Source organism: Alphaproteobacteria bacterium GM7ARS4 (assembly GCA_014332745.1).
Taxonomy (GTDB): Bacteria; Pseudomonadota; Alphaproteobacteria; order GM7ARS4; family GM7ARS4; genus GM7ARS4.
This window is the reverse complement of record JACONL010000001.1, coordinates 484,335-542,005: the sequence shown is the minus strand read 5'-3', so window position 1 is coordinate 542,005 and position 57,671 is coordinate 484,335. Positions and strand designations below refer to the sequence as shown.

Here is a 57,671-nt window from a genome sequence, read left to right as displayed (position 1 = left end):
CCTTCGCCTTGCGCAAGCCAAGCCATATCAGCATGGCTGTCGCGCCCTTTTTACGAATCCTTATCTTTGTCCTCTATCCCTTTTCTCGCCTCGCCCACGCCATCGTCACCATCCTCCTTTACCCATGGCGCGACAAACTCGCCCCCTCACAAAAGACAAAAGACGAAGAAGAACTCCTTGGCGCTATCGACCTCCATGGCGATACGACAAAAAACCATGATGAACGTCTCATGCTCCGTAGTGTCCTCGACCTCGATGATGTGAGTGTGGGCGATATTATGGTCCACCGACAAGATATGTTTGCCCTCGATATCGGACAACCCATCGACAGCCTCATCGAACGCGCTATCACATCACCTTATATGCGTATCCCTATCACAAAAGGACGCGCCGACAACATTATCGGTATCCTCTATGTCAAACATTTGCTGAAAAAGGAAAATCAACCCCACAACGAAAAAGACCTCGTCCGTATCCTCCATAAGCCATGGTTCATTCCAGAGTCGACGTCCCTCCTGTATCAATTGAGGGCATTCCAACTGAAAAATGAACATAGCGCTATGGTTATCGATGAATATGGCACGCTCATGGGAATCGTCACCCTCGAAGACATCTTAGAAGAAATTGTTGGCGATATTCGAGACGAGTCAGACACGAAAACCACACAGATAAGCCAAAAACAAAAAGACGGCTCTATCATCGTCGAAGGGCATAGCACGGTGCGCGACATTAATCGCTTCATGGGATGGGACCTGCCAGACGATGAAGCGGCCACCATTGGCGGACTCATTACCTATGAAGCGCGCGCCATTCCCCAAGCCCAAAGACGCATGCGTTTCTACGGATTCGAATTCACCATCCTCGCCGCCACCAAGAGGCGTATCGGCACGGTGCGTATCAAACCCATTCCAGCGCCGCCAGAGGAGGACTCGCCATAAAGACGCGCCCTGTCGACTCAGCTGATACCAGCGCGCAAACAATCATGGATATGGAGAATGCCACACGGGACAAGGGAGTCGCCATCCGTCACAAAAAGGCTCGTGATCGATGCGTCATTCATGGCCTTCAATGCCGATACCGCTAACGCCCCCTTCTCTATGGTGTGAGGATGGCGTGTCATGATCTGTCCCGCCTCCTTTTCTAAAATCCTATGGCGCATATGACGGCGCAAGTCGCCATCCGTGATGACACCGCATAACGCCCCCTTGTCGTCCACAACCCCCACACAGCCAAAATGTTTGCTCGTCATGACGAGCAAAGCATCGCCCATCGATGTCGCCATCCTCACTAACGGCAAGGTATCCCCCTTGTGCATCAACGCCTCAACGGTCTGCAAACGCATGCCAAGACCGCCGCCCGGATGAATGTCTCGAAAATCGTCCTCAGAGAAACCGCGCCAGCGCAACAGCGCCAGCGCCAGCGCATCGCCTAACGCCAGCATCATCGTCGTGGATGTCGTCGGCGCAAGGTCGAGAGGACATGCCTCCGCCACAGAAGGCAAAAGCAACGCCACATCCGCTGCCCGACAAAACATTGTCTCCTGAGCGGACGCGCCACAGAGCGCTATCAAAGGAATGGTATAGCGGCGACTATAGGACACAATGGACATCAACTCGTGACTCTTGCCAGAATTGGACAGGGCAAGGACGACATCGCCCTTGCCTATCATGCCAAGGTCGCCATGACAGGCTTCTGCCGAATGGACAAAAAAGGCGCGCGTGCCTGTGGATGCCAATGTCGCCGCGACTTTACGCGCAATATGGCCACTCTTTCCCACGCCTGTCACAATAACACGTCCCGCACACTCACCCATCACAGAAAGGGCGCGCTCCACAGCATCGCCATCGAGCGTATGGGCGACATCCTGCAAAGCCTTTGCCTCTGTTATCAGGGTGTCGCGCACATCATCTAACAACGCCATCCCATCAGTGGGCGCATCGAGAGGGGAACGGGACTCATAGAGTGTCGAAAGGGAAGAGGCGCGTTTTTTCATCATCTGTGGGGACATCGTGTATGTAACATGTTACATATATTACATATATATGTATTGACTCCCTATCATGCCATGCGTTGAGCCGTCTCGATACATGATAATATCACATCATCGCCTCTCATAGAACACGATTATGTGGCGATGTGCCACCCGCCCATGTTGCATCATGCTATGGTTTTCCCTATAATGGCATGCCGTCACGGGCCGTCATGGGAAGAGGGCCCCGTGTTTTTTGCGTTTTTTAGAGACATCACCACAGACCATGCCATCCCAACAAGGACTTTATAACCCATCCTACGAGAAGGATTCGTGCGGGATTGGTTTTATTGCCCATATTGACAATGCGTCATCCCATGCCATCGTCCAAGATGGCTTGCGTATCCTGTGTAACGTCACCCATCGGGGCGCTGTGGGCGCTGATGCTCTTGCCAGCGATGGTGTCGGCATTCTCACGCGCATGCCCCATGCGTTCTTCTCTCGTATCCTGAAGCAAGAGCTCATACCCGATTCCTATGGCGTGATGACTCTCACATGCGCCCACGCTCAACAACAAGGGGTGCGCGCCCATGTCGAGGCGCTCCTACAACGCGAAACACTCCCTCTCCTCGCATGGCGTCATGTCCCCACCAAAACGCATGTGGTTGGCGAGTCCCTGCGTCAGGACATCCCATGCTTTATCCAAGCCTTCATAGGCCGCCCTGAGGGGCGTTTCAAGCAGAGCCAAGATTTCGACAGGACGCTCTATGTCATCCGTAAGCAACTGCGCCATGCGCTCAAAGAGAAGAGAACAGAAGACAATGACATCGATAGCGCCTCAGCATCGAGCCAAACCATTGTCTATAAGGCGCTTGTCATGGCGTCACACCTCAAGACATTTTTTCCCGACCTCATGGAGAGTGACTTCACATCGAGCATCGCCCTCGTCCATCAGCGTTTTTCTACGAACACATTTCCCTCTTGGTCTCTGGCACAGCCCTTTCGCCTCCTCTGTCATAATGGCGAAATCAATACACTTCGCGGCAATATCAATTGGATGTGCGCCCGCGAACAGAGCCTCGAAGGAAGCCTGTTCACGCCCCAACAGCAAAAAGCCTTGCGTCCCGTCATCACAGAAGGGCTCTCAGACTCCGCATGCGTCGATGAAGTGCTCGAGCTCATGCTCCATGGCGGCTATAGCCTTCCCCATGCCGTAACAACCCTGATCCCAGAGGCATGGCAAAATGATACGCTCATGGCGCCAGCACAGCGCGCCTTTTACGCCCACCATGCCGCCATCATGGAACCATGGGATGGCCCCGCCGCCATCGCCTTCACTGACGGACGCCTTATCGGCGCCGTCCTCGACCGCAATGGATTGCGCCCAGCCCGCTATATCATCACGCGCCAAAGACAATGTATCCTCGCCTCAGAAGCAGGAGTCCTCCAGCATATCCATGACCATGACATCCTCAAAAAAGGACGCCTCCATCCCGGCAAGATGCTCCTCATCGACCTCCACGCCAAACGCATCATCGATGATGACACCATCAAAACCCAATTGGTCAATGCGCACCCATGGCAGAAAAAACAACAGCAACACGCCATCCCATTTCCCCCCAGCACAGAGGCACGCGACACAGACATACGCGACACGGGCATACGCGACACGGGGACACATGGCATCAAGACAACGCAAAAGACACAGGGAAAGAACACGCCAGCGATTCACCCGCCGCCCTTTATCAGCAAACGCCCTAAGGCGCACGATATACGCCATGCCCACAAGACCTTTGGCTATACCCGAGAGGATATTCTGTATTATATCGTCCCGATGATGACTCAAGGAAAAGAACCCTTAGGCTCTATGGGTGTCGATACGCCCCCTGCCGTCCTCTCCACCCACCACAAGTCCCTCTATCATTTCTTTAAGCAACGTTTCGCACAAGTCACCAACCCCGCCATCGACCCTTTACGGGAAGCATGGGTTATGTCCCTCAAGACGCTCATAGGCGCAAAATATCCCCTCTTCGAACCCCAAACACAGAAGACAAAAGACACAACACACCCGCGCTATATCACCTTAGAGGCCCCATGCATCGATAGCGATACCCTCGCCCAGCTCTGCCACCATGCCCAACGCCACAATATCCCCTATCATGCCATTGATATCACCTTTGATAAAGAACGCTCGACTCTTGCCGATACCATCGATGCCCTCAACGACCATGCCTATCGTCTCAGCACCCGCCATGACACGTGCGTTCTCGTGCTCACAGACCGCGCTCTGTCGAAAAAACGTGTGCCTATCCCCAGTTTGCTCGCCCTGTCTGCCGTTCATCATCACCTCATCAAAAAAGGAACGCGCCTCTCTCTGTCCCTGCTCATCGATAGTGGCGATGCGCGCGAGCCTCACCATATGGCATGCCTTGCTGGCTATGGGGCGGACGCCATATGCCCATGGCTCGCCTTAGAGACCATTCATGCTCTGTATCAAGAGCATGGGACGCGCTATGGCATCACAGAACAAAGAGCACAAGAACAATATCTCAAGGCATGCCATAACGCTCTCCTGAAGACGATGTCGAAAATGGGTATCTCGACCTATCAATCCTATTGTGGCGGACAAATTTTTGACTCCCTTGGCCTATCGCGCACCTTTATCGACCGCTATTTTCCCGCTACATCCGCCCCCATCAGTGGTGTCGATGGTGACGCCATTGAAAAAAATATCCGCCATCACCACGACCATGCGTGGAACAATAAGGCAACAAAGGACATATCAGCGCCCATACCCTCGCTCTTATCCTCCTTGAAGGTAGGCGGCGACTACGCCATGCGCACCCATGGAGAAAGCCATGCATGGCATACGGACTCTATCGCATCTCTTCAACATGCCGTGCGCGGGAAACTCCATAGGCGCTATAAGGAATTCACTCAGCATGTCTATCGCGATGACCATGCAATGGTGACGTTGAGACGCCTCCTCTCGCCAAAAATCCTTGCGCACCATGCCATTCCTCTCAGTGAGGTGGAGTCAGCCTCGCACATTGTGCAACGTTTTGCCACAGGGGCGATGTCGTTTGGCTCTATATCTTATGAAGCGCACACCAACCTCGCCATCGCCATGAACCGTATCAACGGGAAATCCAACACGGGCGAAGGAGGCGAAGATGAACAACGTTACCATCGCCTCGAGAATGGCGACTCCATGCGCTCGCGTATCAAACAAGTGGCATCGGGACGCTTTGGCGTCAATAGCACCTATCTCGTCAATGCCGACGACATACAGATAAAAATCTGCCAAGGGGCAAAGCCCGGGGAAGGCGGACAATTGCCGGGCGAAAAAGTCGACGCCGTCATTGCGCGTATACGCTGTTCTACGCCCGGTGTTGGGCTTATTTCCCCGCCGCCTCACCATGATATTTACTCTATCGAGGATATTGCTCAGCTGATCTTTGACTTGAAGAATATCAACCCACAGGCGCGCATTAGCGTGAAATTGGCGTCAGAAGTCGGTGTGGGCGTTGTCGCCGCGGGAGTCGCCAAAGCGCGCGCCGACCATATCACCATCGCCGGCACAGAAGGAGGCACAGGCGCATCGCCGCTGGCATCCATAAAACATACGGGATTGCCATGGGAGATAGGACTCAGTGAAACTCAACAGACCCTCGTTCTCAATCGGCTCAGGGATAGAGTCTGTCTACAAGTCGATGGCGGGCTACGCACCGGCGAGGATGTCCTTGTTGCTACTCTGCTCGGCGCCGATGAATTTGGCTTCTCGACCGCCCCCCTTATCGCCAGTGGCTGTCTTATGATGCGCAAATGCCACCTCAATACATGTCCCGTAGGCATTGCGACACAAAATCCCATCTTACGTGAGCGATTCCACGGCACGCCAGACCACGTCATTAACTATTTCTTCTTTGTCGCCGACGAACTACGCTATTGGATGTCTCTCTTGGGCTACAGGACACTCCAAGAGCTCATCGGGCGCGCCGACATATTACAACGTAAAACATCAGACGCCATCCCAGACACCATACGTCCCCATGCTGACGCTATCGATCTGTCGCCATTGCTCTTTGTCCCTCCCCTCGCTCGCCATGACAAGCGCGCCCACCACAAAGAGCAACGCCATCCCCTCGCTGACGTCAAAGACCAAACCCTTGTCGCTAAAGCGCGTCAAGCCTTCAAAGAGAATAAACCCCTCCACATAGACACCGATATATGCAATACAGACCGCACATTTGCGACCATGCTCTCAGGCTTTGTCTCGAGACATCAAGGCACACGCGACGCGCCACACCCCCATCCCCCCATCACCCTTCATGCGCGAGGCTGTGCGGGACAGAGTTTTGGCGCATTCCTCTGTAAGAATATCCATCTCACCCTCGAAGGAGAAGGCAATGACTATCTCGGCAAAGGCTTGAGTGGCGGACATATCGTTGTCCATCCCCATAAGGACTCACAACGACAGAGCCATGACAATATGATTATCGGCAATACAGCGCTCTATGGCGCAACCAGTGGCAGTTGCTTTGTCGCTGGCATGGCAGGCGAACGTTTTGCCGTGCGTAACTCAGGCGCTGTCGCTGTCGTTGAAGGCGTGGGCGACCATGCATGCGAATACATGACGGGCGGATGTGTCGCCATTCTAGGGGCGTTTGGACGCAATGCCGCCGCTGGCATGAGCGGCGGTATCGCCTACCTCTACGATGCTGACGGCACATGCGCCCAATGGTGCAATACCGATATGGTCGATATCGCCTACGCACAGGAGTGGCAAAAGGGAAAAACAGAAGAGAAGGCGCGCCGCGCCATCAATGAAGAAAGACCCGACCCACAAAGCATCGACCGCCTCATGGTGTCTATCATGGAACACCCCCTACAGGATGATTGGTGGCGTTTGCGCATGCTTATCACACTCCATGCCCACTACAGCAAGAGCCGTTATGCCAAGAGCTTGTTGGATGATTGGGAAAAACACAAGCGCCATTTTGTCAAAATCATCCCCCGTGATTTTCGCCATGCCCTCACCAAAGACGCAACAGGAAAGAAATCCCTTGATTGTCAACCACAAACATTGGTAGAGGAAAAGACGGCATGAGCGTTCGCCAACGCTCTCTGAATCCCTTAAATCAAGAGTGTTGTTATGGGTAACGTCACGGGCTTTCTCGATGTTGAGCGCCAAAGCCGTCAAAAAAAAGAGGTGCAAGAACGCACGGCCTCTTTTGACGAGTTCATGCTCCCTCTCCCTCAGCATGTGCTGAACGCTCAAGCTGGACGCTGTATGGATTGCGGTGTGCCTTACTGCCATGAGGGCTGTCCCGTCCATAATGTCATCCCCGAATTCAACGACCTCATCTATCAAGATGATTGGCGTGATGCGTTGGATGTCCTTCACCAAACAAACAACTTCCCCGAATTCACAGGACGTATCTGCCCCGCCCCATGTGAAGCCGCATGCACCCTCAACCTCATCGACTCTCCTGTGACGATCAAGGATATTGAGTGCGCCATTATCGACTATGGATGGCAACAGAAATGGATCGCGCCACAACCACCAAACGTCACAATCCATAAGCATGTCGCGATCATCGGCTCGGGACCCGCTGGCATGGCATGCGGGCAACAACTCACGCGTCAAGGCTTTCACGTCACCATCTATGAAAAACAAGCATTCTGTGGGGGCTTGCTTCGTTATGGTATCCCCGACTTTAAGCTCGATAAAAAACATATCGAACGACGCATCGAACAAATGCGCGCCGAAGGAACGGAATTTAAAACGCAATGCCATGTGGGAGACGACATCCCTTGGCGAGAGATGGAAAAACGCTATGACGCCATCGTTTTCGCCATGGGCGCGGAAGTGCCGCGTGATTTACCCATCGCTGGCCGTCACGCCCAAGGGATTCACTTCGCTATGGACTTCCTCACCCAACAAAATAAGCGGGTGGCGAGAGAGACAATCCACAGCGCCCCCCTCCATGCCCAAGGCAAACACGTTATCGTCATTGGCGGCGGCGACACAGGCTCAGATTGTATCGGCACAGCCAACAGGCAAGGCGCGCTCTCCGTCACCCAATTGGAAATTTTAGAAAAACCGCCCCGTCATGAAAATAAGGCGCTGGAGTGGCCCTACTGGCCAACCAAGTTACGTAGCTCTACCTCCCATGAGGAAGGCGCGTCAAGACTCTGGGCGGTGTCATCTCAAGGGTTTCTCCTCGATGACAGCAAAGACCATGTTGTCGCCATAGAACTCTGTGACGTGACGTGGGAGAAAGACTCTGACCATAGACGCCATATGAACATTGTGGGCGCGTCAAAACGCATTCTCAAAGCCGATATGGTGTTGTTGGCCATGGGTTTCCTCCACCCAACCCATACGGGCTTATTGACAGAGGCGCGTGTCTCTCTCGATGAACGTGGTAATATCAAGGCAAATACGACAGACTATCGTTCGTCCCAACCCCATCTCTTCGCATGCGGCGACGCACGGCGCGGACAATCTCTCGTGGTCTGGGCGATAAGGGAGGGAAGGCAATGCGCCGATGCCGTTGCCCGTCATCTCATGGCATAAAGCACCTGTCTCTTCCTGTCATCTATCATAGGTATCATAGGCTTCCCTCGACTTGCCTTTATGACGCCCATCATGGTATATGAGGGTATGTGAGGTAGTATGAGGGTATGAAGGTGTGACAGCATGGAGGTGTGAAGACTGGCGCTGTTTATGCCGTAGTAGCTCAGCTGGTAGAGCGGTACATTCGTAATGTATAGGTCGGGGGTTCAAATCCCTCCTACGGCACACGGCACCATGCGCAAACCGCCACACCCCCTGAGAAGGCGTTCACAGCACAGGCTATGCTGCCTTAATCAATTTCTCCACCTCTTGCATGGCGTGGTCCTCCCCGACCTTCTCGACGGCGGCATATTCCCGCGCTAAACGATTGAGCGCCGTTTGGTAGATCTGCTTCTCTGAGTAGGACGGCTCACCCTCTTCGCCTCGCCTCGACAGGTCGCGCAAGACTTCGGCAATGGACATGGGGTCACCCGATTGAATTTTGGACTCGTATTCTTGAGCGCGACGACTCCACATGGCGCGCTTGGATTGCGGCGGGTCGCGCAAAATATACAACGCCTTTTGTATCCTGTCTTTAGAACTCAAGCGCCGCAAACCCAACGTCTTCGCCCCCTTGACCGGCACCCGCAACGTCATATGCTCGCAACTGAAGTCAATGACATAAAACTGCATGGAGACGCCATCAAACACCGCATCCTCAACATCGGTAATGCTCCCGACACCATGAGCGGGATACACAACAACATCGCCAACTCGATACCCGCCCCGCACAGAGTTTTTCTTCTTGCTCCCTTCGCTGCCCAACACTGCCTCTTGCTTTTTCATCGTCACGTCCTTCTCCATGGTTGTCCCCCCCCTTTTTCATCGCGTCAGCCTCCCTATGCACCCCCATCCCTCTGAGCCCCACGAGGACTAAATTCGTTCTTGAATTTGTCCTTCACGTCACGCCACGCATCAGCATCCGCTGGCGGCGTCCCCATACGCGTAATGTTCGGCCATTTCTCAGCATATTCACGATTCATCTCAACCCAATCCCCTATCCTCGAGTCATTGTCTGGAATGATCGCCTCAACGGGACATTCAGGCTCACAGACGCCACAATCGATACACTCGTCTGGATGGATCACAAGCATGTTCTCGCCTTCATAAAAACAATCCACAGGACACACCTCGACACAATCCATATATTTGCACCGCACACAATTCTCCGTCACCACATATGTCATTCTTCCGTCTATGCCTCACAATCACACATTATCACACATCACACGATGCCCTATCAGACCCTGTATCCCACATATGTTACTATAACGTTCTTTTTTGAAAAAGCAAGCTCACGAATCACAAAGGACAAAGCAAACGCCACATAACGCCACACAATGTCAGGGCGCGCCTCGCCACGCCATCCCCCCTACAAGTGCACACCAGCTTTAGGAGGGCGACGACTCTGCCGCCAGACGCATCAAGAGCGCCTTCGCCAAACGCCCGTATATTTGCGCTTCCACACCATCAGGGTCAGAGATAATAAGGGGTGTGCCAGAGTCGCTCGCCTCACGCAACGCCATGCGAAATGGAATCTCGGCAAGAACATCCAAGCCCAGGGCCGCTGCCTTTTCCCGCATGACATTCTCGCCAAAAAGGAGGGATTCCTTATGACAATGGGGACAAATAAATGAACACATGTTGTTGATGAAGCCAAACACCGGAATACCGACCCGCGTCAGCATGTGATACCCCTTCATGGCATCATAGAGAGCAACATCCTGAGGCGTGGACACGATGACAGCGCCCGTCACATCAAAACGTTGAGCAAGAGTCAGTTGCACATCCCCCGTCCCAGGGGGCATGTCGATGACCATCACATCGAGAGACCCCCACGCTACATCACGCAACATCTGTTGTAATGCGCGCATCACCATAGGCCCTCGCCATATCAACGCCTCTTGCTTGTTCGCAAGCATCAGCCCAATGGACATACAGGCAATGCCGTGACGATAAAGAGGCACGATCTTCCCATTGGCATCCTTGCTGAGCTGTCCTTGCAAGCCCATCATCATCGGCACAGAAGGACCATAAATATCGGCATCTAATAATGCCACGCGCTTATTCTGCCTCGCCAAGGCCAGCGCCGTATGGACTGCTGTCGTCGATTTGCCAACGCCCCCCTTTGCACATGTGATAGCAAGACGATAACGCACATCAGGCATCAAGATTTTTGTGAAAGAAGACTGCTCCCGCATACGCCCCTCCCTCATACGCTCATGGCGCTCATGGGTACGCTCATGGGTATGCGCCTGCGATGGTGTTTTCTCTGCTGTCAGCACAACCATGATATTTTGCGCCATGAGGGCTTTCACCACAGAATCATACGTCCGATGGTCGCGATGTCCGATGTTGATGATGACATGGGTACGTCCATCGTCCCCCTTCTGGACATGCTGGACCATCTCTTCGAAAAAAGGCACACCGCCACAGGACTGACATACAGAGCCTATGGCGGTGGCAATATCCTGTTTCTCCTGTGGTGTGACCATTTTTCTCCCTCGAGACGTTGACAAGGCTTGCCTTCTTCGTGCACATACAATATGTTATCCCTGTATAGGGCTCAAGAGCACACATCACAAGGGGGAGGGAAAGACGTGGTGGAGGAAGGCAATAGAGCGCTATAGCGTCAAAGAGGAAACAAAAAGGACGATGGCACGCTGTTTGCATATATGGGTAACGCACATGGATGGCGGGCATGATGGGGACAACACCAACCTATGAACACACATGACGTATGAATACTGACCCGTGGGGAGAAAGTCCCCAACAGCATAGTGGCGGCGGCCATCGCACACGTCACAATTCGACATCGAAGAAGGAGACTCCCTTCGAGAATATCCATCGCTGGTTCTCGTCTCCAGAGAATAAGTTGCCCATCGGCTGGATTATTCTTGCAGCCCTGTTCTTGTGGTTAGCGAGCGGACTCTATCACGTGGACACCGATGAACAGGGTGTCGTCCTACGTTTTGGGAAATGGGTGAGGACGACTCCGCCGGGCTTGCATGTTCATATCCCCTATCCTTTCGAAGAGGTCTATCGGCCTAAGGTGACGCAAATCAACCGCGTGGAAATAGGCTATCGAGGCGAGACAGAGAGGGATAGACGCTCTAGCCGACAAATCCCCGAAGAAAGCCTCATGTTGACGGGGGATGAAAACATTGTCGACATTAACTTCACCGTCTTCTGGCGTATCTCTGACGCTGGGAAATATCTCTTTAACATACGCAACCCTGAACAAACGGTGAAGGCTGTCGCTGAAAGCGCTATGCGTGACATTATCGGACAAAATGATATTGAATATACGCTGACTGAGGGGCGAGGCGTCATCGAGCAGGAAACCCTTGCCCTCACGCGCTCTCTCCTCACAGAATATGGGAGCGGCGTCGAGGTGACAAAAGTCCAACTCAAGAAGGTTGACCCGCCAGAGCAAGTCATCGAAGCATATCGCGACGTCCAGCGGGCAAAGGCAGACCAAGAACGTATGCGTAACGAGGCAGAGGCGTATCGCAATGATATTATCCCTAGGGCGCGCGGACAGGCAGAAAAAATCATACAAGAGGCAGAGGCGTATCGCGAAGAAGTCGTGGCGCGCGCCAATGGTGATAGCGCTCGTTTCCTTTCCGTCCTCAAATCCTACCAAGAGGACAAAAGTGTCACGACCGAACGTATCTATATCGAAACCCTCGAGAATGTCTTGTCTCAGGTGGATAAATTCATTATCGATAATGAGAATGGCGCTTCCGTCATCCCCTACCTTCCCCTCACAGAACTAGACAAAGAACGAAAAAGAGATAGGAATTAAGATGTCGCGCACACTCCTTGCCTTTATTATCCTGTCAGTGCTGTCGGTCTTCGTGACGGCAAACATTTTCTTTGTCGTCTCGGAAGGACAGCAGGCGATCACCCTCCAGTTTGGTGAGCCTATCAAAGTCACACAGGAGGCGGGCTTACACAGGAAACTCCCCTTTATCCAAAATGTCGTCTATTACGAAAAACGAGTCCTCGACTATGACCATCCCAATGAAGAAGTCATCGCGAAAGACAAGAAACGCCTCGTCCTCGATACCTATGTCCGCTATCGCATCATTGATGCGCTGGAATTCCGTAAAACGGTGCGGAGTGAGGGCGCTGTGCGTCAGCGTTTGAGCTCTACCGTGTCGTCATCCCTACGTAACGTTGTCGGTGGCTTGAATATGGAGAAGCTCCTGTCATCAGAACGTGTGGAAGCCATGTCCATGATTAAGGGGCGCGTCAATAAAGAGGCGGAATCCTTTGGGATAGAGATCGTGGATGTGCGTATTCGCCGCGCCGACCTTCCCGCCGCCAATAGCCAAGCCATCTTCGAGCGCATGAAAAGTGAGCGCGAACGAGAAGCAAAGGAATTTAGGGCGGAGGGGGCAGAATTGGCACAACGTATTCGCTCTAAAGCCGAACGAGACCGCACCGTCATTCTGGCAGAAGCGCAACGCGACTCGGAAATCATACGCGGTGAGGGAGACGCCACCGCTATCACCATCTATTCCGATGCCTATGGGCGCGATAGAAACTTCTTCAGCTTTTACCGAAGCATGCAGGCATACGCGAAGTCTTTTCCCAAAAACTCGACAACGATGGTGCTTTCGCCTTCCAGCGACTTCTTTAAACACTTTAACACACAGCAACGTCCCGCGACGAGATAACACGCATGATGTCTAGACCCACCCCCTTCTTGCCCACCCCCTCGCCTATGAAAACCCACGCCGCCACCATAATGGTGATGATGATTGTCGGCATGGTGACGTGTTTTTCCTCTTCGGGTATCGCCCGTCCCCAATTCGATGAAGGCTTTTCTGACCTCTCGGCGCGCCTTCTTCCCTCTGTCGTCAATATCTCCACAACCCAAGAAATCGATGCGCCTTCAGGACATTTTCCTCCCTTCATGTTTCGCCTGCCTCCGGGCTCGCCTTTCGAGGATTTCTTTAATGAATTTGGACGAAATTTTGGTGGCTCACGCCCTGAAAAACGCAAGACCCACTCTCTTGGCTCTGGCTTTATCATCGATGCCGAGGGCTATATCGTCACCAATCACCATGTCATTGCCAACGCCACAGAAATCACCATCATCATGCATGATAACAGCGAATATGAAGCGGAAGTCGTGGGGAGAGACGACAAGACAGACCTTGCCCTCTTGAAAATTGACGGCGACAGAGAATGGCCTGCTGTGACCTTTGGCAATTCCGATGAAACACGGGTGGGTGATTGGGTGCTCGCCATCGGCAATCCCTTTGGCTTGGGTGGCACCGTCACTGCTGGCATCATCTCGGCAAGGGCACGAGACATACAATCTGGACCCTATGACGATTTCTTACAAACCGATGCCCCTATCAATAGCGGGAATTCAGGCGGTCCTCTCTTTAACCTCGATGGGGACGTCATTGGCGTCAATACTGCTATTTTCTCACCTGGTGGCGGTAATGTGGGGATTGGCTTTGCTGTGCCGTCATCGCTCGCATCGACCGTTATCAAGCAACTCAAAGAGTTAGGGCATACAAGACGAGGATGGCTGGGCGTCAGCATTCAAACCGTGACGGACGACATTGCCGAAAGTCTGGGGATGGATGAAGCGACAGGCGCTCTCATTATCAAAGTCAATGAAGGACAGCCAGCAGATAAGGCGGGCTTGAAAACAGGCGATGTCATCCTCGAATTCGACGGCAAAAAAGTCGAAAATCCACGCCAACTCCAACGGGTTATTGCCGAAGCAGAAATTGATGACGACTCAACCATCGTCCTATGGCGCGATCGCGATATTATCAACCGCTCCGTCACGGTCGGCAATCTCGAATTCTATGAAAGAAAAAATCAGGGCGCAAGAGCAAGGGCCAAGACAAACGACTCCGATGATAGTATCATCCTCGATGATATTGGTATCGAAGTCGCCCCCATCGACCAAGAGCTTCGTCGCCGCTACGACATCGATACGGGCGTGCGAGGCGCCGTCATCGTTAATGTCAAGCGCGACAGCATCGCCGCGAAGTCTGGACTCACCATCGGCAACGTCATTGTCGGTGTCGGACAAGACCCCGTCAGTGGACCCAGCGACATCGCCAACTATGTGGAGAGCATTAAAAGACAGAACAAAGCCATTCTCCTCTTTCTCATACGCTATGGAAATAGCGAGCAATTTATCACCTTAAAAATCAACTGACCTATGGTGGACACTCCTTGAGACACCATCCTTCACACCCTCTCAGCGACCACCACAAGAAACATATCCTATCGCACCGCCTCCATGGGCTCGTCATCACAGGGCCCACAGCCAGCGGCAAGTCGCATGTGGCGTTCGCTCTCGCCCAACATGTCAATGGCATGGTTATCAATGCCGATGCCATGCAAGTCTATCGAGATATTCCTATTATCAGCGATGCCCCCACAAGAGTCATGGGGCTGAAAGTCCCCCATAGGCTCTATGGTTTTGTGGAGGCGCGACAGACATTCTCAGCCCAAGCATGGCGTCTTTGTGCCATACAGACCATAAAACACGCCCATCAATGTGGATACATGCCTATCCTCGTGGGTGGCAGTGGCCTATACCTCAAAGCCCTGTTTCAAGGCTTGGATAGGATACCGCCCATCCCCAACGCCATACGATGTGCGGTGCGTCTTATGGCACAGACGACCCATAAGGATAGGAAGGAGGACAGACAAGCTTGGCACAGCGCTCTCGCCCGTATTGACCCTCTGTCGGCAGCGCGCATTCATCCCCATGACCGCCAACGCCTCGCCCGCGCATGGGAAGTCTTCCTTGCCACCCATACGCCACTCTCAACATGGCAGAAAAAACATGACGGCACAGAGAAACCATATGGACGCCACAGGCACAACTGGCATGTCGTTCAGCTCCACCCGCCACGTTCTGTCCTGTACGCACGTTGCGATAGGCGCGTCCGACATATGCTATCGAGGGGCGCATTGAACGATGTTCGAAGACTCCAAGCACAACATCTTGACCCTCAATGTCCCGCCATGAAAGCCTTAGGCGTTCGCCCCCTGATGGATGTCCTGAACAAACGACTCTCCATAGACCAAGCCCGCGCCATCATCCAACGGGACACCCGCCAGTACGCAAAAAGACAATATACGTGGCAGAAAACGCAAGGATTACGCCCGTCCATCATCATCCGCCACATCCCCCTCAGAATTCTCACAATCCATAGCGCCACATGGTGTCGCGCCATCCTCCACAGGCGTCTCTCACCCCAACATCCCATCCAATTGTAAGGCTTTCCTCTTGTGTCTATGGGACATGTTACCTATACTATATCATGTCGATAACAACCCTTGCTGAGGCCCTTGTCTCTCATGTCTCGTTCTGTGCCTTCCCTCACGACTCTCACAAAAGATGCCACCCTTTCAGGCGCTGATATTGTATGGCGTGTCCTGTGCGAACAGGGTGTCGAGGTCATTTTTGGCTATCCCGGCGGGGCTGTGTTGCCTCTCTATGACACGCTCTTTCAGAAGGACGACATGCCTCTACGGCATATCCTTGTCCGCCATGAACAGGCAGCAGCCCATGCGGCAGAAGGGTATGCGCGTTCCACAGGAAAGGTCGGCATGCTCCTCGTAACATCTGGTCCGGGGGTGACGAACACCATCACAGGCTTGACGGATGCCTTCATGGACTCCATTCCTATCATCTGTCTGAGCGGACAGGTTGCCACCCACCTCATAGGAAGCGATGCCTTCCAAGAAGCGGACACCGTCGGAATCACGCGCCCTTGCACGAAGCATAACTATCTCGTCAAAGATGTGCGTCTTCTGGCATCGACCATACGCGAAGCCTTCCATGTCGCCACGTCTGGCCGCCCTGGCCCCGTCATCATTGATATTCCCAAAGATGTGCAGATCGCGACCACCCTCTATACGCCTCCTTCTTCCAAGAAAAAACACCGCTATGCGCCAAAGACACAGCCTTCTCTCTCTCGTATCGACGAGGCGGTGTCCTTGATGGCACAAGCACAGCGCCCTATCTTTTATGTTGGCGGAGGCGTCATCAATGCTGGCGCCCATGCATCAACCATGCTATGCCAATTGGTGCAAGAGACGGGATTTCCCATCACGCAAACCCTCATGGCGTTGGGAGCATATCCTACAGACGCGCCGCAAAGCCTTGGCATGCTCGGCATGCATGGAACATATGAAGCGAATCTCGCCATGCATGGATGTGATGTCATGATTGCTATTGGCGCGCGTTTCGACGACCGCATTACGGGATGTATTGCCGATTTCTCGCCTGACTCTCAGAAAATTCACATCGATATTGATCCTTCCTCGATCAACAAAAATATCCTTGTGGACATTCCCATTATTGCCGATGCTGGCCATGCCATCGAGGCGATGCTGCGCGCATGGAGACAACAACGGAAAAGACAAAAGACAACGCCATCCCTTGCCCCATGGTGGCGGCGTATCGAGGGGTGGCGCGCAAAAAAATGTCTTCATTACGAAAAAAGCGCAACGCACATTAAACCGCAATATGCTCTCGAACGTCTCAATCACCTCTTGTCAGACAGGGACGATGTCTATATCACGACAGAGGTGGGACAGCATCAAATGTGGGCTGCTCAATTTATGACATTCCGTAAGCCTCACCATTGGATGACATCGGGAGGGCTTGGCACGATGGGCTATGGCTTCCCGTCTGCCATCGGTGTGCAACTCGCCCATCCCAAAGCATGCGTCATCGATATTGCTGGCGAAGCATCGATTCTCATGAATATCCAAGAACTCTCCACAGCGATGCAATACAAACTCCCTGTGAAAATCTTTATCCTCAATAATCAATACATGGGGATGGTGCGCCAATGGCAAGAGCTCCTCTATGGGAATCGGCTCTCGCAATCTTATACGGCATCCTTGCCAGACTTCGTCCAATTGGCACAAGCCTTTGGCGCATGTGGCTTGCGGGCATCAAAACCTGACGATGTGGATGATGTCATTCATACCATGCTCTCTACGGATAATCTCGTCATTGCTGATATTCGTGTGGACCCACAAGAAAACTGCTTCCCCATGATTCCAGCGGGCGCTGCCCATAACAACATTCTCCTCAAAGAAGGCGATACGCCTACCCAAACAAGCGCTGAAGGCATGGTGCAAGTATGAACGGGCTGTCGTCGTCAAGAGACACATGAGTGATGGCTGAGGCGTCTTCTTCAAAAATGGCTGTGCTGTCTGTTCTTGTGGATAATGAGGCGGGCGTGCTGGCGCGCGTCATCGGCCTCTTTTCGGGGCGAGGCTATAATATCGAGAGCCTCACCGTGAGCGAAGTCGATGCCAAACGACACCTCTCCCGTATCACCATCAGCACCATCGGCAGTGAGCGCGTTATCAACCAAATCACGAACCAGTTGGAACGCCTCGTGCCCGTCCATAAAGTCTTCCATATGACGCCAACGCCACACCTTAGCGACGCCACCATCGCCAGAGATGCCGTTCTCGTCAAAGTATTCGCGCAAAAAGACACGATGGATGATGTGCTCACAATTGCTCGCACCTATTCTGCTGACCTCATCGCACAGACTCATGCCTTGTGTGTGTATCTCTTCGTCAGCACCCCTGATAAGGTAGAGTGCTTCATCAAAGACTTGCGTCTTGTGGCGCGCCTTGATATTTGTCGGTCTGGGATTTTTGCCCTAGACAATCATAGCGAAGACTATGTCACAAGACAACTCACCGCACACACGACCGACGACGTGCGTGCTTTCTCTTCATAAGTAAAGGAATAAACGACCATGCGTATTTATTATGACCAAGATGCCGATATCGGGCTTATCAAAAGCAAAAACGTTGCCATTTTTGGCTATGGAAGCCAAGCCCATGCCCATGCCCACAATCTACGCGAGAGTGGCGTCCAGCAGATCAAGATCGCTCTTCTTCCTCACTCTCTCTCTATCGCCAAAGCAAAAAAGGCGGGCTTTACGACATGCACGCCAGAAGAGGCGGCAGCATGGGGCGATGTCTTGATGATTCTTATTCCAGACGAGCGACAAGCCGACCTCTACCGTCACGCCATCGCACCCCATATCACCGAAGGGACAAGCATCGCCTTTGCCCATGGACTCAGTATTCACTTCAGACTCATAGAGCCACGTCCCGATGTCAATGTGTTCATGGTTGCCCCAAAAGGACCAGGGCACACCGTTCGAGCACAATATGTGGCGGGGGGTGGCGTCCCTTGCCTCTTGGCTGTCGCTCAAGATCCTTCAAAGAACAGCAGTGAGTTGGCTCTCTCTTATGCCGCAGCTATCGGTGGCGGGCGGGCGGGTATCATCGAGACAACATTCCGTGAAGAGTGTGAAACAGACCTCTTTGGCGAACAAGCTGTCCTCTGTGGCGGCCTCACATCCCTCATCAAAGCTGGGTATGACACCCTTATCGATGCGGGATATGCGCCAGAAATGGCGTACTTCGAATGTGTCCACGAGGTGAAACTCATCGTCGACCTTATCTATGAAGGTGGTATCGCCAATATGCGCTATTCTATCTCGAACACGGCCGAATATGGCGACTATACCAGCGGACCACGCCTTATCAACGACAGCACAAAAAAACGCATGCGCGCTATCCTCCATGACATACAAACAGGCGCATTCGTCAAAGAGTGGGTCAATGAAAATCAGGCAGGACAACCCTCCTTTAAGGCGCGAAGACGCCTCGAAGCAGAACATTCCATCGAGGAAACAGGAAAAAAACTACGCGCCATGATGCCATGGATCAGTGAGGACACATTGGTGGATAAAGAAAAAAATTAAGCTCACGCGAAGGCCATGAAGCACGTCTCTCACTTGGACAATCCCGCATTTTTCCTTATATTATCTATGGGGTGATGTGCTCCCGTCATGGGTTTGCGTCATAGAGGGGCATCCCTGTCAGTCATTCCTATCGGTCATCCTCATGTCATCCTCCTCCCATATCACCATTTTCGATACGACATTGCGCGACGGCGAACAATCACCGGGGGCCTCCATGACTCTCGAGGAAAAATGTAAAATCGCCCATCTTCTCTGTGAGATGGGGGTGGATGTCATCGAGGCAGGCTTTCCTGTCGCCTCTAAAGGCGACTTCCAAGCCGTCCAGCGCATCGCCCACGACGTCAAGGGAAGCGTCATTTGCGCCCTCGCACGAGCGCACATCAAAGATATTGATGCCGCTCAAGACGCCTTAAAGCCAGCCACACGCAAACGAATACACACGTTTATCTCCACCAGCGCCCTCCACATGAAGCACAAGCTCCGCATGACGAAGGAGGAAGTCTTAGACGCCATATCATCCAGCGTGTCTTACGCACGGCGATGGACTGACGATGTAGAGTGGTCGCCAGAGGATGGCTCACGCACCGACCATGACGTCTTGTGCCACGCCGTAGAAACCGCTATCAAAGCAGGCGCAACGACAATCAATATCCCCGACACCGTTGGCTACGCCATGCCAAAAGAATTTGCGTCCCTCATGGCCATGGTCAGAGAACGCGTGCCGTCCATCCATAAGGTCACGCTGTCATGCCATTGCCATAACGACCTTGGTTGCGCCGTTGCTAACTCCCTCAGCGCCATTGAGGCGGGTGTCAGGCAAGTGGAATGCACCATCAATGGCATTGGCGAAAGAGCAGGCAACGCCGCCTTAGAGGAAATTGTCATGGCGCTCAAAACACGCCACGACCTCCTCCCCTTTAGCACATCCATCGATGCGACAAAATTGACACGCGCCTCCCATCTCGTCTCTGCCATCACCAATTTTCCCGTGCAACCCAATAAAGCCATTGTGGGACGAAACGCCTTCTCTCACGAAGCGGGAATCCACCAAGATGGTATGCTGAAACATAGTGGCACTTATGAAATCATGACGCCAGAGTCGGTTGGCTTGAGTCAATCCGTTATCGTCTTAGGCAAACATTCTGGACGCCACGCCTTCGCCAAAAAAATCGAGGAGCTGGGCTATGGGACGGTGGACGAAAAAAGCCTCAATAAAGCGTTTGGACGATTCAAAGAGCTCGCTGACCATAAAAAAGACATCTTCGAAGAAGATATTATCGCCTTAATGGATGACGAAACGGCGCGCCAAAGCACACAGAGCGACCTCCTGTCCCTCAATGTGCGCTATGATAGCGACTCCCAATGCACAACCTCTATCACCATACGCCACCAAGACGAGACAATATCGGCCACCGCCACCGCCAATGGCGTCATCGATAGCCTCTTTTCCGCCATCGATAAGGCCATCCCGCATGACGCAACGCTCTCCCTCTATCAGGTAAAAGCCATCACCCAAGGCATAGACGCCCAAGCCGACGTCACCGTCCGCCTCACCGCCCATGAACAAGGCGTCGTGGGACAAGACGTCGTGGGACAAGGAATCGATACCGATACGCTCCATGCCTCAGCGCGCGCCTATATCCAAGCCCTCAACAAATTACAAAGAGCCCATCGCCACGCCACATCACTGGATGGGACGCACGGGAACAAGGCATCACGTCAAGAGGCTTTCGGTGGCATCTAGTCTTCGACTCTTGTGCTGACGACCCTGTCCCTATGCTCTCCAAATATCTCACAACCGACATCGGTATTGATTTAGGCACTGCCAATACCCTCATCTATGTCCGTGGGCAAGGCATTGTCCTCAACGAGCCGTCCGTCGTCGCCATCATCAAGCACAAGGATAAAATCCAGATTTTGGCTGTGGGCAATGACGCGAAAAAAATGCTTGGACGCACGCCAAAAAATATCCAAGCCGTACGTCCGTTGCGTGATGGCGTCATTGCCGACTTCGAAATCGCTGAGGCGATGATTAAGAATTTCGTGCGCCGTGCCTTGAAAAACCGATTCACACTAGGCAATCCGCGTATTGTCGTCTGTGTGCCTTCTCAAGCCACAGCGGTGGAGCGGCGGGCTATCCAAGAGTCCGTGGCTGTCGCTGGCGCAAGGCGAGTCTATCTCATCGAAGAGCCAATCGCTGCCGCTCTCGGCGCGGGATTGCCCGTCAATGAAGCACAAGGCTCTATGATTGTCGATATCGGAGGCGGCACATGCGAATTGGGAATCTTATCCTTAGGAGGGATCGTCTATGCATCATCCTCACGCACCGGCGGCGACAGATTCGATGATGCCATCATACGATTCGTCCGCAAAACCCATAAAATCCTCATTGGTGAGAATACTGCCGAACGTATCAAAAAAGACTTAGGCTGCGCATGCCCGCCCTTCGAGAGCACAATCCCCGATATGCCCATCAAAGGACGCGATATTGTCCGTGGCGTCCCAAGAGAAGTCGTGCTCTCACAGAAAGATGTGGCGGATGCCCTCAAAGACCCCCTCTCGTCCATCATCGAAGCCATACGCTCCGCCCTTGAACATATTGCTCCCGAACTCGCCGCCGATATTGCCGACCAAGGCATCGTCGTCTCAGGCGGCGGCGCCTTGCTCCGTAACATCGACGTCTATATACAAGAAGAAATCGGTATCCCTACCGCCATTGCCGAAGACCCTCTCTATTGTGTCGTCAGAGGAACGGGAAAATGTTTAGATAATATCGAAAAACTTAAAGGAGTCTTCGTACAGTCGCTCTAGCCATGATAGCCATGCCCATGATGGCCACCCCATAAGGCGTATCCTCCCGCCATCGCGCCCCCTCCTCGCCCCTCTGCCCTCCTGTGCGCTTATGTCTTTTCTGTATCGCCTTTTTCCTTACCTCACCATTGTGCTGAGTTTTTTCCTCGCCTTGTATCCTCCTTTATCCCAAGGGCTTCTGCCTTTCTTTCCCGTCACCGTCTTTGCATGCTGGTGTTTCTATCGCCCTCGCGCGCTCTCCCTATGGTTTATCATTCCATGTGTTCTCTTGATGGGAGTCGTCATCCTTTTGCCTCTCGGATTTTTCCTTGTCCCCTTCTTATGTACGCGTCTCATCATCGCCTATGGCACAAAAATCGTCTCTGTGGAGCATGTCGTGACTCGCTGGCTCGCCTTCGTCATCACATGCGCTTGTGTCCATAGTCTCTTCTGGGGCATGCTCGCCCTCTATCACGCACAAGGCATGGTCGTTATGCACGTCATCTTTTCCTTTATCGTCCAGAGCATCGTCTTCCCATGGGTTTTCTCGATGCTCTGGCATATAGACCGCTTTTTACACAACATGAGCCATGCCCATCGCACATCATAGGCATACCCCATGCCGTCCCGCCACAATGACAGCAACCCGTGACTTTTTTTCCTACAGAGATTCAATAATGCTTTCCTTTTTCTTCGCCTTTGGTATCATGCTTACGGCACAGACCCCTCAGGGGTCTTCGAACATCCTGTCGTGAGAAAGGAGGTGGTGAGAGACATCTATTGACTGGATTGGATACACAAGATTAAGGAACATAAGGGGCGCATAGCTCAGTTGGTAGAGCAGCTGACTCTTCGGTCATAAGGGGAGCGCCTTCGCGGAAACGCAAGGATGACAAGGTGTCAAAGTCGGGGAACCCTGACAGAAAAGGCCTGACAGAAACAGAATGCCTTTTCTTTGGCAATCCCGAGCCAAGCCACCCCACACAACCCCCCCATGTCGCTAGGATATGTCGTTAGGATATGTCATGAGGATATGTTGTGAGCGATATGTCGTTCGTGATATAGGGGATGTGTGGGACGGAAGGTGTAGAGACTAGACGGCACCCACCTACGGCAATAGACCTCAACGTCATGCTAGGGTGATGGGATAGTCCAGACCACAAAATCTTGCCTTCGATGCCTCGAAGAAAAGATGCGGCGATAAGCCGTCGTGGTACGTAATCAGCGGGTCCTAGGTTCGAGTCCTAGTGCGCTCACATTCTGTCCTCTTGGGAATCCTTCTTGCCATCGAAGAGTTTATACTCTAGGGCAATAAAATCATCTATCATCTTGCGCCATAGTCCCTCAACCATATCCTCGTCCACGCCTTGCGCCTTCGCATCCATGCGCATGCGCGCAATAATAGAGGCGATACGCTCCTCATCGACGATCTGCGACCTGTCCTTGAAGGTGACGGCTTGGCGGACATAGTGTGTGCGCTCCGCCAATAAGGCAAGTAACGCCTTGTCCAATCTGTCGATATGCTGACGCACCTCTCCTAAATGACGGCAACGTTTGATGTCTGTCATCGCCTTCTGTTACACCCTAATAGGCAAAATGCTCATAGACTTTTCTCATCTCTCGCTTGTGCTCTTGCCACAAGCCTATCACATCATCGGCTGGTGACACACCTCGTTGTGCATATTCTTGTAAAGGCTCTAGAAAAATGCTCTCATCCTGTCCATGACTATTCACTTTTCCTCTTTTCTTCAAACCCCTCACCGCCAATGCCAGAATCTCACGGGCAAAGACGGCCATACTGCCTTGTCCCAACGGCACACGCAACCCATCTTTGGGAATGTTGTGACGTAACATCCTATGACGTTCCATGCTCCAATCATGAATATGCTCTAAACATTGCTGACGCACCGAGTCGTCATAGAGCAACCCTACCCAAAAGGCTGATAAGGCACAGAGACGCTCGAGCGTGCCCCCATCGGCGCCGCGCATCTCGATGAATGTCTTGAGGCGCACTTCTGTAAAGATGGTGCTCATATGGTCTTTCACATCCTCTAATGTGGGATAAGTCCCTTCGAAACCCGCCAAGCGCCCAGCAATAAAATCACGGAAGGAACGGCCACGCACATCGTGATATGTGCCACCCCTACGCACAAAATACATCGGCACATCCAACAGATAGTCGCGATAGCGTGAAAACCCAAAATCGTCATCATAGACAAAGGGAAGAATGCCACAACGCTCATGGTCGGTATCCGTCCATACATGGCTACGATAGCTGAGAAACCCGTTCAAACGCCCCTCACTGAAAGGCGAATTGGCAAAGAGAGCAACAACAAGAGGTTGTAACGCAAGCCCTATCCGCATGCACTCCTTCATCATGCCCTCACTGGCAAAATCCAGATTCACCTGCACAGTGCATGTGCGCTTCATCATGTCGATGCCTAAGCGCCCCTGAGAGACCATATGCTGACGCATGATGTCATAGCGTCTTTTTGGCATCCATGGCACATCGTCCCGTTGCCATAACGGAAGAAACCCCAGCCCTAAGAGCCCTATATCCAATGTCGATGCGACCTCGCATGCGGCACGGATATGGCGGTGAATGTCGCGACATGCATGGTGAAGTGTCGCCACGGGATGGGCAGAAAATTCTATCTGTCCTCCGGGCTCAAGGGAAATGCTCCCAAAATCAGGCCTATGGATGGCGATGATATTGCCATCCTCATATATAGGCTCACCTCCCTCCTGTTTGAGATAGGCATGGAGAAAATTCTCGATGCTCGCCCCTTTCCCACGGTAGGCAACGGGTTTGAGAGTCCCTTTATGAAAGGGAAATTTCTCATGTTCAGTGCCAATACGCCATGCGTCCCTCGGTTTACACCCCGAACGTAAATAGGAGTCGATAGCCTTCACATCCCTTATGATGTCGACATCCCCTGTCTGTTGCTGTGGGCTCTGTTGTGCCACCAATCACCTCTCTCCCTCTACACCCGTTAATATGTCGCCCAAATAATTGCCCTGAAAACAAAGAAAAGCAAGGGTTATGTTGTGACGTAGCGCGCTCAACATACGTTCGACTCCCCTTGCGACTCCACGTGGGACTCGTGAGGCTCATAACATAGGCTCTTTCATCTCAGCGCTTCCACATTTTTTACATGAAGAGCGCGTTGGGGATAGGGGATGGTGATGTCATGGTCTTTAAATTTCTTCCAAATGCTGAGCATCACATCACTTCTGGGTTCTAATCTGCCCTCCGTCACATCGGCCACCCAGAAAAAAAGGAGGAGATTAACGGCGCTCTCACCAAACTCTTGTAGAAAGCACGTAGGCGCTGGCCTATCAAGACATCGCGGATGCTCCTTAGCCGCCTCTAAGAGCAACGCCATGGCTTTTTCGATATCGGACTCATACGAGACACCAATCGTGATGTCCAAGCGCCCTATGGTGTCACTGAATGTCCAATTTGTGACGCGATTGGTTATAAAATCCTCGTTGGGAATCATGATCTCTTTCCCCTCAAAGGTCTCTAACAGCGTATAGCGCGCCCCTGTGTGCCGAACAAAGCCATGAATGCCGTCAGCAAGCTCCACCAAATCATCATGTTCAATAGATTTCTCGAAGAGCAAGATCAAACCGCTGATGAAGTTAGACGTGATTTTCTGTAGGCCAAAACCAATGCCGATACCAACGGCGCCACTAAAAATAGCCAAAGCCGTCACATCTATGCCGAGCACATCGAGTCCAATCATGAACCCGAAGAAATATACGAAAATCTGGAATGCCTTTGTGATGAGCGCTTTGTTATTGGCTTTGATGCCTTTAATGGTTTTGATGCGCTTTTCGCCAAATCCAGACAATATGCCTGTGAGCCAAAACAGCATGACAACCGTGATCACCGCCTTGATGACGAGATAGACAGAAAAACGGGCGTCACCGATGTTGAAGGAGAGAGTGTCGGACTCTAGAAACGCCTTAATGGGCTGTAGATAGTCCAAGAACCCCAGTGACAAGAAGCCAACAAGAAAGAGAGTCAGCAAAACTTTTGCGACCCATGCCCGTGGCTTAAGCAAAAAAATCAAGGAAGCCATATGTCATCAAAAGATTTGACAAAGAAACACGCCATTGGCACAGATAGGACATGGACTTTTTTGAGCATGATACCCCCCATGATATTATGGCCTATAAGACAGATGTCTTAGGACAATTTTTTACCCCGCCAGACATTGTTGAGACGATGCTATCGCTACGGCAAAATGTCAACAGGGTGCTAGAGCCGTCTGCGGGCAAGGGGGCATTCCTGTCATGCTTGGAAGCAAGCGCCGTGGGTATTGAAATCGACAAAGACATAGGCCTGTCAGATGAGCGCCTCCTCTTCGAGGATTTCTTTGCGTATTCCCTCGATAACAGGTTTGACACCATTATCGGCAACCCGCCTTATGTGCGCTATAGGGATATCGCCAACAACACAAAAGCGATGCTCCCCATGACGCTGTTTGATAAGCGTAGTAACCTGTTTCTGTTTTTCATTGCGAAATGCGCTGACCATCTCGTTGACGGCGGTGAGCTGATCTTCATCACACCGAGAGACTTCTTAAAGAGCACCTCAGCAAGACAGATGAATGACATGCTGTATCGGGAAGGGTCAATGACGCATTATGACGAGTTAGGCGACGCCCATATCTTTGAGGACGCAACGCCTAATTGCGCCATATGGCGATGGGAGAAAGGACGCACCGACCGCCACATGACAACAGGGGGTTCTTTTCATTGTCGGAACGGGCAAATATGGTGCGGCGATGACCGCCCATACACCCAACTCTCAGACTTCTTTGATATAAAGGTCGGCGCTGTCTCGGCAGCGGATGATGTCTTTGAGAACGAGCGTTATGGCACAACCACCATGGTATGCTCCAGAACAGCAACCTCTGGCGAGACAAGACCCATGATTTACAACACGTGCCATCCTTGCCTGAAACCCCATAAGGACAGGCTGATACGTCGGAAAATCAAGACATTCAATGACTCGAATTGGTGGATGTGGGGACGGAATTATCACCACAGAAAAGGCGAACGCATTTATGTCAATGGCAAAACGCGCCACAGCAAGCCGTTCTTTGTCTCAGATATTGAGGCCTATGATGGGTCTGTCATGGCCTTGTTTCCTAAGCTGGACTTTGATGTAAGCAAAGCGGCGGACGCGTTGAATAAAGTGGACTGGCGTCAGCTTGGTTTTGTGTGTGATGGGCGCGCCCTCTTCACACAAAGAAGCCTTGCGACGGCGCCTGTGGGCATATGACGCTGCCACAAGACGTCATAGGTGCTTGTGACTTCTTGAGCTCTATTTTTTTAAAATCAATCTCTCTCATATCTCGAGGAATGTCAAAACTCTGTGACAATGAAGCCCAATCCTTATCCCTTATTGTTTTTATGGCCCCTAGATAGAAACTAACCCATATATCATTGACTCTCGAGTTAGGATAAACGCTATCTATGTTGCAACGTGCAATTCTCGCATAGTCCTCGTCCAATTCAAAACCTATGTATCTCCTGTTCAATTTTTTTGCTGCCACAGCTGATGTCCCCGTGCCAACAAATGGATCGAGGACGACATCGCCTTCATCCGTTGTCAACAAAATCATCCTCTCTAACAGATGAACGGGGAGTTGGCAAGGGTGCTTATGTCGAGACTTGGAATGCTTTATCCTATGTATATCAGACCAAACATCTGAAATGAGAGGCCCAAAAGGGTGCAGTCCTGCTTTTTTACCCCCATAGTCTTTTCTTAAGAAAGTGCTCTTCCTTTCACGCTCATGAGGCATTCTCAGTTCGTATATTTTTGCCTTTTTGTCTGATTTTGTATAGAACAGAACGCCGTAATGATTGGGTTGCAAACTTTTACCCATAGGAGACGTGGGAGCGTCCCACACAATCCAATGTCTGAAATGAGCCGTTTCATTTAATACGCCAGCATAGAAGGTTAGCCATCTTGGTATGTTATGTATGAGGACGGAGCCGCTAGGTTTCGTTACCCTCACCATGGCTTTTATCCATTCTGAGCACCAATCGATATACGTCTCAAGTGCCAAGCTGTCTTTGTACCCATTATATTGCTTCCCAAGATTAAAAGGAGGGTCGGCAAAGGTCACATCTACGGAGTCATTGGGTATCCTTTCTAGCAACTCAAGACAATCACCCTGAACGATTTTATTCATGTAATGTTCCAACATGACATCTACCCATCAAGAAATAAACTGAACCAAAAACTCCTCAAATCTTTTTAATTCGTCCTCACGAAAAGTAAAGACATCCTCATAAGCAGACACCATTCTTCGCAAATCCCCCTTCCTGACATACCAGCCTACTCCGTCAATAAAACCAATGAATCGGGATTCTGGATAATGTTGTTTAATAAGAGAGCCAATCGTAATTTCTGTTTTCGATTTATCACCTTGCCCTGATGACGTTGTCGTTAAAAAAGAACTCTCCACAATGACACGAGGATTGCTCTTGTTTGGAATAATGAAGTCCATGGTTCTTTTCGTTGCATGGGCATGACTCACAAGGTCACTGAGGTCGCCCGTCTCAAAAGTAACGTTGAGCTTGTTAAGCACGGCCTCTATAAGCACCTCTGCATTATTATCTTTCTTACCAGAATAACTTCCCTTTTCTTTATACCTTATGAGCGTATCTATCATTTCGGGAATTTCAAATCTTAACTTTGAGCTACTTAATTTTCTTAATTCAAAGAGAGGAATAGTCTGTGCCAAAAACGGGACAGTGCCTCCCTCAAAGAGAATGCTAACAACCCCCTTTCTAAAATACTTGTTTTCTCTGATTAATTTAAGAATTTGCGAGTCCGTCCATTCCGTCAGATTTTCCACAGATTCTTTTCGGCACCACTTATGCTTTTCGACCAAGACATTTAATTCTTTGTCGTCCTTGATACGAATTAACGTTATCAGACGTTTCAGCGTTTCATTCGACAGGCCAGTGAGTGCAAGTAATGCCCTTAAACCATGCTCCTTTTCGAGCAAGAGCTTTTCGCAAAACTCCTTGTTCAAGCCATGTGTATCTACTTCGTTCCGTAACGTTAACAAAATCTCTTTCAAAGAGTGCAAGTCGGCTTCATATCTCTCTTCAAAACATCTGTTATGGAAATAGAACGTGTTCTTTTCGATAACCGTTTTAAACTTAACATCCTGACCCAGTTCGCTCATACGTATACCCACTGACCAGAAGGAGACACCGAGCACTTCAAGCACCACTGGCGGAGAGGAAGGGATTCGAACCCTCGATACGGGTTAAACCGTATAACGGTTTAGCAAACCGTCGCCTTCAACCACTCGGCCACCTCTCCCTATTTTATCTTCGCCTCCTTAAAGACAACATGACGCCTCACCACAGGGTCATATTTCTTTAACGACAACTTCTCTGGCGTCTGACGAGGATTCTTGGTCGTCACATAAAATGTCCCCGTCTTCTCACTGCTCACCAATCGTATCTTAATCTTCGCTGATTTTGCCATGACACACGCACCTCATAGACACCCCGCCTCACTATGCCACATATCCCGTTTCTGTCAAGACGTTACGAAACATGTCACCCGCCACGCACGGGGTATGCTCATGAGGGTCACATCCCCGCCTTCTTGCCTGTCGCCCTCTTCCTTGTTGTCGTTTTTGTCTTTGTCTTTGCGCGCGTCTTTTTGACGTTTTCTGCCAAAAGGGCCAAAGCGTCCTCCAACGTATACGCATCCATCGTCTGCGTATCAATCCCTTTGCCTAAATAGGCGCGCTGTTTGCCATGAACAATGCAAGGACCAAAGCGACTCTTCTCGATGCGCACGACCCCTCCCTCATGGGGATCTGTCCCTATCTCCCTGATAATACGCGCTTTGCGTTTCTCTTCTGCCTCCGCCAATAAAACGACAGCGCGATTCATCCCTACCTCTAAAATATCATCCTCAGGGCGTAAGGAAGCATAGAGACCATCATGGTAAATATACGGACCATAAGGACCGTTGCTGACAACCATATCCCCTTTCTTCTGCGGATGTTCCCCTATGACACGAGGCAAAGCCAATAGACGCAATGCCGTCTCCAACGTCATCGTCTCAGGGGGATAGGCCGGTAAATTGTTCAAAGAAACCCGTTTCGGCTTTTTAGAGGAAGAGGGTTTACCCTCGCTTGTGCCATCCGTTGGGCGCTCCAATTGGATATAAAACCCATAAGGCCCCCTACGTAAACTCACATCGCCCTTCGTCACAGGGTCAACGCCCAGCACTTCATGGGGTGAGAGAATCTTCTTACCATCAGCGCCATCAGACGTGTCATCATGGGCGTTGTAGGCCTCGAAGGCGCGCGTATAAACACATTTAGGATAAAGAGAACAGCCAATGAAGGGGCCATAACGGCTGAGTTTAATCCCCAATGTGCCATCCTTACATTGAGGGCAAACACGCTGTGCCTCGTCCTCGCCAAACAAAAAAGACTTTAAGACGTCATTGAGAACATCGATAACCTCACGGGTCGGCATGTCTTTCGTCTTGTCAATGCTCTTCACAAAATCGCACCAAAAGTCACGCAAGAGGTCTTTCCACCCCTTCTCTCCCCGCGAGACTGCATCCAACTGGTCTTCCAATTGGGACGTGAAATCATTTTGGATATAGCGATGGAAAAAATTATCGAGGAACGCGCTCACAACCCGCCCGCGCACCGTCGCCGTGAAACGTCTGGACTCTATCGCCACATATTCCCTGTCCCGTAAAACACTGATAATAGAGGCATAGGTGGAAGGACGCCCTATCCCCTCTTCCTCCAATGTTTTCACGAGACTCGCTTCGGTGAAACGGGGGGGAGGCTTGGTGAAATGCTGACTCGCCTCCATCGACGCAAGCGCTAAAGCCATGCCTTGACGCAAGGGAGGAAGACGCCCTTCCTTCTTATCATCAGCCTTGCCGTCTTCACGCTCTTTATCCTCTTGATACAGACGCAAAAAACCATCGAAAAGAATCGACGAGCCGTTGGCGCGCATGACAGCTGACGACTCCTCACCACCTTCGCCATTGACAATATCCACACGGACGCGCTCCATACGGGCGCTCTCCATCTGGCTCGCCATCGCACGCCGCCATATCAACTCGTAAAGGCGATAACAATCACTATCGAGACGTGAACGCACAGCAGAAGGCATCACGCGACAATCGGTGGGACGTATCGCCTCGTGAGCCTCTTGGGCATTCTTCGCCTTCCCCTTATAGACAATGGGCGAGGAGGGAAGATACGCCTTCCCATAGTCCTTGACGATAAGGTCGCGTATGGTCTCTATCGCCACACGAGATAATGCGGTCGAATCGGTGCGCATATAGGTAATCAATCCCCCCTCCTCAGAACGCAACGCACTGCCGTCATAGAGCTTCTGCGCGATCGTCATGGTCTGCTTGGCCGAAAAGCCTAAAAGACGAGACGCCGCTTGCTGTAATGTCGATGTGATAAAAGGCGGATAGGGCTTGCGCTTCTCCTGACGTGCGACAATCTCCGCCACATGCCAGTGACATGCCGATAAGGCCTCCTTGATATGTTCTGCCTTCTCCTTATCAAGGTCAAACTGACCAAGAGCCTTGCCGCCATAGGACACAAGTTTCGCACGGATAGGATAGGCATCGCCCTCCGCTCTGGCCTTGTCGCGTTCATCAAAAAAATGGCCGTGAAGCTGCCAATACTCCCGAGGACGAAATAAGCCTATCTCGTTCTCCCTATCGCACACCATACGCAACGCCACCGATTGCACGCGACCCGCCGACCGACTGCCCGGAAGTTTACGCCACAAAACAGGCGACAAGGTGAACCCCACAAGATAATCTAACGCCCGACGCGCCAGATACGCCTCCACCAAGCGCATGTCGATGGCGCGAGAAGAGGAAAACGCCTGCACAACCGCCTCTTTCGTGATCTCATGGAATACAACGCGCCGCACACTGAGTGAGCCTAAAACACCCTCTTTGGCGAGAAACTCAACAATGTGCCACGAAATCGCCTCGCCCTCCCTATCAGGGTCTGTCGCCAAATAGACATGACGCGCATGACGCAAAGATGACGTGATGTCCTTGAGAGTCTTGCGCGCCTTCGCCATGACCTCCCACACCATGTGAAAGTCCTCGTCTGGACGCACAGAGCCCTCCTTCACAGGAAGATCGCGCACATGCCCGAAACTCGCCAAAATCCTATAATGCCCCCCTAGATATTTATGAATTGTCTTCGCTTTCGCTGGCGACTCAACAATCACGACATCCATCATCTTCCCGCCTATCACGAATCATCCAACGACTCCTCACACCGCCCATCCCCCGTCACATCACGTCACATCACAAGACTCACCTTGTTCCCCTGATGATACTCTAAACGACCCTCTAAATCCAATTCGAGCAAAATATAGGCAACATGGGAAGGAGGACAAGCGCTTTTTTCTATGACAATATCCATAGCCAAAGGCACAGCATCCAGCAAAGATAAGATGGAACGCCGCATATCCACAAGCGCCTTACCGCTAGGAAGGGGAGTCGCAACAGGATGGTCACACTCTTGGTGAAGAAAACGCACATCTTTCGACTGCTCCATGCGCTCTTGGCGCGCCGTGATATGACGTAAAATGTCGTCCACTGTCGAGACGAGGACAGCGCCTTGCTGAATAAGAAAATTCGCGCCATAACTACGAGGGTCCTGAGGAGAGCCAGGCACAGCAAAAATCTCACGATGATACGATAAGGCATAATCTGCCGTAATCAAAGAGCCAGACCGCGCCTTCGCATCCATCACGACAAGACCCAAAGATAAGCCGGCGATGATACGATTGCGCTTAGGAAAGAGCTTCGCATGAGGAGGCGCTCCCAACGCCTCTTCGCTGAGCAACGCCCCCACATCGCTCAGCTGCCGATAGAGACGTTCATTCTCTGGAGGATAGACGACATCAACACCACACGCCAACACAGCCACCGTGCCTCCCGATAACGCCCCCTTATGGGCAGCCGAGTCAATCCCATGCGCCATCCCCGACACAACGACAAAGCCATGCTCTGCTAACGCCCTTGCCAATTTCTCGATAAACATAGACGAATTGAGGGAAGGATGGCGAGACCCAACAACCCCCACCATCTGTCTTTGCAACAATTCCTTACGCCCAAGAACCGTCAGAACAAGAGGCGCTTGATTGATGAGCGCCAATTGGGGAGGATAGGCATCATCAAGGAGGGTAAGAATCGACCCGCCCATATCATGGACACGAAACCATTCTTCCTCTATCTCACGCCGCGCTGGAATGACAATCTTCCCATGAATCAGCGTCTCACGACGCTTTGTCGCCTCCCGCAACGCCACAAGAGCCTGTCGAGCACTCCCAAATTGCTCAACCAAACGGCGATGACGCACAGGACCAACCCCTACCGCACGCGCAAGATGAAGCCACGCCAAACGCTCTTCTTGCATGTCAGAAGAACGCCCCATCATCTATACCGCCCCATCACAACACGCCACCACCGCGAAAAGATGCCTCCTCTCCCCGCCATAAACGCCTGATATTCTGGCGATGGGTAAAAATGACCAACAACAATAAAAAGAAAAGGGCATAGGCATAGAGACGCTCCTCGAGAAAAAATAACGCGCTCACAGGCGCACATAAACCCGCCACAAGAGACGCCAAAGAGACATAACGAAACGCAAGAAACACAAAAAGCCATATGCCAGCACATAACAACGCCAGAGGGACAGACAAGGCAAGGCACGCGCCCGCGCTCGTCGCGACGCCTTTACCGCCCTTCCAGCGAAACCATATGGGAAAAATATGACCCAAAATCACCGCTATGAGCACAAGCGCCTCTAACACATGCCCATGGGACGAGGGAAATAAACCACTGGACATGCCATACCACCCCCCGCCATAAACGACAAGAAAACCTTTGCCGCCATCACTCAAAAGCGTCAACATCCCACCAGCCTTGCCAAGCACACGATACACATTGGTCGCACCAACGTTACCAGAGCCTTCAAGGCGTGGGTCGCGACTCTTCCATAGTTTGCTGATCACCAAACCAAACGTGATACTCCCAATACAATAGGCCGTGAAAACAACCAAGCCCCCACGTATCACCATCCATATGTCATCGCCCATCACACACCTCGTTCCTCAATGGGAATGGCGACAGCCATCCCCATGCAACGTATAAACAATACGCCCATCCACAATGGTCATAACGGCGCGCCCTTGCAAGACCATGCCGTCAAAAGGCGTGTTATGGGACTTGCTGACAAAGGCATCCGCATGCACACGCCACGACCGATTCATGTCAAAAATGGTGATGTCGGCAGCACCACCCTCTTTGAACGCGCCCGCCTCAAGGCCTAAACGCTGAGCTGGCGCCCACGTCACCTTTTTCAAGGCATCCAATAACGGCATAGCCCCATGATGCACCAAATGCAACACAAGGGATAACATCGTCTCCAAGCCCACAGCCCCCGCCTCAGCTTGCTCAAACGGCACACGCTTGCTCTCTCGGTCATGGGGAATATGGTCAGACACAATAATGTCAATGACGCCACGCTTAAGCCCCTCAATCATCGCCATGCGGTCCGTCTCCGCCCGTAAAGGCGGGTCTAAACGCGCATACGTGCGATAATCAGCAACCGCCTGCTCATTCAGCATAAAATACGGAGGCGACGTGTCGCATGTGATGTCAAGCCCCTGAGCTTTCGCCTCACTGACAATATCAACCGAACGCGCCGTCGTGATGTGATTCGCATGGTAGCGCGCCGCCTCCCCATGCAACAACACAATATCACGCACTAGTCCTATCGTCTCGGCAAGAGGCGTGATGCCCTCTAAACCGAGACGGGTGGCAAGAGCCCCTTCGTTCATCACGCCCCCCCTGCTCAAAGACACATCTTGCGTGTGATGCATAATGAGCGCATCAAAATAACGCCCATAGCATAAGGCTTGACGCATGATATGGCTGTCGCGCACATAGCGCCAACCATCGCAAAAGGCTAAAGCGCCCTCCTCCATAAGAAGACCGATATTGTTAATGTCCTCGCCATGCGCATGGCGCGTCAACGTGGCACAAGGATACATCTTTGCCGCCTTCGCCGCGCGCACACGCCTTTGCACAAAACCCACCAATTCGACACTCTCTATGCCAAAAGAACCGCTCCCCATACACAGAACCGTCGTAATCCCGCCAGCAACAGCCGCATGGGCACAGGACGCTATCGTCTCTCTATGCTCGTCAAAAGGCTCACAAATACAGGCGCGCATATCCACTAAACCCGGCGAAAGACACAAACCCCGACAATCAATGGACAATATATCAGATGACTCGGGAAGAGAAACACCATCGCCCCACGCCTCTATTCTCCCCTCCTTGATAAGAAGGATACCCTCTTCGTCATAGCCCGTCGCTGGGTCCAACAGGCGACCGCCAACGAGCGCCAACAACGGAAAATTCCGTTGCATCGATTGGACACCCAACTGCTCTATCTTGCGCATCGTCGCCATCATCACTCAAGCACCCATTGCAAACACGCCATACGCACCGCCACACCAACCTCCACTTGTTGCGCTATGAGACTCCTGTCAATATCATCGGCTAACGCGCTATCGATCTCAACCCCGCGATTCACAGGACCAGGATGCATGAGCACCGCATCAGGAGACGCGCCCTTCATCTTCTCCTTATCAATCCCAAAAAAATGATAATACTCTCGAACACTAGGAACAAAAGAACCCTGCACACGCTCCCTCTGCACACGCAACATCATAATAACATCGGCATCCCGCAACGCATCCCCTATCTGCCCATGCACACACACACCTAAATCCTCTATGCCAAACGGCACAAGAGTCGGAGGCGCCATAATATGCACCGACCCATGCAATGCCGACAAGACATGAATGTTCGAACGCGCAACACGAGAATGCTTCACATCGCCACAGATAACAATCTTTAAACCCTCTATCTTGCCCTTGCGCCGACGAATCGCCAACGCATCAACCAACCCTTGCGTGGGATGCTCATGCATCCCATCACCAGCATTGATGACGCAACAACACATCTGACGAGACAATAATTCTACGGCGCCAGAACATGGATGACGCACCACCAAAATATCAGTGCCCATCGCATTGAGAGTCGCCGCCGTATCCAATAATGTCTCGCCCTTCTTAATGGAACTGGCTGACACCGACATGTTGATGACTGTCGCCCCTAAATGCTTCCCCGCTAACTCAAAAGAGGTGCGGGTGCGTGTCGAATTCTCAAAAAATAAATTCGTCACCCTTCGCCCAGCAAGAGGCTTCGATGGCATCGCCCCTCCCTTCCAATCTTCTAAAAAACGCTCCGCCTTATTTAAAAGCACATCTATATCGTCACGAGGCATGCCCTCCATGCTGAGAATATGGCGCTTGGCGTTCATCTCTCCACCAAATAATCTGTTGCCTTTTCCCCACAATAGACTATAATACAAGAATCCTCGTCTCGGTGTAACCCTGTGCCAAAGAAACATGACCAGAGGCAAAGAGCATCCTGACACTCATGCCATAGGCAAGGGCGCTCAAGGGGACGGGGGAGGAAGGACAGGAAAAAGAGGGGAAGGGAAACGGAGGGAAGAAAAAAGAGGAGACGGGGGAAGAGAGATTAAGACAGCACAAAACCGCCATGCAACGTAAAATCATCCCCGATGTCATTAATCAACCCGTCATCCATTCCGTCCCGTCCGACAGCTCAGAAGAGCATAATGTGGGCGCACTCATTGTCTTCGATGGGCAAAAGAACCTCACAGGCATTATCAGCGAACGAGATATTCTCCATAAGATTGTCGCAGCAGGCAAAGATGCAAAAAAAATCCTCGTGCGAGAGGTCATGACGCCAAATCCCCACGTCATCAATAAAGACGATACCGCCATCCATGCCCTCAAAATTTTCTCTGAACAATCATACCGCCATCTCCCCGTCACAGAAAACGGCGTCGTTCTGGGGCTTGTCTCCATACGGGATATTTTTAAAGTGTGCCTAGAGCAATTCGAGGAAGACCTCGAGCAAAGAGACCAATTCATTCGAGGGGAAAATTATGGCGGGGCGTAGCGTTACAGCAGGAAGCACCACAACACAAAAGAAAATAGGCATCATGGCGAGGATAGGGGCAACCTTGTCCGATTGGTGGGGACTCCTGAAAAGCATCTTCACACACGATGTGGGCGTCGCATCAACACAGAAGGAAAAAACAAAAAAAGAAAAGATTAAGAAAGATAAGTCGACCATGAAACGCCTCTTCGGGACGTATTTTGCTCGACATTGGCCTTCCCTCACCGTTGCCATTTTTTTCATGGCCATTGTCGCCATCGCCACGACATCAAAGGCATGGCTTATGAAACCTATCCTAGATAGCATCTTCATCGAGAGAAGTCGCCAGACACTCACATACATTCCTATCATGATTTTTGTCATTTTTGCCATACGTGGTATTGCCGAATATCTTGGCTCTATCATCATGAATCGCGTCATGGCGCTGGCATCATCGCAAATTCGCCTCGATATCTTCGGACATCTCCTTCGATGCGACCTCTCCTACTTCCACGAGAATGAAAGCGGAAAACTTGTCTCCAAATTCACATCTGTCGCCCAAAGTGTTGCCGGCGGCTTCATTACGACTCTTGTCATTCTATGCAAAGATTGCATGCTCTTGTTGGCCTTGATGGCGCTCATGATCATGCAAGATTGGCGCATGTTCCTTGTCATCGTTGTCGTCTTCTCCCTTGGCCTCATCGTCATGACATACAAGAGCAAAGACCTCGCTGGCGATGTCACGCGGGAAAAGCATAAAGTGGCGGGCAATATCAATTCCTTCCTGAGCCAAGCGTTTCAGGGCATACGACAAATCAAGGCGTTCCAAATGGAACGCGTGGAAAGCAATAAGGCGAAGGCGTTCTTCAGCGATAATGCCAACATCGAAACCAAGCAAGTGCAAGTGGAAGCCCTCAGAAGACCGATGGTGGACATGCTGGCAGGCATCGCCATTGGCTCTGCCTTAGCCTATGGCGGGTCAAGGGTGCTCGATGGTGAAATGAGCCCCGGCTCTTTCTTTGTCTTCGTGACATCTGCCTTCATTATCTACCGCCCTCTCAAAAATATCACGACCGTCAAGGCAAAAATTGGCGCATGTCTTACCTCTGCCGAAGGTGTCTTTGACACCATTGACAATGCGCCCAATATCGTCAATCATCCTAAGGCAAAAGCCCTCGTCCCCGCCCCGCATTACCATATTGATTTCAAAGATGTTGGCTTCTCTTATGGCGGCAAGGCGAAAAAGAAGAAAACAAAGGAGAAAGAAGAAGACGAGAAAAAAACCTTTGCCCTCGACGAGCTCAATATCTCTGTAGAGGCAGGGAAAACGACGGCGCTCGTTGGCCCATCAGGAGGCGGCAAATCCACCATCTTCAATCTTATCCCGCGCTTTTATGATGTCCACAAGGGCGCTATAGAAATCAACGGTAGCGACATACGCATGCTCACCATTCGGTCGCTACGCGCCCATATTGCCCTCGTCAGTCAAGATATTTTCCTCATGAATGATACCATTGCCGAAAATATCAAATTAGGGGCGACAGGACGCACCACAAAAACCGCCATCGTCGACGCCGCCAAACGCGCCGCCGCCCATGACTTCATCATGGCACTCCCCAAGGGCTATGATACACCCATCGGCGAAAATGGCGTGAGCCTCTCAGGAGGACAAAGGCAACGCATCTCCATCGCTCGCGCCATCATAAAAAATGCGCCCATCCTCCTTCTCGATGAAGCAACATCATCCCTCGACTCCGAATCAGAAAGCCTCATCCAAAGCAGTCTCAAAGAACTACGTAAGGATAGGACAACCCTCGTCATCGCCCACCGCCTCTCTACCATACGCGACGCCGACAAAATCTACGTCATCCTCAACGGACAAGTGGCAGAACACGGAACCCATAGCCAATTATGTAGAAAAACATCAAGCCTCTACAAACAAATGCTCGAAAAACAATCGGGAAGTATCTTTGTCGATATGCAAGACAACGACACACAGGAGGATGATACGGATAAGACCAAACAGCAACAGGAAGAAACAAAAAAACCCACCAAAAAGAAGAAGAAGAGTGAGAAGAATAAAGAAACAGCGCCGTCAACAAAAAAGACATCTGCCGACATCACAACATTGCACCCCCGCCATGCAAAAAAACAAAAGATAAAAGCACAAAGAAAAAAGACAGCAAAAGAAGGCGATACGCCCAAAAAAGCGTCAGCGTCGTCAGGAGGGTGAACATCCTCCCGCCATACGACAATTGTGCCGACATAAGGACATAAATAATCCCCATGCCCTTGACACGCTTGTTACTGCTGTATCGTATCGTGTGGTCTGTCGCCCAGTGGCTTTCCCCCCTCTTCCTGCTGTATCGTCTCCTCAAGGGGAAAGAAGACTATCCCCGCCTCATGGAACGTTATGGCTACGGACGAACAAAGCGCCCAAAAGACACCCCCCTCCTGTGGTTTCATGCGGCCAGTGTTGGCGAGTATCTGTCTGTCCTCCCCCTCATAGAGTCCTTAGGCGACGACATCCCCATTCTCCTCACAACCCACACCGTCACCTCAGCCCAACTCGCCACACAGCGCAACCCTCGCCATGTCCTCCACCGCTATATCTGCCTCGATGCCCCTTCCCATGTGAAGCGTTTCCTCGACTATTGGCGACCCTCCGTTGCCCTCTGGGTCGAATCAGAACTCTGGCCCAATCTCCTCATAGAGACTCGCAAACGCCATATACCGATCATCCTCCTCAATGCCCGTATGTCGCAACAGAGCCACAAACGCTGGATGATGTTCAAAAAAACCAGTCGCTACCTCATGCGCTGTGTCGACCTGTGTCTCGCCCAAAATGAAGAGCAAGCATCCTCTTTTCGCTCCCTAGGATGTCATCCCGTCTATTGTGTTGGCAATATCAAAGAAGCCGCCCATCCCTTGCCCCATAACCCGCATCGCCTCACGCTGTGGAAAAATGCCTTGCACAAACCACAGGAACGCCCCATATGGATTGCCGCCAGCACCCACCAAGGCGAAGAACAATGGGTCGCCCACGCCCACCACATGCTCACACCATCCCATCCTAACCTTGTCACATTCCTCGCCCCACGCCATCCCAATAGAACACGCCATATCGCCAAAAGCCTCGAACCAGACACACGCATCTTCCTCCACTCCCAACATACAGACCCCCCCCCATGCGCACAGGATTTTATCTATATTATCGATACAGTCGGCATGCTCGGATTGTTCTATCGCCTCGCCCATGTGGCCTTTATGGGAGGCTCTCTCATCCCCCATGGCGGACAAAATCCACTGGAAGCAGCGCGCCTCGATTGTGCCATCATCACAGGACAACACTACCATAATTTTACAAAAATCTATGACCTCTTAGCACAAGAACAAGCCGCCCATATCATCACCCATGGCGACCAATTAGGACCTTACCTACAAAAAACCCTCGCCACAGACACCATGAACATCATGCGCACCAACGCAAAACGCCTCGTCACCCGCGACACACATCATATCCTCCAACAATACAAAAATTGTATCCTCCCATGGCTTGACCGTGGGATTGACCATGGGATTGACCATGACCCGACAGCATAAAAGACCCTAGACCCACCCTAGACCTCATGTGACCATGCTACGTGTCTTCCCTCCGCGTTTTTGGTGGCAGGAACGTTCCATCCTCTCGACATGTCTCATGCCTCTAGGATGGTGCTTTGGCATGGCCAGCATGCTCTCTCAGCGCCTTCATAAAGTCCAGCAAGCCCCCCATCCCGTTCTCTGTATTGGCAATGCCGTTGTCGGCGGAAGTGGTAAAACGCCCCTGGCCATCGCCCTCAATCATCTGCTACGTCGCAAGGGATACCGCCCTGTGTTCCTCACACGAGGCTATGGAGGAAAATACCATCAGCCATGTCGTGTCGACCTCGCCCACCATACGGCCATCGATGTAGGCGATGAAGCCTTGCTCCTCGCACGCCATGCGCCCACATGGGTCGGCGGCAACCGTGCGACAAGCGCTATGCGCGCACGCCATGATGGCGATTGCTATATCATGGATGATGGCATGCAACACCCATCCCTCAAAAGAGACATCACGCTCCTCGCCATCAACCCCCATCAAGGCGTTGGCAACCACGCCATCATGCCGGCAGGGCCTTTACGCGAACCATGGGCATACGCCCTCGCCAAAACCCAGGCAATCGTCATGGTCGAACAGAAAAAAAATAAAAAAAAGCCGCCACTGCCACCCCTCCTTCACCATGTCACAAAAAAACCCCTCCCCATCTTCCGCGCCACAGCAACCCTCGACGATACCCAGCTCAAGAACAAAGGCTCACGCCCTCTCATCGCCTTCGCCGCCATCGCCCCTCCCCACAATTTTTTCGAGATGATACAAGACGCCACGCCATCCCCCATCATCGCCCATTATGCCTATCCCGACCATGCAGTCCTCACCAAAAAACAGCTCGACCTCATGCTCAATGACGCCACCCAGAAGAAAGCAACACTCGTCACAACGGAAAAAGATTTTGTTCGTTTGCCCCGCGCCTATCAATCCTCTATAATGCCCGTTGCCTTGCGTTTGCACATCCATCAAGAGGACGCGCTCCTCGATTTCGTCCTTTCTTCCTTGGCACAGCTTTAAGAGCATCCATGCTACGACGCCCCAAGCAAAAATTCCCTCTCAGATGGTACTACGTTCCCCAAGGCATACTCCTATGGTGCGCTATAAGGCTCTTTCGCATATTAGGATTAACACGCGCCTCTCATGTCTCGGCGCGCTGTGCCGAAATTGTTGGCCCCCACTTGGCGACAACAAAAATTGTCCTCTGCAATCTACGACAGATTTTTCCAGCCATGTCAGAGAAGAAACGTCACGATGTCATGCGTCACATGTGGCGCAATATAGGACGTATTGCTGCCGAATATCCCTTCCTAAAAGATATGCGTCTCTACGACCATACAGGCCCCTATCCGAACATCGCCACCATACGTCATGTCGAACGGCTGGAAAGCTTCCTGCAAAGAGATAAACCCGTCATATGTGTCTCTGCCCACTTTGGCAATTGGGAAATTGCTGCCCTTGTCGTGCGCCAACTAGGCTATCCCATCACCGTCGCCTATCGTCCACCAAACAACCCCTTTGCCGACAGAATGATAGGCCCAATGCGCGATTGCGTCGCCACCCACTTTGCCGCAAAAAATGACAGCGATAGTCTCAAAAAAATACTCTCTGCCTTACAAAGACGCGAAGCTGTGGGATTCGTGACCGACCAAAAATTCCATGAAGGAACGCATGTGCGCTTCATGGGCTATCGTTCGGCATGCGCCGATACGCCAGCGCGCCTTGCCGTGCGCTTTCATACCGCCATTGTCCCCATCCATGTCTGCCGTGAGCAAGAGAGCTCCTCGTTCACCATTACCATCGAAGAACCCATTTTCCCCTCGCCAAAACGCGACAACAATAGGAATATCACGAAAATGACACAACAATACTTTAATCTGTTCGAGACGTGGATTCGCGCCCACCCCGACCAATGGCTATGGACTCATAATCGTTGGAATTTCCCGCAACGCCTCAAACGCGCCGCCGACTACGCTAAGGCTCAACAAGCAAGAGCGCAGGGTCAAGCGGCCAAGGCCCTAAATTAATCCCCCAATGTAAGTGGGGGCCCGTCGCGCGCCCTGTTGCGCCTACTTCACCCATGACATCACCCCTCCTCAGCATGTCGCCATAGGAGACAGCAATGGAGTCCATATGGGCATAGAGGGAAGAAAGACCCATGCCATGGTCAAGAATAACGATATTGCCAGCATAGAAAAAATCCTTGCCTGTCAGAATGACCCGCCCGTCTAAAGGCGCTGTGATCTTTGTGCCTTGAGGCGCGGCAATGTCGAGCCCAAAATGAGGCGCTCTCTGCACACCGTTAAAAACACGCCGTGACCCATAGACACCGCTTATCCTCCCCCTCACAGGATAGGAAAAACGTGGAAGAGGGCTACGCTGACACCCCATCGTATCGTCCCTCGATGCCTTGATCTGTTCCCTTTCCTTTTGAATACGCTCCCACACAGACTCGGGAGGCGATATTTGCTCTTGCGGAAGCCCATCCACATGCTCAACCTCATAGCGACGCTGTGTCACAGGAACACGTTTCTTAACCTTTCTGTCGCCACGCTTGGCAAAGAGGACAATCTCTTCGCCAGCAGAAGGAGGAATGGCGAGCATAAAACGACCGCTGGAACAATAGACAAGATAGCCACCCCGCGCCTTCACCTCAGCATCGGACAAAGAATGCCCATAGAGCAAGCCACCTTGAGCGGTGCTTCCCCCCTCTATCACAAAAGCCTTCCCCTCCCCCCCTTGCGCCCCCCCATGGCTCTGCCCAGAAAAACAGATAACGCCACAGAAGGCACAAAACATCAACCTCATCACACGATACATAACACGCCTCACGACACATAAACCATAGGAACAGCACATAATAAGCACCGCATAGGCCTCTCTGGCCTCTCTCACGTCAGCACAGCATCGACCTTGCCATCATAAAAAGAAATCTCGAGCTCGTTCGTTTCCTCGCATAAAGCATCCTTCCTATTTTTGACAACGCCATCTTGACGGACAATGGCATAGCCACGCTTCATTGTAGCATAAGGAGAACAACTTTCAAGGAGACGTTGGGCATGGCACATCGTTTGCTGTTGTCTCGAGAATGTGTGGGTCACGGCTTGGCGTAGTCGACCCTCATGGAGGCGCACCATCTCACCCCGAGCGTCAAAGAAACGTTGAGGCATGGGAAGACGCGCCGTGAGGGCGCGATGACGCTCACACCCATGGTCATAGAGACGCGCCATAGACAATACAAGCTGGTGTGTCGTATCTAAACATTGCTTGTGGAGTTGATGACGCACAGGCACACAACGCTCTGCCGCCGCCGTCGGTGTCGGGGCTCGATAGTCCGCAACGAAATCAGCAAGGGTGGTATCTGTCTCATGGCCAATGGCAGAGATGACGGGAATGGGGCTGGCGGCAATGGCACGTACGACCTCTTCTTCGTTGAAACTCCAAAGTTCCTCGATGCTTCCACCCCCACGCGCCACAATAATGACATCCACACGAGGCACACTCTTGCCATCGGCCATCGCAAAACCGCGCAATGCCGCACAGATTTCTTGGGGCGCACGCTCACCTTGCACAGCACAAGGCCAAAGAACGACAGGACGAGGAAAACGCTCGTTCAAACGATGCATGACATCATGAATCACCGCCCCTTGCGGCGACGAAACAACACCGATAATCTTGGGAAGAAAAGGAAGAGGACGCTTCCTCGACTCCGCAAATAAACCCTCCTTCTCTAAGCGCAGACGCCGCGACGCCAACATTTGATACAACGCCCCATGCCCTGACGGACGGACATCATGGGCTATCAACTGATAGGTGGAACGCACGCCATACGATGTCACGCGCCCATAACAGACCACCTCGAGCCCGTCCTCCCATTCCATAGAAAGCGACTGCGCTGTCGAACGCCAACACACCACATGCAAGAGAGCCTTATCGTCCTTCAAGGAAAAATAAAGATGACCCTGCAATGACTTAAAGACTTTGCTCACTTCCCCACGCACAGCCACATCACGAAAACGCTGTTCTAACGTCTCCTTGATAGCATCAGAGATGTCAGACACACGATAAATTGGCCTATGAAGCATAGTCGATGTTCACTCCCCGTGACGATGTTAACCATGACACCCTTGTCATGGCCCTCAGACATACTATACACTATGGCGATGATGTCATAAGGGTATCAATGTGATCCCCGATTGTAGAGTGAAGAAGTGCTTCCATGCGTATTGCCATATTAGGACAAGGGGCGCGGGAACATGCCATCGCATGGCGTCTCAGCCAAGAGAAGGACCAACAAGGCGCGCCGCACGAGATTTTTTGCCTCCCCGGCAATGATGGCATGACGTATCAGCATGCTCTTGCCTGCCATCCCATCGCCATCGATGACTCCCATGCTCTCTGTCAATGGATTAAGACGCATGCCATCGACCTCGTTGTTATCGGGCCTGAAGCACCCCTTGCCTGTGGCATAAGCGATGCGCTCAGAGAGCGTGGCGTCTCTGTTTTTGCGCCCTCACAAGCCGCTGCCCGCCTTGAGACATCGAAAATATGGATGAAGCAACTATGCGCTCAATACAACATCCCCACAGCCCGCGCCCATCGTTGCTTGTCGCACAAGGAGGCATGCCACGCATTAGAAACCATGCCATCCCCCTGGGTCATCAAAGCCGATGGCCTCGCCTCAGGCAAAGGCGTCTTTATCTGCCACGATAAGCAAGAGGCACGCCACACCCTCCATAGACTCATGAAAGAACGCGCCTTAGGAAAGGCGGGACAGCATGTCGTCATCGAAGAATTCCTCGAAGGAGATGAAGTGAGCCTCTTTGTCATGACAGACGGACAGACCATAAAACCCCTTGGTATGTGCTTTGACTATAAAAGGCGCGAAGATGGTGACAAGGGACCGCAAACAGGAGGCATGGGCGCTTTCTGTTCTTATACAATCGACACACAAAACCAAGAGATACAGACACGCGCCATCAACGACATCATCACACCCACCATTCGCGCCATGGCACAGCAAGGATGCCCCTATAGCGGTGTCCTCTATGGCGGGCTTATCGTCCATAGGGAAACGAAGGCATGTCACGTCCTCGAATTCAATGCGCGATTCGGCGACCCAGAGTGCCAAGTCCTGATGCCTCGCCTGCAAGGACAACTCGCCCATGCCATGCATGCATGCGCCCATCACAACCTCCACCATATCACCGAGCAAGACCTCTCTCTCGACCATTCTGCCACCGTCGGCGTCGTCCTTGTTGATAAAGACTACCCCTCCCCCTCGCCATCATCCCAACGCCACCCCATCACCATGCCATCACGCGCGTCTCATGAAGGCGTCCTCTTCCACGCCAATACCCGCATAGAACACGAAACCCTTGTGGCTGGGACAGGACGAGTCCTCACCGCTGTGGGCCATGCCGATACGCTCGAACAAGCGCGAGAAAAAGCCTATGCCATCGCCAAGCACATCCAATGGCAACAATGCTCCTACCGCACAGACATCGCCCAACAAACACGCCTCAATAACAAAATAGACGTCACCCCTTCCCATGCGCCTACCAACGTGGCCTCTACCAACGTCGCCCCTGCCAACGTCGCGTGAGACGTCCCATGCCTTTACCTATCATAGCGGCGGACGATACCCACTAAACGCCCCTGAAATTGCACCTGAGACGCGCCGTATAATTGCGCCTTATGGGCGGGATTTGCCGCCTCAAGAGCAACAGAATTGCCGCGACGACGTAGGCGCTTTAATGTGACCTCGCCATCGATACGATGATTGTCACGTATGTAGGCGGCGACGATCGAGCCATTCCTCGGTTGGGCATCACGTTTAATGATGGCAATATCACCCTCGTGAATCCCTTCCCCTATCATAGAGTCGCCAGACACCCTGAGGGCAAAATAGTTCTCCCTATCACGACCAATGAGAAAAGACGCCACGTCAAATGTCTCATGGTCTTGCACCATAGCCGTAAAGGGATCCCCTGCGGCAATGTTGCCATAAAAATTGATGGTCGTGTCCGATGCAAAAGAAGGACGCATCGCATCATGCGCCTCGCCATCGGCACGTCCACCATCATGCTGGCGCTCACAAGAAGGCAATTTAATGACCTCGACGGCGCGGGCGCGATTCTTGAGACGCTTGATATAGCCTCTCTCTTCCAAACAATTGAGCAAACGATGGATACCAGACTTAGAGCGTAAGCACATGCAGTCACACATCTCGTCATAAGAAGGGCCGACACCCCGCTCTTGAGAGACATGGTGAATAAGCAATAACAGCTTACGTTGTTGTTTCGTCAGCACCAGATCCGTCCCTTGCATATCCATCAAACCTACCCCCCTCCATCTTCACAAAAGATAGGGAAAAAAAGAGAAGAAAACAAGAACAAAAGACGCTAAATCGTCCAATCCAAATGGGACAAGGATTCTTGGGCAATACCCTTATCCCTTGCGCGCACACAGATGTCGTCGATAGTCAGCTGTGAGAGCATGCGGGCATGGCGCTCCTCCCACTCTTGCCGAAGGGGAAGAAGAATGTCAGAGACAATGGGCGAACGGTCTATGGCATTACAAAAAAGACGCGTGGCCTTTGTCTCAGCATGGGAAGACTCAAGGGCATGGGCAATATCGAGCAAGCAAATACGTCGGCGCTCGCGCCCAAGAAGATACCCCCCCTTTGGTCCCCGCACACTCTGTAAAATACGGGATATGACGAGCTGCCCCAACAGCACGTCAAGATGGCGTCTCGTCATATGATGGCGCGCCACAATATCACGACTAGGCACAGGCCGATGGCCGCCATGGTAGGCAATGTCCACAACAGCCAACAGAGCTAAGAAAAAACGCTTATCGCACCGATAGTCTGGCACAGCTTCCCTCTCCCTCACATAAAGTGGTCTATGATTTTTTTTGTCAGTTTTACCGCCACATCATGCTTCGACATGAGAGGCCATTCCTCGCACGCCTTGTCCGTCATGAACGTCACCCGATTATTGTCGCCACCAAAAATATGGGGGTCACGCCCTACATCATTCATCATCATCCAATCACACCCTTTGCGTTGTCGTTTTTGTTGTGCTTGTTCAACAAGAACAGAACGCCCACCCTCACCACTCATTGCCGCAAAGCCAATGACAAGGCGAGGACGCGTGAATCCCTTCTCTCCCTGAGCGATACTCTTAAGAATATCCAAAGTCGCTTGGAGCGTCACACGGCGTGTCTCTGTGTCGGATGGCCACTTACCCAGAACACGCTTGTCACGGGGAATGTGCCAATCACTGACAGCAGCAGCACACACAGCCACATCCACCGCCCCATGCTCGAGGCACGCATCGAACATGGCATGGGCTGTATCGACATGAACAACCTCGACACCTTGCGGGTCGACACATGTGACGGGACCAGAGATAAGGGTCGTCTCCATGCATGCCTGTTGCAACGCTTGCGCTATGGCATGGCCTTGCTTGCCAGAGGAACGATTGGTGAGATAACGCACGCCATCCAATGGCTCGTGCGTGGGGCCACTCGTCACAAGCGCCTTGAGGCGACGCCCGCCATGGAAGAGAGGCTTGTCTATCGGGACGTCCTCTAACAGCCTCTCCACAATGGCGTCTGGTTCAGTCATTCTCCCTATGCCTTCATCGCCACATGCGGCTGTGCCATCCTCAGGCCCTATACAGCGCATGCCTTGCTCCAACAGAAAATGCTGGTTACGTTGCACAGCGCTATTCGCCCACATGCGCGGATTCATGGCCGGGGCGATGAGAATTTTCGACGGCTCACAGGCGAGTAAAAAGGCTGATGCCATATCATCAGCGCTCCCAGACGCCATACGCGCCATGAGGCTTGCCGTCAAAGGCGCTACAACGACTTTGTCCACAGAGCGAGGCAATGTGACATGCGCCATCGCCCCTCCCCCTTCCCCAACGCTAAACAGGTCGTCATAGACAACGCCACCCGATAGCGCCGAAACCGATAAAGGTGTGATGAAACGATGGGCATCCTTACTGAGAATAGGAATCACCCGCACACCACGCCCACGCAACGCACGTATCAGCATAAGACTCTTCACAGAAGCAATCCCACCGCCTATGACAACAGCAATGGATAACAACGTCTCTTTGCCTGTCATGACACGCTTAAACCTCTCTTGCTCGTCACTGAGGGAAGGAATAGACATGGCCCTCTCATGCCCCTAGTATAAAGCTCTGTCATCATCATAGGTGAATAATCTTATGGCATCGTCTATGACACACACGCCCCACCCTTCCCCCCTCGCCTCCCATCCCGACGATGCCCCACTAGAGGCTGTGCCAGCGCCCCACAAGAGCAACAAGAGCATGATACGCTTCACATGCCCCGAATTCACAACCCTATGCCCACGTAGCGGACTGCCAGATTTCGCCCACATTATCCTCGACTACGTCCCCCATCGCCATATCCTCGAGAGCAAATCCTTCAAACTCTTCCTGTCATCCTTCCGCCATCACCACGACTTCCACGAAGCATGCACGCTGATGATCGCACAGCGCGTCGAAGCATGTATTGCGCCCACATGGCTACGCATAGGCGGCTATTGGTATCCTCGCGGCGGCCTCCCCATCGATATTTTTTATCAAACAGCGCCGCCCCCTCAAAATCTCTGGATTCCCGACCATCGCACAGCGCCCTATAGGGGACGAGGCTGAGATAGACTCACCTGAGACAGGCAAACGCCAAAACCCCTCTTAGGCGCGCTCCACCGCCTGTAACTGACTACGCCATAGCCCTCCATAGAGAGCAATGGCGGCCGCCACTTCTTCCCCATCCACATGAGTCGGGCTATCCTGCTCGATGCGTGTCCGCATTATGGCGACACTCCCTAGAGGGTCAACCACCGTCACGTTATCAACCGTGTCTTGACGCACCTCCCTGCCATAGTCAAACAAGCGAGCCCTCTCTACGCCTTGTGGCGGATAATAGTCGTTATCGAGACATGCCTCGATGAGCGTCTCTTCTATCTTTGCTAACATATCCCCTTGCTGATAGTAAAATTGCCCTCTGTCTAACATGTGGCGATAAGACGCATCTTCTTCTGGACTTTCCGCCCTTGATGTTCCTTGTTCTTCTGGCATCTCAAGACCCACCGAACGTTCAGTATCTTCAGTGAGAAGGCCCAATGCCACAGAAAGAGTCGCGCCGACATCCCCTTGTAATTGCTGTAAAGCGCGCTCGGCATAGGGAACGCTCAATTGCCTCCCCAAAGGCCGCATGAGACTCCGCAGAAGCGCGGTGCGTTCATCGGAAGAGAGCTCCTTCGTCTCCCCATGCGGCCCTTGTGGGGGAGACCCAAAAGCCGGATCGCGACTCAACATATCGATATAGGCGCTATGAAATTTTTTCATGGATTGCACGACGCGCGCCATACGCCCAGTGACCATGCTGTGCGCCACATCGCGCAATTGGGCGACAGTTCTGAGACGGGCTTGATAGGACGCCTTTAAGGCTGAGGGAGGCATGGTGGCAAATGAACGGACGACACCCGCCGCCACATCGACCAATTGCGCTTGTGTCGTCTGGATGTTAGGCTCGTGGAAGGCGCTACGCACAGCCACCTCCAGAGAATCTCTCAGCCACGCCCCATGGATATGCTTGAGGAACGAGGCATCTTTCAGGCCCGCCTTCTTCAACGTGCTCTCCCACAGCGCGCCTCCCGGCATCAGACTCGACGTCGTCTTCTGCACCCATTGCCCATGACTCTTGAGAAGCGCGCCGTGCTCCGTGCGATGAGCCGCTGCCACCGCCTCAGACCTGAGCAAAGGACGATAGTGCCCTCTGGTATCCACCAACTGCCCCGCTAAAAGGGCAACCATGTTATGCCCTTGTTCTTGAAAGGCCGTATGGGCAACGTCAGAACGTTGACATTTTTCCGCCATCGCATGGGCAAAGGCGCGGGCTGCCTTCTGCGCATAATGCTCTCGCCCAACGCCTATCTTGAGCGCTAAGGCTTTGACACCCCTCGAAAAGAGACTCCCCCGACGAACGCGAAAGGCCCCCTTCTCTTTGTCAAACGTCATCTCGTCATAGAGAACATCCTTATGGCGAAATGACGGCACAGGTGATGACAACGTGCCATGTTGCGCGTGATGTGAGAGCAAATGCAAACGCTTGCCACGCGCCGCAACATCCGCCACCCGTTGTGTCACCCGACGCATCTCCTTAGAGGTGATGGGACGCCTCTGACGACTATGAAAACGCTCCACATCACGCATGACGCTATGGTAATCACGCTCAATACGGCGGGCATCCTTTCGTAAATGGGGACTCTGCTGACGAACTTTCTGCAAACGAGAAAGAAAATCATGCGTGCCTAAATAACGGGTGATATGGTCTTTGATGAAATCACGACTCTGTTGCACACCCATATGGGTACGGGACATGTCGGACGCACCAACACGAGACACCCTACGACGCCCTAACCCACCCCCTCTACGAGAGGCATCACCCGCTGGCACAATCTTCCCTTGATGAGATACAGCAATAGGACATCCGTTAGCGGGTAAACGTAACCCGCTCACCATTATGTTCATCATCATCTGTCCGCTCTATCGTACGCCTGACATGGTATCTGTGAAGAAACCGCCATGCCATTAGGTGACACATGCGACTCACATGTTGCATGAATCACACCCCCTATCCCCTAGAAGGGGGCGAGCGATGGGACTTGAACCCACGACTTTCGGTACCACAAACCGACGCTCTAACCAACTGAGCTACGCCCGCCATCAATCATCACACCCCTCGCCATCCACAACACAGCAAACAGTTGATTGTAACGATACCATGCGATAAGGTCAAGGCGATGGACATTGAGAGACGCCCCACCCTCGACGCATATGGTCATGGCACAACGCGATATTGACACACATTCCCTGTTGTTCGCACTGACCCCCCCTGCCTTCCATCCCTATCTCATGCTGATGCGTCTCGACCGCCTCAGCGCCAGTTTTCTCTTGCTCCTCCCCACATGGTGGGGCATCGCCCTCAGCACCGCCCTCAGCGACGACATCGCCCATCAACCCTACAGCATGATGGAGAGGTTTTTTGCCCATGACGCCCCCTTTTATCTCTTATTTGCCCTCGCTGCCTTTGTCATGCGGTCAGCGGGATGTGTCGTCAATGACATGGTCGATAAAGACATAGACGCACACATCACACGAACACAAACACGTCCCCTCGCATGTGGCATGCTCACCCAACGCCACGCCCTCGCCACACTCTTCTGCCTCCTCGTCTGCGCGTTGATGCTCGCCCTCGCCCTGCCATCCACCCTGTTCCTGCCATCCCTCGCCATTCTCCCGTTCATTGTCCTGTACCCTTACATGAAAAGGGTAACACATTATCCTCAAGTCATGCTGGGCTTCTTGTTCAATACAGGACTCTTGCTCGCCTTCTATGCCACAACACATGCAACACACCATGCTGTCTCGCTGGCGGACGCCTTCCCCCTCCCTGTCGTGCTGGCCTACGCGGGCTGTGTGCTGAGCACCATCGCCTTCGACACGGTCTATGCCCATATGGATAGGGACGACGACATCCATGTGGGCGTCAAATCCCTTGCCATACGTTGGGGGACAAGGACGAAAAGATACGTTGCCATGCTCTATGGCGTCGCATGGGGCGCACTGGCGACATGCCTTCTCCTGATAGCCCATACCCATCCCCATATCGTTATCCAACCAAGCATGCTCTTGCTTGGCGTCGCTGGCCTTCTCCTCGCCTTCTTCCTCTATCGTTTAGATATAAAATCCTTCCCTTCTTGCCATAATTTCTTTAAAAAGAACGTGGTCGTCCTGTTCATCATGTTTATCGCGTTTTTTGTGCTCCCTTATGCGCCATTGCTATCACCATACCATTGACATTCTGTCATCCCATACAGAGACACCAAAAACGTTACGCAAAGCCTCACACCTGTATGAACATATCCTATCCCTTTACAAGACGACCCACAAACAACATAAGGATGGTTTGCTCGCCAACCCCTTGCTCGATGTCTCCTCTCTCCTCTGGCATCAGCTACGCCACCAAGAGCTTCACCTCGATGACATAGAAGCCCTCATCGACTATATCAAGATTGTCTCCTTAGGCTTGCGTGTGGATACGGCACGCTCCTATGTAGGCACAACGACACCAAAGAAAAATGATGATGTCCTCGCGAACCTCCTCAAAACATCGTGGAAGACGATGGAGGGACTCACGCAATTTGCCGAAAGCGACAATTTCGGTATCGTCTTCACAGCCCATCCAACCTTTGGCATCGATACCCCATGCCTACACCAATTCAGCGCCCTTATCCAAGCAAACACAAAAGACGAAGAAACAGCCCTCCTCTCAGAAGTCGCAAAAAATCCGCCACAACCCGCCCAAAACATTACCCTAGACCACGAGCATGCCCTCGCCCAACATGCCCTCAAGAATGGACAAAAGTCCCTTCAGAGATTCTATCGTCATATCGTCCGCCATGCGCGCACCATAGACAAAACACAAGCGCGCTCACTCCGCCCAAAAGTCCTCTCGCTCTATAGCTGGGTTGGCTATGATATTGACGGACGTAGCGATATTAGCTGGCTCAAAAGCTTCAAAAATCGCCTCCTCGACCAAACAGCACAACTCCTCGACTACAAAGAACAAGCGGCCGCCATCGTCAAGGATATAGGCAAAGAGCACACACCACCCGCCCTCACGGCTCTCCACGAAAAAATCACCGCCATCATCAAAGATAAGAAAAAAGATATTGCCTCCATCCCGCCAGAAGACATCACCGACACACAACAAAAAGCAAAAATTTTCGCTCAAGCCTCCCGCTACTTCGAATCAACGCAAAAACATCGTGTCACACACGCAGCGCCCTTACAAGAACTGGCAGAACAAGCCCTCACCCAAGCCATCACATCCAACCTCGCCACCGATGTCCAAGACTCCTTGCAAATTCTGGCAAGCACCATCAAGCATTTTGGCTTAGGCATCTCAAAAGTCCATATGCGTATTAACGCCAGCCAACTCCATAATGCTCTGTTGGGACATATGGAGATGGATGGCGCCCTGGATGACCCAGCGCGACGCATGACCTATAAACGCCGTATCGACGAGCTCCTCGCCAATGTGAAACCTGCTAAGACCCATTTTGGCTCTCTCCTCACCGAGACCATGTCAGCGCGCACCCTCTTCATGCTCATGAGCCAAATGGATACCTATATCGATAACGAACAGCCCCTACGTTTCCTTATTGCCGAATGTGAAACAGCCTTCTCCGTCTTGGCAGCATTGTATTTCGCTCGCCTTTTTGGCATTGCCGATAGAATCGACATCTCGCCTCTCCTCGAAACAGAAAAGGCGCTCTTGCGCGCGCCAAGCCTTATCGGCGACCTTATCGCCAACGACCATTATCGACATCACCTGATAAAACGGGGACGCCTCTGCCTACAAACAGGCTATTCTGACGCCGGACGCCATATGGGACAGATGGCAGCAGCTTTGGCCGTCGAACATACCCATGCGCAAACAGCAAAAATCCTCAAAGAGAGCGGTATCCCCTCGCCTTGTGTCCTCTTCTTTAATACCCATGGCGAGTCCTGTGGACGTGGCGGCCATCCCCTCTCTTTCAACGACCGCCTGAACTATCTCTCTTCACCCTATGCCAACGAGTGTTTCACCCAAGCAGGCGTCCATCACCAAAAAGAAGTGAGCTTCCAAGGAGGAGACGGCTACAGCTGGTTCATCGATGAAACGACAGCTTATGCCACCCTGACCCGTATCCTCGAACATCTGGCGGACAAGCCAACAAAGAGCACAGAAACAGACCCCTTCTATCACCGCCCTGACGAGGGAAGTGAAATCACGCACACGGTGAAAAAATTTAACGCCCAACTCATGGACAGCGACGATTATGCCCAGCTCCTCTCCTTGTTCTGCCATCGTCTCACCTATCCATCAGGCTCACGCCCCCATCAACGCCAATATGAAGGAGGCGATAGACATCAAGAACGTAGAAAGGTGCGCGACTGGCGCGCCATCCCTCACAACGCCACCCTCCATCAAATTGGCTTCTGTGCCAACGTCATCGGCGGCATTGGCATGAGCCTGAGACAACATCAACCCTCTATGACATCCCTCTACAAACAATCCCAACGTTTCCGCCACCTGACCGACTTTGTCCTCTATGCTTTTCAACTGACATCAAGCGCCGTCTTCAGAGCCTATATCGAACTCTATAACCCCGTCTATTGGAGCGACCACGCCCTACAGATAAAAAAAGAAGAGGACTTTAGACATCTGCTACGGGTAGGCGACATGGTGGAAACACTCCATATGTATCCACCCTTGCTACGCCTCTACGGACATCTCTATCGCGACTATGCCGAATTGGCAACATGGGCAGAAGAATGTCTCCAGAACAAACCCCAAGACTCCATCTTTCATCACCGACAACGCGCCCTCGATGACCTCCTCCCCATTATCCATAGCGTGCGCCTCGCCCTGATGCAATTGCTCTTCACCTATACAGCCACCATCCCCGTCTTTACCGCCCAACCCCACGGTAATCACCGCCAATTGACGTCCCAACTCTTGACGCTCGATGTGGACACCGCCTTACAACATCTCGAATCCATTTTCCCAGCACAACCCGTCAACTGGACGCCCGGTGTCTTTGGCGTGCGCGCCGAGTATCATGGCGACCATTTTAGAGGCTATGAATCCCACCACCGCCATATCTTCGCCCCCATACGCCGTATCCATACCATGATGAAAGACCTCAGTATCGCCGTCGCCAACGCCGTCGGCTCTTATGGATAGGATGAAAAGAAAACGCCCGGATTCATTATATGGTGAGGGTCGAAAGCCTCCTTGAGCTTGCGCATCATCCCATATGTGCCTTGCGCCTTGTAACGTTTTAATTCCTCTCGCTTGAGACGCCCAACCCCATGCTCGGCGCTGAAACTCCCGCCAAAGGCGCGCACGCTATCATAGAGATAGCGCTGAAGAGGCTCACGATGACGTTCGAAAGTGCTTTGTGCCATCATAGGAGGCTTGCCGATATTATAGTGTAGGTTGCCTTCCGCTAAGTGACCGAAAATGAAGAGAGGCGCATGAGGCACGCTCTCTTGCACAGCGCGTGTCGTCTCCTGTAAAAAAACATCCCACCGATGGAGAGGTAAGGCAATATCATGCTTAAACCCGTCACCATAACGGCGCTCCGTGTCATGAATACGCCACCTCATATCCCATAGCGCCCGTTGCGAGGAGGGAGTCGCACAGCGGACAGCCGCCTCGATAATCCCCCGCGCATGTAACATCTCTCGAAAGGAAGAAAAGGCATGCGCCTTCATCCCCTCGTCTCCCTCCTCTTCCCCCCCTTCCTCCCATTGCGCCATGACATAGGCGGGATATGTCCCCCGCAAGGGGCGTTTATCCTGTCCCGCCATAGACAGCACCAGCTCGAAGATGACACCATCAATATATTCAAAGGCATGAAGAGGCATGGGAAGAGACGACAGCGCCTCCTGTGCTATCACATCATAGAGCCTCAGCGCCTTGCCGATGTCCCGCACGGCAAAACACGCAGACACAAGACGGCGCGGACGCCGATATAAGGCCAAGGCGACATCACAGATAATACCCAACGTGCCTTCGCTCCCACAAAATAAAGAATGTAAGGCATAGCCCGTATTATCCTTGAGACAACATGTGAGGTCGTCCATGACACTGCCATCAGCTAAAACAGCGCGTATACCCCTGACGAGAGCGCCCATCATGCCATAACGTAAGACATGGACACCACCAGCATTGGTGGCGACAAGCCCGCCTAGCTGGCACTGGCGGCGAGACGCAATATCTAGAGGAAAAAATAGAGGCCTATCGGCAAGGGCGTCTTGTATCTGAGCAAGGGTACAGCCCGCCTGAGCGATCAATGTGGCATTCTTGCCATCAATGACGCGAATATGATTCATGCGTCCCATCGCAACAACGACATGGTTGTCCTTATCCGTAGGACATGCCGCACCCGCTAAGCCACTATGACCCCCCTGTGGCACTAAGCCTATACCATAGCGCTGAGCATAGCGGACAATAGCAACAACGTCATCTTCTGTCTCAGGGAATATCACGCCTAAGGCTTGTCCCTCGATGCGCTGACGTCTCTCCGACACATAAGGCGTCATGTCATCCTTGTGCGTGATACAACGCTCCTCCCCTAAAAGAGTGCGGAGAGCATGGCGTTTCTGTTGCGTTGTATGGCTCGAGGACGACATCAATGCTCCTGAGGGAATGCGCCTGAGAGGACACATGAGAAGGCACATGAGAGGACACCTGAGAGGACTCCCCTCATGGAATGTCCCTTGCTGACGGGGTGTGGCTGGCACGGCGCAAACGTTCATTGAGCACAAGGCCAAGCCCCTCCTCTGGTATCGGCATCACAGCAATGCAACGACATGCTGTCCTATCCAATTGGTGAAGCATACGATAAAAGTTTGCGGCTGCTTCGCGCATGTCGCCTCGTGGGCTGAGATTGAGGCGAGTCATGCCTCCCGCTGGACATGATGTGCCAAAAAGAAGCGCGGCGTCATCATCACCAACATGACAGGCGTTCAAACGCAAAGGCGTGCGGGGCGCATAGTGACGCATGAGCATCCCCGGCGCCTTGATAGGCGGCGACACAACATCCATATCATCGCCATCATACGATAATGTCATAGAGGGTGGCAATT

At 52.2% G+C, this 57,671-nt stretch carries 48 protein-coding genes and 3 tRNA genes (1 of these 51 only partly in view); 25 read left to right on the top strand and 26 right to left on the bottom strand.

The window, feature by feature from the left end; genetic code table 11:
• A protein-coding gene (locus GDA54_02640; GenBank protein ID MBC6497204.1) for a DUF21 domain-containing protein crosses the window boundary here: on the top strand, positions 1-938 show its 3' portion. The gene continues 346 nt to the left of window position 1, outside the view; only the last 938 of its 1,284 coding nucleotides appear in the window; its start codon lies off the left edge, out of view; its stop codon occupies positions 936-938.
• A 17-nt stretch (positions 939-955) separates the two neighbouring features.
• On the opposite strand, the gene GDA54_02635 is transcribed toward GDA54_02640, so the two are convergent.
• Positions 956-1,921, bottom strand: coding sequence for a KpsF/GutQ family sugar-phosphate isomerase (locus GDA54_02635; protein ID MBC6497203.1), 966 nt, complete (start codon positions 1,919-1,921; stop codon positions 956-958).
• A gap of 334 nt (positions 1,922-2,255) precedes the next feature.
• Between GDA54_02635 and gltB the strand changes: the two genes are divergently transcribed.
• The 3 genes from gltB to GDA54_02620 all read left to right on the top strand — a co-directional run bounded on the left by gltB (position 2,256) and on the right by GDA54_02620 (position 8,777).
• Positions 2,256-7,079, top strand: coding sequence for a glutamate synthase large subunit (gene gltB / locus GDA54_02630; GenBank protein MBC6497202.1), 4,824 nt, complete (start codon positions 2,256-2,258; stop codon positions 7,077-7,079).
• 45 nt (positions 7,080-7,124) lie between these two features.
• Complete coding sequence (locus GDA54_02625; GenBank protein MBC6497201.1) at positions 7,125-8,552, top strand: glutamate synthase subunit beta; 1,428 nt, start codon at positions 7,125-7,127, stop codon at positions 8,550-8,552.
• A gap of 152 nt (positions 8,553-8,704) precedes the next feature.
• A tRNA-Thr gene (locus tag GDA54_02620) sits at positions 8,705-8,777 on the top strand.
• Positions 8,778-8,831: 54 nt separating this feature from the next.
• On the opposite strand, the gene GDA54_02615 is transcribed toward GDA54_02620, so the two are convergent.
• From GDA54_02615 to GDA54_02605, 3 genes are all read right to left on the bottom strand, one after another.
• Positions 8,832-9,377, bottom strand: coding sequence for a CarD family transcriptional regulator (locus GDA54_02615; protein MBC6497200.1), 546 nt, complete (start codon positions 9,375-9,377; stop codon positions 8,832-8,834).
• Between the two features lie 53 nt (positions 9,378-9,430).
• Positions 9,431-9,778, bottom strand: a complete 348-nt coding sequence (locus tag GDA54_02610) for a ferredoxin family protein (GenBank protein ID MBC6497199.1) — start codon at positions 9,776-9,778, stop codon at positions 9,431-9,433.
• 204 nt (positions 9,779-9,982) lie between these two features.
• Positions 9,983-11,086, bottom strand: coding sequence for an Mrp/NBP35 family ATP-binding protein (locus GDA54_02605; protein ID MBC6497198.1), 1,104 nt, complete (start codon positions 11,084-11,086; stop codon positions 9,983-9,985).
• 245 nt (positions 11,087-11,331) lie between these two features.
• Here GDA54_02605 and hflK point away from each other — a divergent pair, with 245 nt between their 5' ends.
• The 10 genes from hflK to GDA54_02555 all read left to right on the top strand — a co-directional run bounded on the left by hflK (position 11,332) and on the right by GDA54_02555 (position 22,793).
• Positions 11,332-12,399, top strand: a complete 1,068-nt coding sequence (gene hflK, locus GDA54_02600; GenBank protein ID MBC6497197.1) for an FtsH protease activity modulator HflK — start codon at positions 11,332-11,334, stop codon at positions 12,397-12,399.
• Position 12,400: 1 nt separating this feature from the next.
• On the top strand, positions 12,401-13,276 hold the full coding sequence (gene hflC / locus GDA54_02595; protein MBC6497196.1) for a protease modulator HflC: 876 nt from the start codon (positions 12,401-12,403) through the stop codon (positions 13,274-13,276).
• A 5-nt stretch (positions 13,277-13,281) separates the two neighbouring features.
• On the top strand, positions 13,282-14,787 hold the full coding sequence (locus GDA54_02590; GenBank protein MBC6497195.1) for a DegQ family serine endoprotease: 1,506 nt from the start codon (positions 13,282-13,284) through the stop codon (positions 14,785-14,787).
• A 17-nt stretch (positions 14,788-14,804) separates the two neighbouring features.
• On the top strand, positions 14,805-15,860 hold the full coding sequence (gene miaA, locus GDA54_02585; protein ID MBC6497194.1) for a tRNA (adenosine(37)-N6)-dimethylallyltransferase MiaA: 1,056 nt from the start codon (positions 14,805-14,807) through the stop codon (positions 15,858-15,860).
• Positions 15,861-15,941: 81 nt separating this feature from the next.
• Positions 15,942-17,744: an acetolactate synthase 3 large subunit gene (locus GDA54_02580; GenBank protein ID MBC6497193.1), complete on the top strand. Its 1,803-nt coding sequence runs from the start codon at positions 15,942-15,944 to the stop codon at positions 17,742-17,744.
• A gap of 32 nt (positions 17,745-17,776) precedes the next feature.
• Positions 17,777-18,355, top strand: a complete 579-nt coding sequence (gene ilvN, locus GDA54_02575) for an acetolactate synthase small subunit (protein ID MBC6497192.1) — start codon at positions 17,777-17,779, stop codon at positions 18,353-18,355.
• A gap of 18 nt (positions 18,356-18,373) precedes the next feature.
• On the top strand, positions 18,374-19,393 hold the full coding sequence (gene ilvC / locus GDA54_02570) for a ketol-acid reductoisomerase (protein MBC6497191.1): 1,020 nt from the start codon (positions 18,374-18,376) through the stop codon (positions 19,391-19,393).
• 142 nt (positions 19,394-19,535) lie between these two features.
• A complete protein-coding gene (locus GDA54_02565; protein ID MBC6497190.1) occupies positions 19,536-21,137 on the top strand; it encodes a 2-isopropylmalate synthase in 1,602 nt (533 codons plus the stop codon).
• A gap of 32 nt (positions 21,138-21,169) precedes the next feature.
• Entirely contained in the window at positions 21,170-22,204 is a 1,035-nt protein-coding gene (locus GDA54_02560) for a rod shape-determining protein (GenBank protein MBC6497189.1), read from the top strand.
• A gap of 91 nt (positions 22,205-22,295) precedes the next feature.
• Complete coding sequence (locus tag GDA54_02555) at positions 22,296-22,793, top strand: hypothetical protein (protein ID MBC6497188.1); 498 nt, start codon at positions 22,296-22,298, stop codon at positions 22,791-22,793.
• A 643-nt stretch (positions 22,794-23,436) separates the two neighbouring features.
• On the opposite strand, the gene GDA54_02550 is transcribed toward GDA54_02555, so the two are convergent.
• The 3 genes from GDA54_02550 to GDA54_02540 form a co-directional block, all read right to left on the bottom strand.
• Positions 23,437-23,751 carry a chorismate mutase gene (locus GDA54_02550; protein MBC6497187.1) on the bottom strand — a complete coding sequence of 105 codons (315 nt, stop codon included), beginning with the start codon at positions 23,749-23,751 and terminating at the stop codon, positions 23,437-23,439.
• A gap of 16 nt (positions 23,752-23,767) precedes the next feature.
• Entirely contained in the window at positions 23,768-25,108 is a 1,341-nt protein-coding gene (locus GDA54_02545) for a glutamate--cysteine ligase (protein ID MBC6497186.1), read from the bottom strand.
• Between the two features lie 203 nt (positions 25,109-25,311).
• Complete coding sequence (locus tag GDA54_02540; protein ID MBC6497185.1) at positions 25,312-26,271, bottom strand: mechanosensitive ion channel; 960 nt, start codon at positions 26,269-26,271, stop codon at positions 25,312-25,314.
• Between the two features lie 86 nt (positions 26,272-26,357).
• On the opposite strand from GDA54_02540, the gene GDA54_02535 reads away from it, so the two are divergent.
• The gene (locus GDA54_02535) at positions 26,358-27,479 is read left to right on the top strand and encodes a class I SAM-dependent methyltransferase (protein ID MBC6497184.1); all 1,122 of its coding nucleotides are present in this window, start codon (positions 26,358-26,360) and stop codon (positions 27,477-27,479) included.
• On the opposite strand, the gene GDA54_02530 is transcribed toward GDA54_02535, so the two are convergent.
• The 9 genes from GDA54_02530 to GDA54_02490 all read right to left on the bottom strand — a co-directional run bounded on the left by GDA54_02530 (position 27,439) and on the right by GDA54_02490 (position 36,642).
• The gene (locus GDA54_02530) at positions 27,439-28,410 is read right to left on the bottom strand and encodes a site-specific DNA-methyltransferase (GenBank protein ID MBC6497183.1); all 972 of its coding nucleotides are present in this window, start codon (positions 28,408-28,410) and stop codon (positions 27,439-27,441) included. The genes GDA54_02535 and GDA54_02530 overlap by 41 nt on opposite strands.
• A 12-nt stretch (positions 28,411-28,422) precedes the next feature.
• Positions 28,423-29,400: a hypothetical protein gene (locus GDA54_02525; GenBank protein MBC6497182.1), complete on the bottom strand. Its 978-nt coding sequence runs from the start codon at positions 29,398-29,400 to the stop codon at positions 28,423-28,425.
• Positions 29,401-29,448: 48 nt separating this feature from the next.
• Positions 29,449-29,540 (bottom strand) — tRNA-Ser (locus tag GDA54_02520).
• Positions 29,541-29,708 carry a 50S ribosomal protein L33 gene (gene rpmG, locus GDA54_02515; protein MBC6497181.1) on the bottom strand — a complete coding sequence of 56 codons (168 nt, stop codon included), beginning with the start codon at positions 29,706-29,708 and terminating at the stop codon, positions 29,541-29,543.
• A gap of 107 nt (positions 29,709-29,815) precedes the next feature.
• Positions 29,816-32,479 carry a type I DNA topoisomerase gene (gene topA / locus GDA54_02510; GenBank protein MBC6497180.1) on the bottom strand — a complete coding sequence of 888 codons (2,664 nt, stop codon included), beginning with the start codon at positions 32,477-32,479 and terminating at the stop codon, positions 29,816-29,818.
• A 62-nt stretch (positions 32,480-32,541) separates the two neighbouring features.
• Positions 32,542-33,684: a DNA-protecting protein DprA gene (gene dprA, locus GDA54_02505; protein MBC6497179.1), complete on the bottom strand. Its 1,143-nt coding sequence runs from the start codon at positions 33,682-33,684 to the stop codon at positions 32,542-32,544.
• Positions 33,685-33,697: 13 nt separating this feature from the next.
• Positions 33,698-34,327, bottom strand: a complete 630-nt coding sequence (gene plsY, locus GDA54_02500) for a glycerol-3-phosphate 1-O-acyltransferase PlsY (protein MBC6497178.1) — start codon at positions 34,325-34,327, stop codon at positions 33,698-33,700.
• Between the two features lie 33 nt (positions 34,328-34,360).
• On the bottom strand, positions 34,361-35,683 hold the full coding sequence (gene pyrC / locus GDA54_02495) for a dihydroorotase (protein ID MBC6497177.1): 1,323 nt from the start codon (positions 35,681-35,683) through the stop codon (positions 34,361-34,363).
• A 44-nt stretch (positions 35,684-35,727) separates the two neighbouring features.
• A complete protein-coding gene (locus GDA54_02490) occupies positions 35,728-36,642 on the bottom strand; it encodes an aspartate carbamoyltransferase catalytic subunit (GenBank protein MBC6497176.1) in 915 nt (304 codons plus the stop codon).
• An 88-nt stretch (positions 36,643-36,730) separates the two neighbouring features.
• Here GDA54_02490 and GDA54_02485 point away from each other — a divergent pair, with 88 nt between their 5' ends.
• Genes GDA54_02485 through GDA54_02460 form a run of 6 tightly spaced genes read left to right on the top strand, consistent with a single transcriptional unit; the run spans position 36,731 to position 42,947 of the window.
• On the top strand, positions 36,731-36,895 hold the full coding sequence (locus GDA54_02485) for a hypothetical protein (GenBank protein ID MBC6497175.1): 165 nt from the start codon (positions 36,731-36,733) through the stop codon (positions 36,893-36,895).
• Positions 36,885-37,310 carry a CBS domain-containing protein gene (locus tag GDA54_02480; protein ID MBC6497174.1) on the top strand — a complete coding sequence of 142 codons (426 nt, stop codon included), beginning with the start codon at positions 36,885-36,887 and terminating at the stop codon, positions 37,308-37,310. The genes GDA54_02485 and GDA54_02480 overlap by 11 nt, the downstream gene beginning before the upstream one ends.
• Entirely contained in the window at positions 37,297-39,522 is a 2,226-nt protein-coding gene (locus GDA54_02475) for an ATP-binding cassette domain-containing protein (protein MBC6497173.1), read from the top strand. Before GDA54_02480 ends, GDA54_02475 begins: the two co-directional genes overlap by 14 nt.
• A gap of 53 nt (positions 39,523-39,575) precedes the next feature.
• Entirely contained in the window at positions 39,576-40,892 is a 1,317-nt protein-coding gene (locus tag GDA54_02470) for a 3-deoxy-D-manno-octulosonic acid transferase (GenBank protein MBC6497172.1), read from the top strand.
• Between the two features lie 34 nt (positions 40,893-40,926).
• Positions 40,927-41,940 carry a tetraacyldisaccharide 4'-kinase gene (lpxK, locus tag GDA54_02465; protein ID MBC6497171.1) on the top strand — a complete coding sequence of 338 codons (1,014 nt, stop codon included), beginning with the start codon at positions 40,927-40,929 and terminating at the stop codon, positions 41,938-41,940.
• A gap of 8 nt (positions 41,941-41,948) precedes the next feature.
• On the top strand, positions 41,949-42,947 hold the full coding sequence (locus tag GDA54_02460) for a lysophospholipid acyltransferase family protein (protein ID MBC6497170.1): 999 nt from the start codon (positions 41,949-41,951) through the stop codon (positions 42,945-42,947).
• On the opposite strand, the gene GDA54_02455 is transcribed toward GDA54_02460, so the two are convergent.
• Both GDA54_02455 and GDA54_02450 read right to left on the bottom strand, forming a co-directional pair.
• Complete coding sequence (locus GDA54_02455) at positions 42,895-43,740, bottom strand: M23 family metallopeptidase (GenBank protein MBC6497169.1); 846 nt, start codon at positions 43,738-43,740, stop codon at positions 42,895-42,897. The two genes, GDA54_02460 and GDA54_02455, sit on opposite strands and share 53 nt — an antisense overlap.
• 71 nt (positions 43,741-43,811) lie before the next feature.
• A complete protein-coding gene (locus tag GDA54_02450; GenBank protein ID MBC6497168.1) occupies positions 43,812-45,005 on the bottom strand; it encodes an exodeoxyribonuclease VII large subunit in 1,194 nt (397 codons plus the stop codon).
• Positions 45,006-45,139: 134 nt separating this feature from the next.
• Here GDA54_02450 and purD point away from each other — a divergent pair, with 134 nt between their 5' ends.
• Positions 45,140-46,525 (top strand): phosphoribosylamine--glycine ligase, encoded by a 1,386-nt coding sequence (gene purD / locus GDA54_02445; GenBank protein ID MBC6497167.1) that lies wholly within the window; start codon positions 45,140-45,142, stop codon positions 46,523-46,525.
• Positions 46,526-46,539: 14 nt separating this feature from the next.
• On the opposite strand, the gene lexA is transcribed toward purD, so the two are convergent.
• The 3 genes from lexA to coaBC form a co-directional block, all read right to left on the bottom strand.
• Positions 46,540-47,232 (bottom strand): transcriptional repressor LexA, encoded by a 693-nt coding sequence (gene lexA, locus GDA54_02440; protein MBC6497166.1) that lies wholly within the window; start codon positions 47,230-47,232, stop codon positions 46,540-46,542.
• 92 nt (positions 47,233-47,324) lie between these two features.
• Positions 47,325-47,816 carry an Rrf2 family transcriptional regulator gene (locus GDA54_02435; protein MBC6497165.1) on the bottom strand — a complete coding sequence of 164 codons (492 nt, stop codon included), beginning with the start codon at positions 47,814-47,816 and terminating at the stop codon, positions 47,325-47,327.
• On the bottom strand, positions 47,813-49,060 hold the full coding sequence (gene coaBC, locus GDA54_02430; GenBank protein ID MBC6497164.1) for a bifunctional phosphopantothenoylcysteine decarboxylase/phosphopantothenate--cysteine ligase CoaBC: 1,248 nt from the start codon (positions 49,058-49,060) through the stop codon (positions 47,813-47,815). Before coaBC ends, GDA54_02435 begins: the two co-directional genes overlap by 4 nt.
• A 103-nt stretch (positions 49,061-49,163) precedes the next feature.
• On the opposite strand from coaBC, the gene queF reads away from it, so the two are divergent.
• Positions 49,164-49,616 (top strand): NADPH-dependent 7-cyano-7-deazaguanine reductase QueF, encoded by a 453-nt coding sequence (gene queF, locus GDA54_02425; protein ID MBC6497163.1) that lies wholly within the window; start codon positions 49,164-49,166, stop codon positions 49,614-49,616.
• A 39-nt stretch (positions 49,617-49,655) separates the two neighbouring features.
• On the opposite strand, the gene GDA54_02420 is transcribed toward queF, so the two are convergent.
• The 3 genes from GDA54_02420 to GDA54_02410 form a co-directional block, all read right to left on the bottom strand.
• Entirely contained in the window at positions 49,656-51,503 is a 1,848-nt protein-coding gene (locus tag GDA54_02420) for a hypothetical protein (protein MBC6497162.1), read from the bottom strand.
• Between the two features lie 113 nt (positions 51,504-51,616).
• A tRNA-His gene (locus tag GDA54_02415) sits at positions 51,617-51,690 on the bottom strand.
• Positions 51,668-51,811 (bottom strand): hypothetical protein, encoded by a 144-nt coding sequence (locus GDA54_02410; protein MBC6497161.1) that lies wholly within the window; start codon positions 51,809-51,811, stop codon positions 51,668-51,670. Before GDA54_02410 ends, GDA54_02415 begins: the two co-directional genes overlap by 23 nt.
• Between GDA54_02410 and GDA54_02405 the strand changes: the two genes are divergently transcribed.
• Positions 51,810-52,826, top strand: a complete 1,017-nt coding sequence (locus GDA54_02405; protein MBC6497160.1) for a 4-hydroxybenzoate octaprenyltransferase — start codon at positions 51,810-51,812, stop codon at positions 52,824-52,826. The genes GDA54_02410 and GDA54_02405 overlap by 2 nt on opposite strands.
• Complete coding sequence (locus GDA54_02400) at positions 52,798-55,761, top strand: phosphoenolpyruvate carboxylase (GenBank protein ID MBC6497159.1); 2,964 nt, start codon at positions 52,798-52,800, stop codon at positions 55,759-55,761. Before GDA54_02405 ends, GDA54_02400 begins: the two co-directional genes overlap by 29 nt.
• Here GDA54_02400 and GDA54_02395 read toward each other — a convergent pair.
• Positions 55,752-57,215: an FAD-binding oxidoreductase gene (locus tag GDA54_02395; protein ID MBC6497158.1), complete on the bottom strand. Its 1,464-nt coding sequence runs from the start codon at positions 57,213-57,215 to the stop codon at positions 55,752-55,754. The two genes, GDA54_02400 and GDA54_02395, sit on opposite strands and share 10 nt — an antisense overlap.
• 73 nt (positions 57,216-57,288) lie before the next feature.
• A complete protein-coding gene (locus tag GDA54_02390; protein ID MBC6497157.1) occupies positions 57,289-57,657 on the bottom strand; it encodes a hypothetical protein in 369 nt (122 codons plus the stop codon).
• Between the last annotated feature and the right edge of the window lie 14 nt (positions 57,658-57,671).

Bases quoted from the DNA above. Each gene is read 5' to 3' on its own strand.
- GDA54_02635 (MBC6497203.1), bottom strand. From the start codon at position 1,921: ATGGCGTTGTTAGATGATGTGCGCGACACCCTGATAACAGAGGCAAAG.
- gltB (MBC6497202.1), top strand. From the start codon at position 2,256: ATGCCATCCCAACAAGGACTTTATAACCCATCCTACGAGAAGGATTCG.
- GDA54_02625 (MBC6497201.1), top strand. From the start codon at position 7,125: ATGGGTAACGTCACGGGCTTTCTCGATGTTGAGCGCCAAAGCCGTCAA.
- GDA54_02615 (MBC6497200.1), bottom strand. From the start codon at position 9,377: ATGAAAAAGCAAGAGGCAGTGTTGGGCAGCGAAGGGAGCAAGAAGAAA.
- GDA54_02610 (MBC6497199.1), bottom strand. From the start codon at position 9,778: ATGACATATGTGGTGACGGAGAATTGTGTGCGGTGCAAATATATGGAT.
- GDA54_02605 (MBC6497198.1), bottom strand. From the start codon at position 11,086: ATGGTCACACCACAGGAGAAACAGGATATTGCCACCGCCATAGGCTCT.
- hflK (MBC6497197.1), top strand. From the start codon at position 11,332: ATGAATACTGACCCGTGGGGAGAAAGTCCCCAACAGCATAGTGGCGGC.
- hflC (MBC6497196.1), top strand. From the start codon at position 12,401: ATGTCGCGCACACTCCTTGCCTTTATTATCCTGTCAGTGCTGTCGGTC.
- GDA54_02590 (MBC6497195.1), top strand. From the start codon at position 13,282: ATGATGTCTAGACCCACCCCCTTCTTGCCCACCCCCTCGCCTATGAAA.
- GDA54_02580 (MBC6497193.1), top strand. From the start codon at position 15,942: ATGTCTCGTTCTGTGCCTTCCCTCACGACTCTCACAAAAGATGCCACC.
- ilvN (MBC6497192.1), top strand. From the start codon at position 17,777: ATGGCTGAGGCGTCTTCTTCAAAAATGGCTGTGCTGTCTGTTCTTGTG.
- ilvC (MBC6497191.1), top strand. From the start codon at position 18,374: ATGCGTATTTATTATGACCAAGATGCCGATATCGGGCTTATCAAAAGC.
- GDA54_02565 (MBC6497190.1), top strand. From the start codon at position 19,536: ATGTCATCCTCCTCCCATATCACCATTTTCGATACGACATTGCGCGAC.
- GDA54_02560 (MBC6497189.1), top strand. From the start codon at position 21,170: ATGCTCTCCAAATATCTCACAACCGACATCGGTATTGATTTAGGCACT.
- GDA54_02555 (MBC6497188.1), top strand. From the start codon at position 22,296: ATGTCTTTTCTGTATCGCCTTTTTCCTTACCTCACCATTGTGCTGAGT.
- GDA54_02550 (MBC6497187.1), bottom strand. From the start codon at position 23,751: ATGACAGACATCAAACGTTGCCGTCATTTAGGAGAGGTGCGTCAGCAT.
- GDA54_02540 (MBC6497185.1), bottom strand. From the start codon at position 26,271: ATGGCTTCCTTGATTTTTTTGCTTAAGCCACGGGCATGGGTCGCAAAA.
- GDA54_02535 (MBC6497184.1), top strand. From the start codon at position 26,358: ATGGCCTATAAGACAGATGTCTTAGGACAATTTTTTACCCCGCCAGAC.
- GDA54_02530 (MBC6497183.1), bottom strand. From the start codon at position 28,410: ATGTTGGAACATTACATGAATAAAATCGTTCAGGGTGATTGTCTTGAG.
- GDA54_02525 (MBC6497182.1), bottom strand. From the start codon at position 29,400: ATGAGCGAACTGGGTCAGGATGTTAAGTTTAAAACGGTTATCGAAAAG.
- rpmG (MBC6497181.1), bottom strand. From the start codon at position 29,708: ATGGCAAAATCAGCGAAGATTAAGATACGATTGGTGAGCAGTGAGAAG.
- topA (MBC6497180.1), bottom strand. From the start codon at position 32,479: ATGATGGATGTCGTGATTGTTGAGTCGCCAGCGAAAGCGAAGACAATT.
- dprA (MBC6497179.1), bottom strand. From the start codon at position 33,684: ATGATGGGGCGTTCTTCTGACATGCAAGAAGAGCGTTTGGCGTGGCTT.
- plsY (MBC6497178.1), bottom strand. From the start codon at position 34,327: ATGGTGATACGTGGGGGCTTGGTTGTTTTCACGGCCTATTGTATTGGG.
- pyrC (MBC6497177.1), bottom strand. From the start codon at position 35,683: ATGCAACGGAATTTTCCGTTGTTGGCGCTCGTTGGCGGTCGCCTGTTG.
- GDA54_02490 (MBC6497176.1), bottom strand. From the start codon at position 36,642: ATGAACGCCAAGCGCCATATTCTCAGCATGGAGGGCATGCCTCGTGAC.
- GDA54_02485 (MBC6497175.1), top strand. From the start codon at position 36,731: ATGACCAGAGGCAAAGAGCATCCTGACACTCATGCCATAGGCAAGGGC.
- GDA54_02480 (MBC6497174.1), top strand. From the start codon at position 36,885: ATGCAACGTAAAATCATCCCCGATGTCATTAATCAACCCGTCATCCAT.
- GDA54_02475 (MBC6497173.1), top strand. From the start codon at position 37,297: ATGGCGGGGCGTAGCGTTACAGCAGGAAGCACCACAACACAAAAGAAA.
- GDA54_02470 (MBC6497172.1), top strand. From the start codon at position 39,576: ATGCCCTTGACACGCTTGTTACTGCTGTATCGTATCGTGTGGTCTGTC.
- lpxK (MBC6497171.1), top strand. From the start codon at position 40,927: ATGCTACGTGTCTTCCCTCCGCGTTTTTGGTGGCAGGAACGTTCCATC.
- GDA54_02460 (MBC6497170.1), top strand. From the start codon at position 41,949: ATGCTACGACGCCCCAAGCAAAAATTCCCTCTCAGATGGTACTACGTT.
- GDA54_02455 (MBC6497169.1), bottom strand. From the start codon at position 43,740: ATGTATCGTGTGATGAGGTTGATGTTTTGTGCCTTCTGTGGCGTTATC.
- GDA54_02450 (MBC6497168.1), bottom strand. From the start codon at position 45,005: ATGCTTCATAGGCCAATTTATCGTGTGTCTGACATCTCTGATGCTATC.
- purD (MBC6497167.1), top strand. From the start codon at position 45,140: ATGCGTATTGCCATATTAGGACAAGGGGCGCGGGAACATGCCATCGCA.
- coaBC (MBC6497164.1), bottom strand. From the start codon at position 49,060: ATGACAGGCAAAGAGACGTTGTTATCCATTGCTGTTGTCATAGGCGGT.
- queF (MBC6497163.1), top strand. From the start codon at position 49,164: ATGGCATCGTCTATGACACACACGCCCCACCCTTCCCCCCTCGCCTCC.
- GDA54_02420 (MBC6497162.1), bottom strand. From the start codon at position 51,503: ATGATGATGAACATAATGGTGAGCGGGTTACGTTTACCCGCTAACGGA.
- GDA54_02405 (MBC6497160.1), top strand. From the start codon at position 51,810: ATGGCACAACGCGATATTGACACACATTCCCTGTTGTTCGCACTGACC.
- GDA54_02410 (MBC6497161.1), bottom strand. From the start codon at position 51,811: ATGACCATATGCGTCGAGGGTGGGGCGTCTCTCAATGTCCATCGCCTT.
- GDA54_02400 (MBC6497159.1), top strand. From the start codon at position 52,798: ATGCGCCATTGCTATCACCATACCATTGACATTCTGTCATCCCATACA.
- GDA54_02395 (MBC6497158.1), bottom strand. From the start codon at position 57,215: ATGTCGTCCTCGAGCCATACAACGCAACAGAAACGCCATGCTCTCCGC.
- GDA54_02390 (MBC6497157.1), bottom strand. From the start codon at position 57,657: ATGACATTATCGTATGATGGCGATGATATGGATGTTGTGTCGCCGCCT.